54 protein-coding genes and 1 pseudogene (2 of these 55 running past the window's edge) are annotated in these 57423 nt (G+C 56.1%); 25 read left to right on the forward strand and 30 right to left on the reverse strand.

The window, feature by feature from the left end:
* Positions 1-222: the 3' end of a tetratricopeptide repeat protein gene (locus OE750_RS04260; protein ID WP_263761746.1), read on the forward strand. Its footprint begins 1071 nt before the window's first position; the window shows 222 of its 1293 coding nt (coding positions 1072-1293); its start codon lies beyond the left edge, outside the window; it ends in the stop codon at positions 220-222.
* On the opposite strand, the gene OE750_RS04265 is transcribed toward OE750_RS04260, so the two are convergent.
* From OE750_RS04265 to guaA, 9 genes are all read right to left on the reverse strand, one after another.
* Positions 223-843, reverse strand: coding sequence for a TetR/AcrR family transcriptional regulator (locus tag OE750_RS04265; RefSeq protein WP_263761748.1), 621 nt, complete (start codon positions 841-843; stop codon positions 223-225). It lies immediately after the preceding gene.
* A complete protein-coding gene (gene ppk2, locus OE750_RS04270; protein WP_263761750.1) occupies positions 836-1705 on the reverse strand; it encodes a polyphosphate kinase 2 in 870 nt (289 codons plus the stop codon). Before ppk2 ends, OE750_RS04265 begins: the two co-directional genes overlap by 8 nt.
* Before the next feature lie 37 nt (positions 1706-1742).
* Positions 1743-2708, reverse strand: a complete 966-nt coding sequence (locus tag OE750_RS04275) for an alpha/beta fold hydrolase (RefSeq protein ID WP_263761752.1) — start codon at positions 2706-2708, stop codon at positions 1743-1745.
* 2 nt (positions 2709-2710) lie between these two features.
* Positions 2711-3664, reverse strand: coding sequence for a homoserine O-succinyltransferase (locus tag OE750_RS04280; RefSeq protein WP_263761754.1), 954 nt, complete (start codon positions 3662-3664; stop codon positions 2711-2713).
* Between the two features lie 29 nt (positions 3665-3693).
* Entirely contained in the window at positions 3694-4557 is an 864-nt protein-coding gene (locus OE750_RS04285; RefSeq protein WP_263761756.1) for an ATPase, read from the reverse strand.
* A gap of 53 nt (positions 4558-4610) precedes the next feature.
* Positions 4611-5525: a DMT family transporter gene (locus OE750_RS04290; RefSeq protein ID WP_263761757.1), complete on the reverse strand. Its 915-nt coding sequence runs from the start codon at positions 5523-5525 to the stop codon at positions 4611-4613.
* A gap of 111 nt (positions 5526-5636) precedes the next feature.
* Positions 5637-6668, reverse strand: coding sequence for an OmpP1/FadL family transporter (locus OE750_RS04295; protein ID WP_263761759.1), 1032 nt, complete (start codon positions 6666-6668; stop codon positions 5637-5639).
* 173 nt (positions 6669-6841) lie between these two features.
* The gene (locus tag OE750_RS04300; RefSeq protein ID WP_263761761.1) at positions 6842-7723 is read right to left on the reverse strand and encodes a DMT family transporter; all 882 of its coding nucleotides are present in this window, start codon (positions 7721-7723) and stop codon (positions 6842-6844) included.
* 81 nt (positions 7724-7804) lie between these two features.
* Positions 7805-9376 (reverse strand): glutamine-hydrolyzing GMP synthase, encoded by a 1572-nt coding sequence (gene guaA / locus OE750_RS04305; protein WP_263761763.1) that lies wholly within the window; start codon positions 9374-9376, stop codon positions 7805-7807.
* A 125-nt stretch (positions 9377-9501) separates the two neighbouring features.
* Between guaA and OE750_RS04310 the strand changes: the two genes are divergently transcribed.
* From OE750_RS04310 to OE750_RS04320, 3 genes are all read left to right on the forward strand, one after another.
* Entirely contained in the window at positions 9502-9888 is a 387-nt protein-coding gene (locus tag OE750_RS04310) for a VOC family protein (protein ID WP_263761766.1), read from the forward strand.
* 8 nt (positions 9889-9896) lie between these two features.
* Positions 9897-10589 carry an MgtC/SapB family protein gene (locus OE750_RS04315; RefSeq protein ID WP_263761768.1) on the forward strand — a complete coding sequence of 231 codons (693 nt, stop codon included), beginning with the start codon at positions 9897-9899 and terminating at the stop codon, positions 10587-10589.
* Positions 10590-10698: 109 nt separating this feature from the next.
* Complete coding sequence (locus tag OE750_RS04320) at positions 10699-12249, forward strand: trimethylamine methyltransferase family protein (RefSeq protein ID WP_263761771.1); 1551 nt, start codon at positions 10699-10701, stop codon at positions 12247-12249.
* Positions 12250-12308: 59 nt separating this feature from the next.
* Here the strand turns inward: OE750_RS04320 and OE750_RS04325 are convergent, their stop codons facing one another.
* Positions 12309-12620, reverse strand: a complete 312-nt coding sequence (locus tag OE750_RS04325) for a DUF6477 family protein (RefSeq protein ID WP_263761773.1) — start codon at positions 12618-12620, stop codon at positions 12309-12311.
* A 208-nt stretch (positions 12621-12828) separates the two neighbouring features.
* Between OE750_RS04325 and OE750_RS04330 the strand changes: the two genes are divergently transcribed.
* From OE750_RS04330 to OE750_RS04350, 5 genes are all read left to right on the forward strand, one after another.
* Positions 12829-13935 carry a DUF6456 domain-containing protein gene (locus tag OE750_RS04330; protein WP_263761775.1) on the forward strand — a complete coding sequence of 369 codons (1107 nt, stop codon included), beginning with the start codon at positions 12829-12831 and terminating at the stop codon, positions 13933-13935.
* A gap of 87 nt (positions 13936-14022) precedes the next feature.
* The gene (gene lipA, locus OE750_RS04335) at positions 14023-14976 is read left to right on the forward strand and encodes a lipoyl synthase (RefSeq protein ID WP_263761777.1); all 954 of its coding nucleotides are present in this window, start codon (positions 14023-14025) and stop codon (positions 14974-14976) included.
* A gap of 41 nt (positions 14977-15017) precedes the next feature.
* Entirely contained in the window at positions 15018-15362 is a 345-nt protein-coding gene (locus OE750_RS04340) for a hypothetical protein (RefSeq protein WP_263761779.1), read from the forward strand.
* Positions 15363-15528: 166 nt separating this feature from the next.
* Positions 15529-17160, forward strand: a complete 1632-nt coding sequence (locus OE750_RS04345) for a tetrathionate reductase family octaheme c-type cytochrome (protein ID WP_263761803.1) — start codon at positions 15529-15531, stop codon at positions 17158-17160.
* A 1-nt stretch (position 17161) separates the two neighbouring features.
* The gene (locus OE750_RS04350; RefSeq protein ID WP_263761805.1) at positions 17162-17842 is read left to right on the forward strand and encodes a cytochrome b/b6 domain-containing protein; all 681 of its coding nucleotides are present in this window, start codon (positions 17162-17164) and stop codon (positions 17840-17842) included.
* On the opposite strand, the gene OE750_RS04355 is transcribed toward OE750_RS04350, so the two are convergent.
* Positions 17839-18741, reverse strand: coding sequence for a c-type cytochrome (locus tag OE750_RS04355; protein ID WP_263761807.1), 903 nt, complete (start codon positions 18739-18741; stop codon positions 17839-17841). The genes OE750_RS04350 and OE750_RS04355 overlap by 4 nt on opposite strands.
* A gap of 57 nt (positions 18742-18798) precedes the next feature.
* Positions 18799-19350, reverse strand: a complete 552-nt coding sequence (hpt, locus tag OE750_RS04360) for a hypoxanthine phosphoribosyltransferase (protein WP_263761809.1) — start codon at positions 19348-19350, stop codon at positions 18799-18801.
* 70 nt (positions 19351-19420) lie between these two features.
* Between hpt and OE750_RS04365 the strand changes: the two genes are divergently transcribed.
* Positions 19421-19870, forward strand: coding sequence for a type II toxin-antitoxin system RatA family toxin (locus OE750_RS04365; RefSeq protein WP_263761811.1), 450 nt, complete (start codon positions 19421-19423; stop codon positions 19868-19870).
* Here OE750_RS04365 and OE750_RS04370 read toward each other — a convergent pair.
* From OE750_RS04370 to OE750_RS04380, 3 genes are read right to left on the reverse strand one after another with little or no spacing between them, the layout of a single operon-like run.
* On the reverse strand, positions 19861-20331 hold the full coding sequence (locus tag OE750_RS04370; RefSeq protein WP_263761813.1) for a CinA family protein: 471 nt from the start codon (positions 20329-20331) through the stop codon (positions 19861-19863). The two genes, OE750_RS04365 and OE750_RS04370, sit on opposite strands and share 10 nt — an antisense overlap.
* Positions 20328-20825: a phosphatidylglycerophosphatase A gene (locus OE750_RS04375; protein WP_263761815.1), complete on the reverse strand. Its 498-nt coding sequence runs from the start codon at positions 20823-20825 to the stop codon at positions 20328-20330. Before OE750_RS04375 ends, OE750_RS04370 begins: the two co-directional genes overlap by 4 nt.
* Positions 20822-21946, reverse strand: a complete 1125-nt coding sequence (locus OE750_RS04380) for a bifunctional 2-C-methyl-D-erythritol 4-phosphate cytidylyltransferase/2-C-methyl-D-erythritol 2,4-cyclodiphosphate synthase (protein ID WP_263761817.1) — start codon at positions 21944-21946, stop codon at positions 20822-20824. The genes OE750_RS04375 and OE750_RS04380 overlap by 4 nt, the downstream gene beginning before the upstream one ends.
* 181 nt (positions 21947-22127) lie before the next feature.
* Between OE750_RS04380 and dusB the strand changes: the two genes are divergently transcribed.
* From dusB to OE750_RS04405, 5 genes are all read left to right on the forward strand, one after another.
* A complete protein-coding gene (dusB, locus tag OE750_RS04385) occupies positions 22128-23111 on the forward strand; it encodes a tRNA dihydrouridine synthase DusB (protein ID WP_263761819.1) in 984 nt (327 codons plus the stop codon).
* Positions 23108-24178, forward strand: coding sequence for a two-component system sensor histidine kinase NtrB (locus OE750_RS04390; RefSeq protein WP_263761821.1), 1071 nt, complete (start codon positions 23108-23110; stop codon positions 24176-24178). Before dusB ends, OE750_RS04390 begins: the two co-directional genes overlap by 4 nt.
* Positions 24179-24180: 2 nt before the next feature.
* Positions 24181-25548, forward strand: coding sequence for a sigma-54 dependent transcriptional regulator (locus tag OE750_RS04395; protein ID WP_263761823.1), 1368 nt, complete (start codon positions 24181-24183; stop codon positions 25546-25548).
* A 99-nt stretch (positions 25549-25647) separates the two neighbouring features.
* On the forward strand, positions 25648-27918 hold the full coding sequence (locus OE750_RS04400; RefSeq protein ID WP_263761825.1) for a sensor histidine kinase NtrY-like: 2271 nt from the start codon (positions 25648-25650) through the stop codon (positions 27916-27918).
* Positions 27919-27925: 7 nt separating this feature from the next.
* Entirely contained in the window at positions 27926-29335 is a 1410-nt protein-coding gene (locus OE750_RS04405; RefSeq protein ID WP_263761827.1) for a sigma-54-dependent transcriptional regulator, read from the forward strand.
* A 2-nt stretch (positions 29336-29337) separates the two neighbouring features.
* Here the strand turns inward: OE750_RS04405 and OE750_RS04410 are convergent, their stop codons facing one another.
* Entirely contained in the window at positions 29338-29805 is a 468-nt protein-coding gene (locus tag OE750_RS04410; RefSeq protein ID WP_263761830.1) for a hypothetical protein, read from the reverse strand.
* A gap of 206 nt (positions 29806-30011) precedes the next feature.
* On the opposite strand from OE750_RS04410, the gene trkA reads away from it, so the two are divergent.
* The 4 genes from trkA (at position 30012) to hflX (ending at position 34553) form a co-directional block, all read left to right on the forward strand.
* Complete coding sequence (gene trkA / locus OE750_RS04415) at positions 30012-31388, forward strand: Trk system potassium transporter TrkA (protein WP_263761831.1); 1377 nt, start codon at positions 30012-30014, stop codon at positions 31386-31388.
* Between the two features lie 5 nt (positions 31389-31393).
* A complete protein-coding gene (locus OE750_RS04420) occupies positions 31394-32908 on the forward strand; it encodes a TrkH family potassium uptake protein (RefSeq protein ID WP_263761834.1) in 1515 nt (504 codons plus the stop codon).
* 128 nt (positions 32909-33036) lie between these two features.
* Positions 33037-33276 (forward strand): RNA chaperone Hfq, encoded by a 240-nt coding sequence (hfq, locus tag OE750_RS04425; protein ID WP_089891201.1) that lies wholly within the window; start codon positions 33037-33039, stop codon positions 33274-33276.
* On the forward strand, positions 33273-34553 hold the full coding sequence (gene hflX / locus OE750_RS04430; RefSeq protein WP_263761839.1) for a GTPase HflX: 1281 nt from the start codon (positions 33273-33275) through the stop codon (positions 34551-34553). The genes hfq and hflX overlap by 4 nt, the downstream gene beginning before the upstream one ends.
* A gap of 21 nt (positions 34554-34574) precedes the next feature.
* Here hflX and OE750_RS04435 read toward each other — a convergent pair whose 3' ends face one another.
* Positions 34575-37070, reverse strand: coding sequence for a penicillin acylase family protein (locus OE750_RS04435; protein WP_263761841.1), 2496 nt, complete (start codon positions 37068-37070; stop codon positions 34575-34577).
* A 106-nt stretch (positions 37071-37176) separates the two neighbouring features.
* On the opposite strand from OE750_RS04435, the gene OE750_RS04440 reads away from it, so the two are divergent.
* Positions 37177-38049 carry an NAD(P)-dependent oxidoreductase gene (locus OE750_RS04440; protein ID WP_263761843.1) on the forward strand — a complete coding sequence of 291 codons (873 nt, stop codon included), beginning with the start codon at positions 37177-37179 and terminating at the stop codon, positions 38047-38049.
* A gap of 171 nt (positions 38050-38220) precedes the next feature.
* Here OE750_RS04440 and OE750_RS04445 read toward each other — a convergent pair whose 3' ends face one another.
* From OE750_RS04445 to OE750_RS04475, 7 genes are all read right to left on the reverse strand, one after another.
* The gene (locus tag OE750_RS04445) at positions 38221-38550 is read right to left on the reverse strand and encodes an SMR family transporter (protein ID WP_263761845.1); all 330 of its coding nucleotides are present in this window, start codon (positions 38548-38550) and stop codon (positions 38221-38223) included.
* Positions 38551-38676: 126 nt separating this feature from the next.
* The gene (locus OE750_RS04450; protein WP_263761847.1) at positions 38677-39891 is read right to left on the reverse strand and encodes an NADP-dependent isocitrate dehydrogenase; all 1215 of its coding nucleotides are present in this window, start codon (positions 39889-39891) and stop codon (positions 38677-38679) included.
* Between the two features lie 60 nt (positions 39892-39951).
* On the reverse strand, positions 39952-42156 hold the full coding sequence (locus OE750_RS04455; RefSeq protein ID WP_263761849.1) for an NADP-dependent isocitrate dehydrogenase: 2205 nt from the start codon (positions 42154-42156) through the stop codon (positions 39952-39954).
* Between the two features lie 154 nt (positions 42157-42310).
* Entirely contained in the window at positions 42311-43522 is a 1212-nt protein-coding gene (locus OE750_RS04460) for an MFS transporter (protein ID WP_263761851.1), read from the reverse strand.
* The gene (locus tag OE750_RS04465) at positions 43519-43821 is read right to left on the reverse strand and encodes a potassium channel family protein (RefSeq protein WP_263761853.1); all 303 of its coding nucleotides are present in this window, start codon (positions 43819-43821) and stop codon (positions 43519-43521) included. The genes OE750_RS04460 and OE750_RS04465 overlap by 4 nt, the downstream gene beginning before the upstream one ends.
* Positions 43818-44456: a DsbA family oxidoreductase gene (locus OE750_RS04470; RefSeq protein ID WP_263761855.1), complete on the reverse strand. Its 639-nt coding sequence runs from the start codon at positions 44454-44456 to the stop codon at positions 43818-43820. The genes OE750_RS04465 and OE750_RS04470 overlap by 4 nt, the downstream gene beginning before the upstream one ends.
* 147 nt (positions 44457-44603) lie before the next feature.
* The gene (locus OE750_RS04475; RefSeq protein ID WP_263761858.1) at positions 44604-46112 is read right to left on the reverse strand and encodes a class I adenylate-forming enzyme family protein; all 1509 of its coding nucleotides are present in this window, start codon (positions 46110-46112) and stop codon (positions 44604-44606) included.
* A gap of 54 nt (positions 46113-46166) precedes the next feature.
* Here OE750_RS04475 and OE750_RS04480 point away from each other — a divergent pair, with 54 nt between their 5' ends.
* Positions 46167-46793 (forward strand): helix-turn-helix domain-containing protein, encoded by a 627-nt coding sequence (locus OE750_RS04480; protein ID WP_263761860.1) that lies wholly within the window; start codon positions 46167-46169, stop codon positions 46791-46793.
* A gap of 9 nt (positions 46794-46802) precedes the next feature.
* On the opposite strand, the gene OE750_RS04485 is transcribed toward OE750_RS04480, so the two are convergent.
* On the reverse strand, positions 46803-48620 hold the full coding sequence (locus tag OE750_RS04485; RefSeq protein ID WP_412176195.1) for an extracellular solute-binding protein: 1818 nt from the start codon (positions 48618-48620) through the stop codon (positions 46803-46805).
* A 285-nt stretch (positions 48621-48905) separates the two neighbouring features.
* Between OE750_RS04485 and OE750_RS04490 the strand changes: the two genes are divergently transcribed.
* On the forward strand, positions 48906-49679 hold the full coding sequence (locus tag OE750_RS04490; RefSeq protein WP_263761863.1) for a 3-hydroxybutyrate dehydrogenase: 774 nt from the start codon (positions 48906-48908) through the stop codon (positions 49677-49679).
* A pseudogene (locus OE750_RS04495) lies at positions 49676-50716 on the forward strand (patatin-like phospholipase family protein). The gene OE750_RS04490 and the pseudogene OE750_RS04495 overlap by 4 nt, the downstream one beginning before the upstream one ends.
* Here the strand turns inward: OE750_RS04495 and OE750_RS04500 are convergent.
* The 3 genes from OE750_RS04500 to OE750_RS04510 form a co-directional block, all read right to left on the reverse strand.
* Complete coding sequence (locus tag OE750_RS04500) at positions 50717-51457, reverse strand: DUF502 domain-containing protein (protein WP_263761865.1); 741 nt, start codon at positions 51455-51457, stop codon at positions 50717-50719. It lies immediately after the preceding pseudogene.
* Positions 51458-51551: 94 nt separating this feature from the next.
* Positions 51552-52457, reverse strand: a complete 906-nt coding sequence (locus OE750_RS04505) for a pseudouridine-5'-phosphate glycosidase (RefSeq protein ID WP_263761868.1) — start codon at positions 52455-52457, stop codon at positions 51552-51554.
* Entirely contained in the window at positions 52450-53349 is a 900-nt protein-coding gene (locus OE750_RS04510; RefSeq protein WP_263761870.1) for a PfkB family carbohydrate kinase, read from the reverse strand. Before OE750_RS04510 ends, OE750_RS04505 begins: the two co-directional genes overlap by 8 nt.
* Positions 53350-53560: 211 nt before the next feature.
* On the opposite strand from OE750_RS04510, the gene rpsB reads away from it, so the two are divergent.
* Together rpsB and tsf are read left to right on the forward strand one after the other, a co-directional pair.
* Complete coding sequence (gene rpsB, locus OE750_RS04515; RefSeq protein WP_263761873.1) at positions 53561-54331, forward strand: 30S ribosomal protein S2; 771 nt, start codon at positions 53561-53563, stop codon at positions 54329-54331.
* A gap of 81 nt (positions 54332-54412) precedes the next feature.
* Positions 54413-55288 carry a translation elongation factor Ts gene (tsf, locus tag OE750_RS04520; protein WP_263761875.1) on the forward strand — a complete coding sequence of 292 codons (876 nt, stop codon included), beginning with the start codon at positions 54413-54415 and terminating at the stop codon, positions 55286-55288.
* A gap of 267 nt (positions 55289-55555) precedes the next feature.
* On the opposite strand, the gene OE750_RS04525 is transcribed toward tsf, so the two are convergent.
* Together OE750_RS04525 and OE750_RS04530 are read right to left on the reverse strand one after the other, a co-directional pair.
* A complete protein-coding gene (locus OE750_RS04525; protein ID WP_263761877.1) occupies positions 55556-56290 on the reverse strand; it encodes a LuxR family transcriptional regulator in 735 nt (244 codons plus the stop codon).
* A gap of 161 nt (positions 56291-56451) precedes the next feature.
* Positions 56452-57423, reverse strand: partial view of an acyl-CoA dehydrogenase gene (locus tag OE750_RS04530; RefSeq protein WP_263761879.1) — the 3' portion only. 252 nt of this gene lie beyond the right edge of the window; the window shows 972 of its 1224 coding nt (coding positions 253-1224); the start codon falls outside the window, past its right edge; its stop codon occupies positions 56452-56454.

A 57423-nucleotide genomic window follows, 5' to 3' on the forward strand; every position in this document is an offset into this window, starting at 1 on the left:
GATGCGGATGTCGGGCTGGGTATCGCCTATCTGGAAGGTGCTATCGAGGGTGAATACTGGTTTACGGCTACGTCTTTGGCGCAGATCTACATGAGCCAGAGGTATGGGGTGCAAGACCTCAAGACAGCTCGTGAGTGGCTGGAGCTGTCGCGCAAACACAACGACTCAAGCACCAAGCGCTTCAAGGACCTAGACGCGCAGCTTACAGAAATGGGTGGTTAGTTAGCTGTCGGGTTTGATCAGCCCCAAGCCACGCAGGTAAACGCCGATGCCGGATTCGAGCAGGTCTTCAGGGGAAAACGGGCTTTGCGTGCCGGGAGAGTTGCGCGCGAAAAGCTCGACGACGCCGTGGCTCATGGCCCAGATGTGAGCCGAAAACATGCTGGCAGGCGGGCGTTTGTCGGCGGGGATGTGCTGGCTGAGTTCTGACGCAGCCTGTTCCAGAACACCCCGCGCGCGGGCGGCGACAGAGGCAAGCTCGGGTGTGCGGTTGACCGAGACACCGCTTTCAAACATGGCGATGTAATGCCCCGGATATTTGCGCGCGAAGGCGAGATAGGCGCGCCCGGTGGCCTCAAACGCCGCCAGCGCCGAGGGCTGGCCCTTTTCATAGGCGTATTGCATGAGGTCGGCGAAGATGTCGTATCCCTGCCGCGCGGCCTCGGCGATCAGGTCTTCGCGGCCTTCGAAGTGACGATAGACGGCGGCGGGGGTGACGCCAGCTTCCTTGGCCGCTTCCGAGAGCGTGAAGCCTGTCGGGCCTTTGGCCTCGATCAGTTGCAGGGCGGCCTCGACCAATGCCTGACGCAGGTTGCCGTGGTGATAGCCGCGTTTTTTAGGCATCCCATATCTCGGGGCTGCCGCAGATGCTTGTGTCGATCTGGCCGACGGCTTTTTCATCTTTGCGGGTGTAGTCAATCTGGCTCAACACCGTGCGGATGGCCATCAGGCGTGCGCGGCGCTTGTCATCGGAACGGATGATTGTCCAAGGGGCCTCGGGCGTGTGTGTGCGGGTGAGGGTTTCGGAAATGGCTTGCGAGTAGTCCTCCCATTTTTTGAGGCCTTCAACGTCAATCCAGCTGAGCTTCCATTGCTTGAGCGGATCGCTTTCGCGTTTGAGGAAGCGGCGGAGCTGTTCGGCGCGGCCGACATTGAGCCAGAGCTTGAAGAGGTGGATGCCCTCGTCGGCGAGCATTTTCTCGAAAGCGGGTGTCTGGGTGAAAAAGTGTTCGCGCTGTGCATCGGTGCAGAAGCCGAAAACTTTTTCAACAACACCACGGTTATACCAACTGCGGTCGTAGAACACGATCTCGCCGCCTGACGGCAGGTGATCAATGTAGCGCTGGAAATACCATTCGGTTTGCTCTTTTTCGGTCGGCTTGGGCAACGCCACAATGCGTGCGCCACGAGGATTAAGATTCTCACGGAAGCGCTTGATTGTGCCGCCTTTTCCCGCCGCATCACGGCCTTCAAAGACGATGGCTATGCGCGCGCCCGTCTCTTTGGCCCAGCTTTGCAGCTTGACGAGTTCGATTTGTAGCGCATCGAGTTCTTTCTCGTAAGCTTTGCGCGGCATCCGTTCGCTGTGCGGATAGGCCGGATTGAGGATTTCGTCTTTGTCCGCACGCTTGAGAGCGTTGCGGATCGCCTCGGGGGCGTCTTGTTCGAAATAGGTGCTGATGGCTCCGTCAAAGGGCAGCTCCATGGGCCTCATCCTTCCAGTTTTCTTGCAGTATGGCGGCTTAGCGATGGGGGCGCAATCCTGCGCGCGCGGCGGCGCGGTGAATGGCGGCAATGACGGTGCTTTCGCTGCTGTGCTGGACCATGTGGCCGTGGCCTGCCGCGCGGGTGAGCACGGCGTCGGGGATGTCATTGAGTAGCGGTTCGGAGTGGATCGAAAGGCCCACGGTGATGTCATCGGTTCCGTGGACGATCTCGACGGGGAGGCGCATTTGCGGATAGAGCGGGGCCATCTCTTTGATTTCGCTTAACAGATTGGCGCGCTGGAAAGAGGTGGCGCGCATGGAGGTGTAGCGCAGCGAGAGCTTTGGAACGAAATAGTCAAAGTAGCCCTCCGGCACGGCATCGGGTGTGAACACATCTTGCAGGATGGATTCGATACGGGCCTCGCTGATGACGGCTGGCAGCAAGGGCAGGAACAGCGGGCCAAGAAGAGGGTTTGAGCCTGCCTGATAGAGCGGATCGAGGGCGGACTCCCAAGGATGAGAGGCCGCAGCAACTGGCACAAGGGCGGCGAGACGCTCGGGCATATAGACAGCCCAGGCGAGAGCAACGGACCCGCCATAGGAATGCCCCATAACAACAGGTTTCTGCGTGCCCATGGCTTCGGCTGTGTCGGCCATTTGAGCCGCTTGGGCGCGTAGAGAGTCGCCCTTCGGGCTAACGGCGGCACTGTAGCCAAGGCCCGGCCGATCAATAATATAGATACGGTAGTCGGCGGCGAGTTTGCCTGCCAGCGAGAAGGTCATATCGCGTGTGTGACCGTTGGAGCCGTGAATGAGCACAAGATCCGGCGCGCCCTCACGGCCTGTGACAACCACGTGCATGTCGGTGCCGTTCACCTTGATGATCTGCCCGCGCGGCGGACCTGCGGCCTCAGCGGCGCGCTCGGCTTTTTGGGCGAGGAGCCAGAGCAGAAGCCAGAGAAGCAAAAGTGCTAGAAGGTTATAAAGGGTAATTTTGAGCATGATCAGCCGCGCAGATCGGTGCTTTCCAGCCCGATTTTTTCGATTTCAAACGGTGTGGTTTCGTAAATTTCGGAAATCCAGTTGCCATAGAGCAGATGCGCATGGCTGCGCCAGCGGTTGAGAGGGGTCTGGGAAGCGTCGTCATTCGGGAAATAGTTGACGGGGAGTTGAATTTCAGCGCCTGCGATCTGGTTTTCTGCCAGGTCGCGGGCGTATTCCTCGCCGAGCGTGCCGCTGTCGTATTCAAGATGGTTGAAGACATAGAGCGCACGGTGGGCCGGGTCTTCGACCAGCGCGGGGCCGACCTCTTCGGAGTGCAGGAGGACTTTGAGGCCTGCGGCTTCGATCTCGTCGCGTCTCATTTCGGTCCAGCGGCTCACGGGCATTGAGAAGTCGTCAGAAAACCCTCTGAGAAGAGTGTTTTGCGGAGCGAAGTTAAGGTGACGATAACAGCCAAAAAGCTTGTGGTCGAGCAGGTGCTTTTTCACCCCGTGGAAGTAGCCGAGCATGGCCATGCCGCCCCAGCAGACACCAAATGTACTGTGGACATGGGTTTGGGTCCAGTCAAAGACGCGGGTGAGCTCGCCCCAGTAGGTGACATCTTCGAACTCAAGATGCTCGATCGGCGCGCCAGTGATGATGAGGCCGTCGAACTTTTCGCCTGAGGCCTCAACCTCTTCAAAGGGGCGGTAGAACTCTTCCATATGTTCGGCGGCTGTGTTGCGCGAGTGATGCTCGGACATGCGGATGAGCGAAAGCTCGATTTGCAGAGGCGTTGCCCCGATGAGGCGGGCAAACTGGTTCTCGGTCTGGATTTTCTTGGGCATGAGATTGAGAAGGCCAATGCGCAGCGGGCGGATGTCCTGCCGCATGGCCTGATCTTCGCTCATGACGCTGACGCCCTCGCGGTTGAGCACGGTATAGGCGGGCAGGTGAGAGGGCAGTTTGATGGGCATTTAGGAGGCCTCGTGTTTGGGGCGGATGATTAGGCGGTGCGTCTCTCGATGGCGGCAGTCACGACAGCGTCAAAATCAGCGGCGTCGCGCACTGTGGCGATATCGGAAGCATCGACGGTGATGCCCCAGTTTGCCATGGCTTCATAACGCGGTTGGCGATGTGCAAGGGCGCGGGCGTAGGTGTAGCGAATGAAGTTATCTGGATCAACTTCATCTTCGGAGCATTTGTTTTTGCTGAGATATTCGTGCCAGACACGGGAGAGAAATGCTGGTTGGTAAGCCATAGGTTTGGGCGCGCGGTCAAAGCGGCGGATGAGCTCTTCGGTGTGAGCCTCGGAGCCTTTGAGCCAGATCATCAGGGTGTTGGCACTCAGGCACTTCATGATCTCGTCATCGGGATTGCCGGCATCGACCCATTCACAGATTGAGCCACCGGTGTCACAGATAAAGTGCGGATAGCCGTAGAGCGCTTTGGCGCGGTCGATGAAATAGGGCGTGTCCATGAGCGCAGCGATTTCGGCGCGGCGGAACTGCTCCTGCCGCGCGGCGTAGCTGTGCATGGTCATACCGTTCTTGGCCATGGCCCCCGGTTTGCCGAGATAGGAGGAGACGGCGGCGAGGTTGCCGAAGGTGATATTGGAGCCGATGTAGATTGAATCCGACATCAGAAGATCGCGCAGGAAGGGAACTTTCATCGCCTCGCGTTTGGCGTTGTCGGCGATATATTCGCCCATGTAGCGCGTGCCGATGCGGTAATCTATCGAATAGTGAAACCAGTCACCCGCATCGCGCAGCAGGTTGGAGACATGGGTTTTGCCAAGGCCTGACATGCCGAAAAACAAAACTTTCTTTTCAGGGGCATTGCGCCAGCTTTGCGCTGTTGGATAGATCATCTCTGGCCTCGTTTACTCGTGTTCCTCTGGAGTAAAGCGGCAATGGCAGAGGGTCAAAGCGTTTTATTGCGAACGAACGTCCAAAGGCGGCCATCCAGGATGAGAAGGCCAAGGGCGAGGATGCCGAAACCGAGGAGCGCACGCGGGTGGAGCGCCTCGCCCAGAACGGCCCAGCCAAGAACAATCGCTATGGGGGGCATGATAAGCGTGACCAACATGAGATTGCCCGAGCCCGCCATGGCGAGGACGCGGTAGTAGAGCAAATAGGCGAGCACCGTGGCGACGAGCGCGTAATAGGCGATTGCGGCGAGGGTTTCGAGGCGCAGTTCAAGTGTGAGCGGGCCTTCAAAGTGCCATGCGAGCGGAACCATAATGAGTGCGGTGCAGGTGAGCATACCCGCCGCGGCAACAAGCGGGGGGAGACCAGTGAGGTGCTTGCGCGCCCAGACGCCAGCGAAGGCGTAGGAGAGCGTTGCAGTGAGAGCTGCGATCTGGGCCAGCGAGCGGATATCAAAATTGCGCAGGTTTTCCAGCCCAACGGCTGTTGCCACGCCGAAGAAGCCGATGCTGACGCCCGCAAGCTTGCGCGTGCTCAGGCGCTCGTCGGTCAGAAAGAGTGCGGCGACCAGCACGCCGCATATGGCTGTGGCGCTGTTGAGAATGGCGGTGAGGCCGCTTTCAATGTGGAGCTGTGACCAGTTGAGCAAGGTGAAGGGGATAATGTTGTTGAGAAGTCCCATGACGAGGAACACGCCCCAGATTTTAGCGCCTTTGGGGCGGTGCAGACGTAGGGCGAAGACCAGCGCCCATAGCACAAGTGCCGCCCAGAGTGCGCGGTGTGCCACTGTCGAGAGCACGCCGATTTCGTTAAGGGCGATGCGCACCGAGAGGAAAACCGCGCCCCAGACGAGCGCCAGCAGGAGCAGTTCGGCCCATGCACGGGGTGATATGGTTTTTTGCGCGTTCATGAGAGAGCCTTGTCACTCAATAGCCAGCAAGGCGACCCGTTTCTTGCTGGATAGATAAAAAAACGCCCCGCCGGGAGGGCAGGGCGTTTTGAACTTTAGCAAGGCTTCGAATTAGAAGCTGTAAGCGACTTTGACGCCGAAGGCGACCGCGTCACCGCTGAAATTAACGGGACCGACTGATTGATCGCCTGGTTTGATGTATTGCACACCACCCGTGACTTTGAGGCTCTCGTTTACGTTATAGGATGCTCCGAGACCGATGCTCTTATAGCCGGTTGTGGGCGAGAGAGCAGTGTTGCCGGGGCGTGTGCCCGCTGCTTCATAGCCCAATGTCATTGCAAGGCTGAGCTTGTCGTTAATCTTGCGGCCAACACCCAAGGTCAGGCTTGTTGAATCGTCGCGGAAGTTGACCCAATTTGTGGATGCGCCGCCGCCAACAGGTGTTGAGTCTAGTGATGAGCCCTTCCATTTCACATGACGAACCGAACCAAAGAGCAGTGTGTCTTTTGCGATCCCTGTCTGGAACTCGAGGTTCAGGCTTTCGGGAGTCTGGTGGCTGGCCGTGACAGGAGTAACAAAGTTTGTTGTTCCGTCCAGCTTGTTTGAGATGGAGGTGCTATATGTCAGCGCGATACGCATTGCGATTTCCGGACGCTCGTAGGCGGCACCGACAAGTGCACCCCAAGCGTAATCGCCCGACGCATTCAGGATACCGGGTGTTGAGGTGATTGTGCCCGTCAATGACTGAGCGCGCGCACCCGCGTGAACGCTCCAGTTGTTATTGAACTTGTAGCGTCCAACAAAGGTAATCGCCTTGCTTGATACATCGGCAAAGCCGCCTGCAAAGGGCCCTGAAGTGTAGCGAATGTCTGCACCGAAAGGTTGGTCAACAATTACCGCTACATCTACCTTGTCGGTGAGCGCCTTCTTGATTGAAAAGCTCACGGGGCTGTAACGCGTTGTGGCATCATTTGTGCCCAGTGTGCCGGATACGTTCGGGTCGACCGTGCCGACCGAGAAGGTAACAACATCGCCACTTTCGAAAATGGGTGTAATCCACTGACCAGAGCGGTCGATACCGCCGGCGATGGCTGTGGTTGCAAGTAGCGAGAACATGCTCGCGCTGAGTGCTAATTTCTTCATTTTGGTCTCCTCCCAAAAAACTTTACTCAAACTATCGGCAAAGTTCCGCTGCACAAATAGGTTCCGTTGCGGCAGGTCTTGAAACGCAACGTCATGTGACATGAAAGACAAAAAAAACAGCGGTTTTATGCGCTTCATGGTCTGAAAAAGGCGAAACAGGCATGAGTTAGGCGTTACACGTGGGCCAGTTTACGGGTTTCGCTCCAGATATTGAAGTAGTTTCCAGCAAAAATCAGCAGCGCGCCGACCAAGACCCAGACATCCAGTGCTTCGGCGTAAAAGGCTGCGCCGATAAGTGCAATCACGGGCAGGCGTGCAAAATCTATCGGAACAACCACTGTTGCGGGCGCAAGGCTGAGCGCGGTTGTCAGGCAGAAATGCGCGATGAGCCCCGCGCAGCCGATGAGCAACAGCCAAGGGGCTGTTGTGGCCGATGGCAGGGCGATATCGCCGTCATACCCTGCAAGAGCAATTCCGAAGACGGCTTGCAGGGTGGTGAGATAGAAGAGAATACAGGTGATTTTCTCGCTGCGGGTGAGCCGCTTGGTTGTCATGATCGTGATTGCAAAGCAGACTGCGGCAAGCGCTGCTGTGATTACCCCGATGCCGACCGTTTCGCTTCCGAAGGGTCGCGCGACGATCAGGATGCCCGCAAAGCCAAGGGCGGCTGCGGTTGCCCGAGTCGGTGTCATCCGCTCCCCCAGAACAAAGGGTGAGAGCACGAGCACCCAGATCGGCGAGGTGAATTCGAGGGCGAAGACCTGCGCGAGCGGAATGACGGTGAGCGCAAAGAACCACAGGTTCTGGCCGGTGAAATGTGCTATATTGCGGATGAATTGCACACCGAGATGTCGCCGCGTGATATCCTTCAAGTGCCCGGTGGCACTGGCCACGACCATCACGATCACAACCCCGATCAAGCTACGATACATCATGATTTCAAATGTATCCAGCTCGAAGCTCACAGCCCGCCCGGCCACGGCCATAGCCGTAAACGAGGCAATCGCCCCGATCATCCAAAGCATAGCGCGCAGGGTCTGGGCGGTGTCAGTCATGTCTTTTTTATTGCCACAAATATCCCGGGGGGCTGGGGGCTGGCCCCCAGCGGATCGGCGCGCGAAGCGCGTCGAAGCCTCTCACTCCCACTCGATCGTGCCGGGGGGTTTGGAGGTTACGTCATAGGTCACACGGTTGATGCCTTTGACTTCGTTGATAATCCGCGTGGCGGTTTCACCGAGGAAATCGTGGCTGAACGGGTAATAATCCGCCGTCATGCCGTCCACCGAAGTTACAGCGCGCAGAGCGCAGGCAAAATCATAGGTGCGCCCGTCCCCCATGACGCCCACGGTGCGCACAGGGAGAATCGCAACGAAAGCTTGCCATATATCGTCGTAAAGCCCGTGTTTGCGGATTTGGTCGATATAGACCGCATCGGCCTTGCGCAGGATTTCGAGCTTTTCGCGGGTGATTTCACCGGGGCATCGGATGGCAAGGCCGGGGCCAGGGAAAGGGTGACGTCCGATGAAGCTTGCGGGGAGGCCAAGCTCGCGGCCAAGCTCGCGCACTTCGTCTTTGAAGAGGCCGCGCAGCGGCTCGACGAGCTTGAGGCCCATCTTTTCGGGCAAACCTCCGACGTTGTGGTGTGATTTGATGGTGACAGACGGACCACCAGAGAAGCTTACGCTTTCGATGACGTCGGGATAGAGCGTGCCTTGGGCGAGGAATTCCGCGCCTTCGATCTGGTCGGCGTGTTTCTGGAACACATCGATAAAGAGGCGACCGATGATCTTGCGCTTGGTTTCGGGATCGGAGACGCCCTCAAGCTCGCCGAGGAAAAGCTCTGTTTCGTCGGCATGGATAAGATTGAGGTTGTAGTTGTCACGAAACATTGTCGTGACTTCTTCGGCCTCGTGGAGACGCAGCAAGCCGTGGTCGACAAACACACAGGTGAGCTGCTCGCCGATGGCTTCGTGCAGAAGAAGGCCTGTGACCGAGCTGTCGACGCCGCCCGAGAGCGCGCAGATAACTTTTTTGTCACCGACCTGCTCACGGATGAGGCGGATCATTTCTTCTCGGTAGGCGCCCATGGTCCAATCGCCCGAGAATCCTGCGAGCTTCACGAAGTTTTCATAGAGGGTCTTGCCGTTGGGGGTGTGGTGCACTTCGGGGTGAAACTGCACGGCGAAAAAGTTGCGCGACAGATCTGCGGTCATGGCAAAGGGCGCGCCGGGAGATGTGCCGAGCACTTCAAAGCCCGGAGCGATTTCGCTCACGTGGTCGCCGTGGCTCATCCAGACCTGCTCGCGGCCTGATCCGTCCATGAACCAGCCGTTGATAAACTCGGGGCGTGCCTCTGCCGGGCTGACCCATGCGCGGCCAAACTCGGCTGTGGCATGCTCACCCGCCTCAACCTTGCCACCAAGGTCGTGCATCATCACTTGCTGGCCATAGCAGATGCCGAGAATCGGCACACCGAGCGTATAGGCGCTGGCGGGAGGGCGCGGAGAGCCTTCACGCATGACCGAATCCGGCCCACCCGAAAAGATGATCGCCTTGGGGGCAAGCTCGGCCAGAAGCGCGTCATCTACCTTTTGGTAGGGGTGGATTTCGCAGTAGACATTGAGCTCGCGCAAGCGGCGCGCGATGAGCTGCGTGACCTGGCTGCCAAAGTCGATGATGAGGAGGGTTTCATGCGATATATCTGTCATGATCTGGCTCTAGGGCAGTGCGCGAAAAAGGTCAATTCCCAGAGATGGGGGAAAACACGGGACAAGCGCGTTTTGCTGTGTAACTTATGGGCGGTGGAACTGTTCGAGAGTGAAAGGACGTCAAAATGAAATTACGCTATACGATTTTATATGTGGATGATGTTCAAGCGAGCCTTGCCTTTTACACTGCAGCTTTCGGACTTGAGGTGGGCTTTTTGCACGAGAGCAAGGATTATGGAGAGCTGGTGACCGGTGAGACAAAGCTTGCGTTTTCGTCTCGGGCCTTGATGGAAAGTCTGGGTAAAAAGCCTGCATTGCCACAATCTGATGCGCCTGTGTTCGAAATTGCTTTCGAAACAGATAATGTTACGGCAGGTTTTGAGCGCGCGGTAAACGCAGGTGGCAAAGTCGTGCAGCCCGTGGAAGAGATGCCGTGGGGGCAGACAACCTCTTACATCAGTGATCCTGACGGGTATCTTGTTGAAATTTGCTCGCCCGTGAACAACACATGAAAGCGTAAATGACGATGTCTCTGGAACTTGCAGCAATCAATTTGGCCGTTGCCATGTTTTGTGGCGCGCTTGTCGGTACAGAACGGCAAATGCGCCAGCGCATGGCGGGGGTACGCACCAATGCACTTGTTGCGCTCGGGGCGGCGGGTTTTGTGGTGTTCTCGACGCTTTTTCCAGATGAGGTCAGCCCCACAAGGGTTGCGGCGCAGGTTGTGTCGGGCATCGGCTTTCTCGGAGCCGGGCTAATCTTTCGCAACGGCTTTACCGTGCACGGGCTCAATACGGCGGCGACGCTTTGGTGCTCTGCCGCTGTGGGGATTATGGCAGGGGCAGGCTTTATGCTTTATGCGCTCGTTTTGACGGGACAGATCATGTTTGTGAACCTCGGGCTGCGCCCTTTGGTGAACTGGATCAAGAAGCGCACAGGAGCAGGCAAACCGCATCTTCAGGAATTCCACCTTTGCCTGACGGGCAAGGATGACGTGACCTTGAGGGGCCGGGTTGTGCAGGCGTTTTCTATCTCGGGGTTCCAGATTGTTTCGATTGCCACACAGGATAAATCTGCAGACCAGCCGCGTGAACTTGAGGTGGTTGTGACGGTGGAAGACCCTGACGATACGTTGTTCAAAGCCGCAATCGTGCCTTTGTTGGCCTCGCCCGATGTGTCGAGCCTGAAGTGGAGCAGTTTGCACGACATGTGAAAGCAATGTCGCTTTTACCCGCCAAGGGGCGCAAAAGCGCCGCGGGTGTGGATGCTGGCGGGCTATGAAGGAACAGATTTTCAGATTGTCCCAGAATCAAGGGTGGCCCATGACCGAGGCAACGACAAAAAGACGTGGACGCACCGCAGGCGGTGGAGGTGCAGCGCGCCGTGCCGAACGCAGCGCGGTTTCGTTTGAAACGGCAAAGTATATCGAGCGCAACATTCCCAATTTCGAGGTGCTCAACGAAGAGGCGCTCCAGATCATCGAGGCCAATGCCGAGGCGATTCTGGAAGAAGTGGGTGTCAATTTTGTGGACAACCCCGCCGCTCTGGAGCGCTGGCGTGATGCGGGTGCAGATGTTCAGGGCGAACGCGTGCGCATCCCCAAAGGTTTGGCGCGCGAGCTGATCAAAACCGCCCCGAGCGAATACACGCAACATGCCCGCAACCCCGAGCGCAATGTTGTTGTAGGGGGGCGCAACCTTGTGCTTGCGCCTGTATATGGCCCGCCTTTCGTGCGCGATGCGGCCGGCGGGCGGCGCTATGCGACGATGGATGATTTCAAGAAGTTCGTGAAGCTTGGCTATATGAGCAAGTGGTTGCACCATTCGGGCGGAACGGTCTGCGAACCGACAGATATTCCTGTGAACAAGCGTCACCTCGATATGCTGCTGGCGCATATGCAGCTTTCGGACAAGCCGTTCATGGGCTCTGTCACCGAACCGAGCCGCGCGCAGGACAGTGTCGATATGTGCGGCATTCTCTTTGGCAAAGAGTTTGTCCAAGAGAACACTGTGATGACTTCGCTCATCAACATCAACTCGCCGATGACTTTTGACGATGTGATGATGGGGGCGCTTGAGGTTTATGCTAAAAACAACCAGGCCTGCATCATTTCGCCCTTTATTGTGGGCGGGGCAATGGCGCCAGTCTCGGTGGCGGGCACGCTGACACAGGTCTTGGCCGAAGTGCTGGCGGGCGTGGCCTATAGCCAGCTTTGCAAGAAGGGCGCACCGGTGATTTTCGGGGCGTTTGTAAGCTCGATCGACATGAACTCGGGCGCGCCGACCTTCGGCACGCCAGAGGCCAGCCTTGTGACTTATGGCGCAGGGCAGCTCGCACGGCGGCTTGGACTGCCGTTTCGTTCGGCTGGCTCGTTCTGCGGCAGCAAACTCCCTGATGCGCAGGCGGCTTACGAAACGGCCAACTCGCTGAACATGGGGTTGCTCTCGGGCGTGAACTTCATGTTGCACTCTTGCGGTTGGCTTGAAGGCGGGCTTGTGGCGGACTTTGAGAAGTTTGTCATGGATGCCGATCAGCTCGGCACGCTGCACCAGATGGCCAAGGGTGTTGATATAAGCGAAGATATGCAAGCGATGGATGCGATCCACGAGGTTGGGCCCGGCGGGCATTATCTGGGCTGTGCGCATACGCAGGCAAATTTCAAAACCGCTTTCTGGAAATCGGATCTGTTTGATTACAAGCCGTATGAAACATGGGAAGACGAGGGCGGGCGCGATACGCGCCAGCTTGCGACATCACGGGTGGAGAAGCTTCTCGCGCAATATCAGCAGCCAGCGCTCGACCCGGCGGTGAATGAAGCGCTCGAAGCCTATGTGGCCGAGAAGAAAGCCTCGATGCCGGATGCGTTTATCTAAGCGCTTGTTTATTCGCTGAAGAACGGGCCTCGCGAGATGCGGGGCCCGTTTCTGTTTGGTTATTCGGCTGGGGTGCGAAAGCAGGCTGCGCGGACGATTTCGGCCTCGGCGATCGCGGCGATCAGCACTTCGACGTGGCGGTAATAGCTATAGCCTGCTTCATTTCGGCGACGCTCCTGATCGAGTTTTTGCTCGATTTCCAAAAGCTCTTCCAGCGCGGGCAACGGACGCATGAGGCGGGCATGCCCACGCCGGCCCAGTGCACGGGCCAAGTGCGATTCGCGTATATAGTGGTGCACGCCCGAGCGGGCGGCATCGAGCAGTAAATGCGGACGGCGAAGAGCTTGAAAACGTGACAGTGGATCTTGCATGGAACACCTCGGAAGCAAATTCGAAATTGGTTGAGATGTCAGGCTAATCAACTTTAGCGGGCGTTGCGTGTCTCTGCGAAACAGCGAACGCAGGGTTCAGCTTTGTTTAGAGTTTGGCAACAATAGTTTCCAATACGTAAAAATTAACGAATGCGTAACCACACAAGTTTAAGTTGTGGATAACTTGTGGACAATGTGAGGGTCTCGGATGACCGTAATTCGCCTTGAGCTAGCAGATGAAGAGCGCTTCGGTGTAACGCGGGAGCTATGGCCACGGTGGTTTCCCGCTTCGGCGCTGGCCTATCTGGCGCATACGGAGCTGGGCATATCCGTTCGGGCGCTGAGCCGTCTGAGTAAGTGTCATCCGTCAACGATTTCGCGGCAAATTAGCCGTTGGGAAAGGCTGCGTGACGATAGCCTGATTGACGAGACATTCAGCCATTTGAGACCCAAAACAAAGCCCCAGGCGCTGCGCATCAGCCAAGAGGAACCTGCATTGATGAACGTGATGACCCCTGACTGCAAACTTTTGCCCGATGACCAGACATTTCTGGCCGAAGCGCGCCGTATCTTGCGCCGGTTGAGCGAGCCACGCGCTGTTTTGGCACTGGCGGCAGATATGGAAAAAGGCGTTGTTGTGCGCGAAACCGAGGCCGGCACAACCACGCGTACCGCTGTTGTCGAGCGCAGTGTGGCGCAGGCGCTGGCGGTGAAAGACTGGATTGTTTGTGCTGTGGACGGGCGGATTGCGCGTTATCGTATTACTCCAGCAGGGCGCACGGCTTTGGGCGAGCTTCTGGCTGGAGCCGAGAACCGGGCCAGCGGCTTTGCCGAGGCGAGTGCAGCCTTTGACATGAGAGGTGCACGGGTGGGCAAGAGGCGTGTGTGCGTGGGCGAGACGCCTCTGATGATCCTGTCTCGGCGGCGCGAGAAGGATGGAGAACTGTTTTTGCGCGCAGGACATGTGAGCGCGGGGGAGCGGCTGCGCGAGGATTACGAACTGGCGCAGATGGCTGAAGGTGCAAATTACGACTGGGAGGCGTTGATTGCAGGCGAGGTTCGCACAGCCACGCGCAAGACAACTCAGCTGAGCGCAGAGGCGGCGGCGGATCGCGTTGCGGCTGCGTTGTTGGCGCTTGGAGCAGGCCTCGGAGATGTGGCGCTGCGCTGCTGTTGCCAGCTTGAGGGGCTTGAAAGCGCGGAGCGCGGGCTTGGCTGGTCGGCAAGGTCGGGTAAGATTGTTCTCAGAATTGCCTTGCAACAATTAAGCTTGCATTATGAAAGCCTCGGCGAGCGCAACAAAATGATCGGCTGAGTCATACACGCTTGAGGCGTGACACTGTGTGGCAATTTGGCTATGGGTGAGCTAAGATTTGAGGACCAGCCCCCGTAAGGAAATGCCATGCGTGATCTTAAAATTCCCGACCAGCGCCACCCTGAAAAGGCCCGTAAGCCTGACAATGCCCAGCCGCGCAAGCCAAGCTGGATCAGGGTGAAAGCGCCACAGGGCGACGGGTATAAGAAAACCCACGAGATCATGCGCGAGCACAAGCTGACCACGGTTTGCGAAGAAGCGGCTTGCCCCAATGCGGGCGAGTGCTGGAGCCAGGGTCACGCGACGATGATGATTATGGGAGAGGTTTGCACGCGGGCCTGCTCATTCTGCAATATCGCGACAGGTAAACCCCCCGAAGATCTTGACCCGTTCGAGCCAGGACGTGTGGCCAATGCAGTTGAAAAGCTGGGGCTGAAGCATGTTGTGATTACTTCGGTAGACCGTGACGATGTGGAAGACGGCGGAGCGGAGCACTTTGCCCAGACCATTCGTGCCATTCGTCACCGCTCGCCAGAGACAACCATCGAAATTCTCACGCCAGACTTTTTGAAGTGTGATCCGAGCGTATTGAAGATTGTTGTTGATGCAAAACCCGATGTTTTCAACCACAATCTGGAAACCGTTCCGGGGCTTTACCCCGAGGTGCGGGCCGGAGCGCGGTATTTTCACAGCCTGCGCCTCTTGCAGCGGGTGAAAGAGATGGACCCGTCGATCTTTACCAAATCGGGTATCATGGTTGGCCTTGGCGAAAACAAGATGGCCGTGCTTCAGGTGATGGACGACATGCGCGCTGCGGATATCGACTTTCTCACCATCGGGCAGTATCTGCAGCCAACACCCAAACACCATGTGCTGGACCGCTTTGTGCATCCTGACGAGTTCAAGGCCTATGAAACGGCGGCTTACGGCAAGGGCTTTCTCATGGTTTCGGCCACGCCGCTGACGCGCTCAAGCTATCATGCGGGCGACGATTTCGCGCGTTTGCGTGATGCGCGCGAGAAAAAGCTGGCACAGGTTTAAGGCGAATGCAGTTTGGCAGGCTGGCTCTGCGAGCGGGGTTCGTGACCGTGTTTTCACAGCTGGCGATGCTGGCCTCGGCTGTGCCATCTGCTTTATTGTTGCCTCCCGACATGGTGCAACAGTTGGTGATGACCATTCCGCTCATGCTGATCCTCATGCTGTACGGATTGCCCAAGCTTGCCGACAGGATCTTTTTTGTCAATGCTCCACACGGGCTTGAGCGAACGGGCTTTGGCGCGATCTGCGTGCTTCTTGTTGTGCTGGTCGGGGCGGGATTTGTCTTGCTGGTGACAAGCAGTGTTGCAACCCCGTTTGAAGCGCAGATGATCTCGCTTGTCAGCCTGTTCACAGTGAACATGTATGTTGCAGTGCGTTGGCTGGTGTGAAATTTGCCAAGATTCAGGCCGAATGCCGGGTATTTCAAGAAACGTCACTCACATAGTTTGGAACAAACAAAGCAAATTGACATATATCAAAGGCTGAATGTGACGCGTGCAATAAGAGTAACATCAGGGGAGTCGGCTTTGACTCGTAAACTGGTGGAGAATGCATGTGTTTAGATCTGGCTTGATATCTCTTGGCGTGCGGGTGTTTCTTGCGGTCTCGCTTTCAGCAGGCGTGGCTTCTGCGCAGCAAAGCCTGCCCAACACGTCAACAGCAGACCACTCGCAATTCAAAATTCTCCAGCAAGACTTCAAATCCGGCCCTGAAGTTACGGAAGCTTGCGTGAGTTGCCACACGCAGGCGGATGACCAGTTTATGCATTCGATTCACTTTACATGGGAGTTTGACCATCCTGTCACGGGCCAGAAGCTAGGCAAACGTAATGTTGTAAACTCGTTTTGCGGCAATGTCGCCGGAAACGAGGCGCGCTGCACAAGCTGCCATGCGGGCTATGGCTGGGAGGACATGTCAGTTACCCCGCAAGAGCAGGGCGTGACCGCTGACTGCTTGGTGTGTCACGACACCTCCGGGCAATATACCAAGGCAGACTCAAAGGCAGGCCATCCGCCGCTTGACCCTGTGGCGGAGGGCACAAAAACCATTACAGGTGCCAAAGCCTGGGCCGTTGACTTAACCAAAGCGGCGCAAAGCGTTGGCACATCGACCCGCGAAAACTGTGGCAACTGCCACTTTTACGGCGGGGGCGGTGACAACGTAAAGCACGGTGATTTGTCTTCGGTGCTTTATAACCCTTCGATAGATGTTGATGTGCACATGTCGCCTGAGGGCGAAAACATGACCTGCTCGACATGCCATGTTTCGGACCAGCACCAGTGGTCCGGGTCGCGTTATAATGTGATGGCGTCGGACGCGCATAGCGAAATGCTCAAACCCGGCGAGAGGCGCGATGTGGCCACATGCCAAAGCTGCCATGGAACCGAGCCGCACCCCGCCACGCTGATGGGGGCAAAGCTTAACAATCATACCGATATGCTTGCCTGTCAGACATGTCATATTCCTGCATTTGCCAAGGGTGGTGTGCCGACCAAAACCAAATGGGACTGGTCAACCGCGGGTCGGTTGGACGCTGAAGGCAAGCCGATCCATGAGGATAACTACACCTCTTCGACGGGTGCGAAGCTGCATACATATCTCTCGACAAAAGGCGATTTCGAGTATGGCGAGAACGTTGAGCCATATTATGCATGGTTTGACGGGCAAGTGGAGTATGCCACCCGTGATCGTGAGATTGCCCCGAGTTCAACCGTGGAGGTGAATAGTATCAAAGGCGCGCGCGGGGATGGCGTATCACGCATCTGGCCGTTCAAGCGGATGGAGGGACGGCAAGCCTACGACACCGAGAGCAACAAACTGGTATTTAACCATGTTTGGGGGCCGACAACCGATACGGCGCTTTGGACAAACTTTGACTGGGGAAAATCCATTGAAGCGGGCATGAAGGCCGCCGGGCAGCCTTATTCCGGCAATTTCGATTTTGTGGACACCTATATGTATTGGCCGATCACCCATATGGTTGCCCCTGCCGACCAGGCGCTGAAATGCGGATCCTGCCACTCAGAGGACGGCCGCCTTGAGGGGGTGCCTGGCGTGCATATGCCCGGCACACGGCCCTTTGGTGTGGCTTCGCTGCTTGGCATCGCGATGGTGCTGGCAACGATTGCTGGTGTTTTGGCCCATATCGCGCTGCGCGTGATTGGCCGCAGAAGAAGGGAGCACTGAGATGAGTGTCAAAGCAAAGCCCAAACTTCACGAGCGTTGTGTAAAGGTTTATCCGCTGTTCGAGCGGCTCTGGCACTGGTCACAGATGGCGTTGATTTTTGTCCTTTTGTTTACGGGTCTTGCGATCAGCGGTATTCATAATGGGATACACTTTGGCCCTGCTGTGATGTTGCACACAGTCGCTGCGCTCACGCTGCTGGCGCTTTGGGTTTTTGCGACCTTCTGGCTGTTTACCACAGGCACATGGAGGCAATTTATCCCTAAGATCGAGGGGATGATCGATGTTGCCAAATTCTACGCCTGGGGCGTGTTCAAAGGTGAGGAGCATCCTTATAAAAAGATGTTCTGGCGCAAGCATAACCCTTTGCAGGCAGCGACATACTTTGGCCTCAAGTGGTTTGTCTTTCCCGCGATCTGGAGCACTGGGCTGCTGTATCTGACCTATAACTTCTGGGCTGACTCAGTTTCTGATGCCAGTTTCTGGATCTGGCTGATCAGTAATCTGCATATTCTCAGCGCCTACGTTATCGCGGCGTTTATTATTGTGCATGTTTATCTGCTAACCGTCGGCCACGGCTTTCGCGCCCATGTGCGCCCGATGATCACCGGTTATGACGAAATCGAGCTTACACCCGAGCAGGAAGCCTATCTTGAAACCAACGAGCCGGGGCGGTTGCGTTAATTGGTGCTGCCAAGCGCTGCGAGATAAGCCGCAATGGCCGCGCGGTCGGAGGCGGGGAGCTTGGCGGTGTTTTCAACCACAGCAGCCATATGGCCACCTGCATTGTCAAAATCAGGTGTGAAGCCGGTTTCGAGATAATAGGCGATATCTGTTTCGCTCCAGTCGAGCGCGTTTATGGCCGGTATGCGGCCTTCGCCCGAGGGGTTGGCCGCGCCTTTGAGCCAGTCTGCATTTTGAGGCGCTCCGACAATGTTGCGAGGGGTGTGACATTCGCCGCAGTGGCCCAAAGCTTCGACAAGGTAGCGTCCGCGCTGTAGCACTTCGTTTTCAAGCGGCATTTGCGCAACCCAGTAATCATCGAGGAACACCCGCTTCCATAGGCCGAGGCCACGGCGGATATTGAATGGAAAGCCGACCTCATGCGCAGCACTTGGCGTATCGGAGGCAGGGAGTGTTTGTAGGTAGCTGTGTAGATTGGCAATGTCTTGAAGCCCGTCACCGCGCAGCTTCATGCGGATGTATGAACCATAGGGAAAAGCTGGATAATAATGCTGCCCTTTAGGCGATGTGCCGTAAAACATGGCATTGGCGAGGTCGGTTTTGCTCCAGCTGCCGATACCGTGGGTGCTATCGGACGAGATATTCGGGGCAATGAATGTCCCGAAGGGCGAGGCAAAGCGCATACCACCAACAAGCAGAAGCTTGTCATCGTCTGTGGCTTCGGGAGCGGCATGACACGAAGCGCAACCCGCAGCAAAAAACACTTGTTGGCCGGCTTCGGCATCGCCCTCAAGATCGGCGAGTGCACTCTCGGGCAGCCGTTTGGGCGCGCTGAGAAACCAGAACGCAAGGGCACAAACAGCAGCAACGGCAATAAGGCGGATCAGAATGCGGCGCATAGGACAGACCTCTGTTTTATTCCGCTCAGGATAGAGCCGGTAGGGCTTGTGTAAAGCCTAGGCTTCGTCTTCGGCCAGAAAACGCACGCAGCCGATATAGGGCAGGTTACGGTTGCGTTGGGCAAAGTCGATCCCGTAGCCGACAACGAACTCGTCAGGAATCTCAAAACCGGTCCAGTCGGCTTTCACACCTGTTTCGCGGCGGGTGGGCTTATCGAGCAGCGCGATGGTGCGTAGTTTGCGCGGTTTGCGACTTTCGAGCACATGCAGCACATGTTCAAGCGTATAGCCCGTATCGACGATATCTTCGACAACCAGAACATCCCGGCCCTCGATCTGCCCGCGAATGTCTTTGAGGATGCGCACCTCACGAGACGATTCCATGCCGTCGCCATAGGAACTGGCTTCGAGGAAATCGACCTCGACAGGCATATCAAGCTCACGCACCAGATCAGCGATAAACACAAACGAGCCACGCAGCAGACCAACAACAACGAGCTTGTCGGTATCCGAGAACTCTTTCTGGATGGCACGGCTAAGCGCTTCGATACGAGCTGCGATGGATTTGGCCGAGATCAACTCGTCGATGACATATGGACGCTGTGGCATGCTTACCCCTTGAATTCTGCGGCTCATCATACGAAATGGTAGGCCACTGTAAATGCGAATTAGAGGCCCTATGCCCAAGCACGAAGAAACGAGGGTTCTGCCCTATAGCCCCGAGCAGATGTACGAGCTTGTGGCCGATGTGGCGCGCTACCCGGAGTTTCTGCCGTGGTGTTCTGCAGCGCGGGTGCGCTCGGTCACGCCTATCGAGGGCGGCGAGGAGATGTTGGCTGATCTGGTCATCGGATTTCAGGTGTTTCGCGAGCGCTTCGGCAGCCGAGTGCGGCTTTTTTCAGAAGCGGGGCGGATCGAGACCGAATATCTGGACGGGCCATTCAAATACCTGCGCTCGAACTGGCAGTTCACCGAAGCAGAGGCCGAAGGAGGGTGTGAAGTGCGCTTTGATGTGGATTTCGAGTTTAAGAACTTCCTGTTACAAAAGGCAGGCGGGCTGTTCTTTTTTGAGGCGATGCAACGGATTGTGAAGGCTTTTGAGGCCCGCGCGAAAGAGCTTTACGGCTGACTTGCACTCAAAAGCAGAGCGAGAGCGTGCTCTGTGGCGGCTTGACGGACTTGGGCGCGGCCCAAAGCGCCAAATTCGACTGTTTCGACCAAAGTTGGCTGGCCTGTCTGTGCGAGGCCAAAGCAGACGCGGCCTTCAGGCTTATGCTCTGAGCCGCCCGGGCCTGCGATACCTGTTATAGAGACAGTGAGCGTCGCATCCGAGTGGGCCAGCGCGCCTTCGGCCATTTCGAGCGCGACCTCTTCTGAGACGGCCCCGTGGGTTGCGAGTGTTGCCTCTTGCACGCCAAGCATTTCCCGTTTTGCGGTGTTGGAGTAGGTGACGAATCCACGTTCAAAAACAACGGAGCTGCCAGCAATATCTGTGAGGCTGGCGGCGACCATACCGCCGGTGCAACTTTCGGCTGTGGCGATGGTGAGGCCAGCGGCGCGCGCAGCTTGGAGAACGGCAGCGGCGCTCACATGAACAGCCCATGCCAGACATAGGCTGCAATGCCGACAGTGAGGGCGGCGGCAACACCTGCGATAATGTCATCAAGCATGACGCCAAGCGCATCGCCACGACGGTCTGCCCAGCCTATGGGGCCGGGTTTGAGAATGTCAAAGAAGCGGAAACCGAAGAAGGCCACGAGCCAGCCGGGCCAGAGCGCAAGGGAGTCAACACCCGCATGTGCTGCACCGATGAACACGGGCAGAAGTGCGATCCACTGGCCTGCAACTTCATCCATAACAACCTCGGAGGGGTCATGATCATCCGAGCCTTCGATCATGACAGAGGTCGCCCACCAGCCAATAAGAAAAGCTGCAAGCGCGCCGATGGCGACAAGCCAATACCCTCCGGCAAGATTGAGCGCATAGGCAACAGGCAAGGCGGCGGCGGAACCCCAGGTGCCTGAAAAAGGGCGCATATATCCGACGTAGAAGAATGTGCCTGCGAGAGTTGCGAGAGGTTTCATGTTTTTACCAATGTTGCTGTTGCGAGGGCGGCGATGCCTTCTTCGCGGCCTGTAAAGCCGAGGCGTTCCGAGGTAGTGGCCTTGACCGAGATGCGCGACGGCTCAATCCCCATGATGCGAGAAAGCTCGGTTTGCATGGCACTGGCGTGAGGCCCGATTTTCGGCTGTTCGCAGACAAGTGTGCAGTCGATGTTGGAGATTGTGTAGCCCATGGAGCGGGCGAGGGCGCAGGCGTGTTCGAGGAAAATATGGCTGGCTGCGCCTTTCCATTGCGGATCGGATGGCGGGAAGTGGCGGCCGATGTCGCCCTCGGCCATTGCGCCATAGAGTGCATCGGTGATGGCGTGCATTCCAACATCGGCATCGGAATGCCCGAGGAGCGCCTTACTGTGTGGGATGTTTACCCCACAGAGAACGACATGGTCGCCTGCAGTGAAAGCGTGCACATCAAATCCGTTGCCAAGCCGTATATCCATGGAGCCTCTCAAGATGCGCTCGGCGCGGGCAAAATCGCCTGCGTGGGTGAGTTTCAGATTGTCTTCATCGCCCAGTGTGATGCTAACATCAAGCCCTGCGGCGCGCGCGATTTCGACATCATCGAGTGCTTCGCCTTTGTGCGCGCGGTGGGCGGCAAGAATAGCCGGCAGCGAGAAGCCTTGTGGTGTTTGCGCGCGGTAGAGGCCTTCGCGGCTATGTGTGCCAGTGACGCATTCATTATCACCATGCCAGAGCGCGTCAGTGACCGGAAGCGCAGGAGCCGCGGCATCTTTATTTTTGAGCGCTTCAATCACGCCGCTGATCACTTCAGGCGAGACACAGGCACGGGCGGCATCGTGGATGAGAACATGGCTGAAGCCTTCGGTTTCGAGCGCCTCAAGCCCTGCGCGCACCGAGGCTGTGCGGGTTGTGCCACCATGGACAAACTCGACGCCAGCGGGGAGATGCGCGGTATCGTCAGGGTGAATGACAGTGAGGATATGGGCGATATGGGGATTTTGTGAGAAGGCGGCATAAGACCAGTCAAACACGCGCTTGCCCGCCAGTGCGCGCCACTGTTTGGGTTGGCCTGCGCCTGCGCGAGTTCCGCGGCCTGCGGCGACGAGGAGAACGGCAGTTTTCATGAAGGCTCCTTTGCTTCGTGTTGCTTTTAGCACCAAGGCCGCGAAGGGCAATGCGGTGAAATATCGTGCAATGTGATTAAATTTTGTGCAATAACTGCGAGGGGCGGCGTTAGGTGGTCTTCGAGTGCTTGAGAGTGCCGTTAAATCCACCGTAGGTCTTATTCAAACCAGAGATAACAATATGCTTAAGCACACTCCAGAGATGATCCCTAATCTGCCTGTGGCGCTGGCGCCCTTGGCGGGGATCACGGATGCTCCGTTTCGCGACCTTGTGAGCCGCTTTGGGGCGGGATTTGTTGTAAGCGAGATGATTGCCAGCCAGGAGATGGTGCAGGCACGGCGCGGCGTACACGAGCGTGCAGAGCTTGGGTATGATCGCTGTAACACAGCAGTGCAACTGGCGGGACGCGAGCCTTATTGGATGGCCGAAGCTGCGCGGATGCTGGAAGCCAATGGCGCAGCGATGATTGATATCAACATGGGATGTCCTGCCAAAAAGGTTGTGGGCGGGCTTTCGGGCTCGGCGCTGATGCGCGACCTGGACCATGCCTTGCGCATGATCGAGGCGGTGACGGAGGCCGTGAACCTGCCTGTAACGCTCAAGACACGGCTGGGATGGGATGATGACAGCCTGAATGCATCAGAACTGGCGCAGCGGGCTGAAGGGGCAGGGGTGAAGCGACTGGTCATTCACGGGCGCACACGCTGTCAGTTTTATAAGGGACGCGCCGATTGGGCAGCGATCCGTGTGATAAAGGATGCGGTGACAATCCCTGTGTTTGCCAACGGTGATATTTGTAGCGCAGGGGATGCGCACACGGCTCTTGGGGCCTCGGGCGCGGATGGTGTGATGATTGGACGCGGAGCACAGGGGAGACCCTGGCTATTGCAGCAGATTGCACATGAGCTTTGGGGTGCGAAAGCTCCCGATATTCCAAAAGGTAGAAATTTTACCGACATGATTTCAGAACATTACGAGGCGATGCTAAGCTTTTACGGAGAAGAGCTTGGCGGGCGTGTCGCGCGCAAGCACCTTGGTTGGTACATGGATGAAGCCTGCACGCCGGCTGCGCTCCGCAATCGTGTTTTGACCGAGCGAAACACATCCGAGGTGATCCGGCTGATTGGCATGGTAAACGAGCATTGCGAAAGGTCGGCGGCATGAGCACAGAGCGTAAACTCTGGGCGGCTCTTCCGCTGCCGGCGCTTCTGATCGACAGTGATGACATAATTTTGTCGATGGGTCCTGCGACCGAACAATTTTTGATGGCGTCAGAGCGCACGTTGATAGGGAAACCGCTGTTTGATGTGCTGATCTTTGACAGTGATCTTGGACCAGCCTTCGAGCGTGCGCGGCTTGATGATGCGCCGCTTTTTGTGAACGACGTTGGCGTGGCCCGTGCCGGGCGGGTGAGCGAGCGCTGCGATTTGCAGCTTGCACCTTATGATGCGGACAACGGGCAAATGCTGTTGCTGATCACTCCGCTCGGCATGGGCAGCAAATTGCCCAAGGCGCTTGGACCGAAGACAGCGGCGCGCTCGGCTATTGGCATGGCGGAAATGCTGGCCCACGAGATCAAGAACCCTTTGGCGGGTATCACTGGTGCGGCGCAGTTGCTTTCGATGGGCCTGACGGGCGATGACCGAGAACTGACTGACCTGATCGTGGCGGAGAGCCGCAGGATCGTGAAGTTGCTGGAACAGGTTGAAGAGTTCGGCAACCTTAGCCCGCCGCAGCTAGGGCCGGTAAATCTGCATGATGTGCTTGATCGCGCTCGGCGCTCGGCGCTTCTGGGCGTTGGCGCGGCAACTCAGATTATCGAGGAGTACGACCCTTCGTTGCCCGATGCGCTGGCCGATGCCGACCAGATTTTGCAGGTTTTGCTCAATTTGCTCAAGAATGCATCAGAAGCCACCGGGGCGGGCGGTGTCATTCGCTTGCGCACCTCGTTTGAACATGGCTTCCGGTTGCGCACGGAGGAGGGGCTTGGGGAGCCTTTGCCTTTGCAAATCGAAGTGATTGATAATGGCCCCGGGATTGCGCCCGACATGATCGAACAGATTTTCGATCCGTTTGTTTCGGGGCGTGAAAACGGCACGGGGCTCGGGCTTGCCCTGACAGCAAAGATTATGGCCGCACATGGCGGTTGGGTTTCGGTGCGTTCCGAACCCGGTGAAACAATATTTAAACTCTCGTTGCCGCGCGCGCCGCAGCGTCCAAAAGGAGCCTGATCATGGATGGGACCGTTCTTGTTGCCGATGACGACCGCACGATCCGCACAGTGCTGACCCAAGCACTCACAAGAGCGGGCTGTAAGGTACAGGCGACCAGTTCGCTGACCACCCTGATGCGATGGGTTGCCGAGGGCGCTGGAGATGTTGTGATCACGGATGTGATGATGCCAGATGGCAACGGGCTTGAAATGCTACCCAAGATATCGGCGGACAGACCTGATTTGCCTGTGATCGTAATTTCGGCGCAAAACACAATCATGACCACGATTAAGGCCGCTGAAGCGGAAGCGTTTGACTATCTTCCCAAGCCGTTTGACCTGCCGGATCTGATGAAACGTACGGCCAAAGCGCTTGAAGCTTCGCGCGGTCGCAGAGGCGGAGCAGCGCCTGAGCCAGCGCCTGAAGCAGGTGAGTTGCCACTTGTCGGGCGATCAGCGGCCATGCAGGAAGTTTACAAGCTGATTGCGCGGGTGCTGAATGCGCAGTTGCCAGTGATTGTGACGGGCGAGAGTGGCACAGGTAAATCGCTTGTGGCGAGGACGATCCATGACATGTCCGACAGGCGCGGGCGGCCTTTTGTGGCTCTAAGTGAAAGCACATTTGCGCGCCGTGAGCCTTTGGCCGATGTATTGGCCGAAGCCGGTACGGGCACTGTTCTTTTTGAAGAAATCGGCGAGTTGCCCGACGAATACCAGATGAAGGCCGTGCACCTTATGGATGCAGCAGGCAACAATGGTCCAAGGTTTCTCGCCAGTTCGCAAACCGAGCTTTCGCAAGCTATGGCTGCGGGCAAGCTGCGCAATGATCTGTTTTATCGTCTTGATGGCGCGGTGCTGAGTCTGCCGCCTTTGCGTGCGCGGGTTGAAGACATCGGGTTGCTGGCGGAACATTTCTTGGCCAAGGCCTCTGGAACCGGTGGCGGTGCGAACAGCTTTGCACCTGACGCACTTGAGGCTTTACGCCACTATAATTGGCCCGGAAATGTGCGCCAGCTTGCCAATACTGTCGAGCGGCTGGCTTTGACGGCGCGAAGTCGCGAGATCAGTGCAGTCGAAGTGAACGGCGTCTTGTCAGCGCAGCCTTCCTTGGCTCCGAGCCTTGGGGCACTTTCGGATGAAAAGCTGAGCCAGAGTGTTGCGCGCCATTTGCAACGCTACTTTGATCTGCATGGGGATGCTTTGCCGCCTCCAGGGCTTTACGCACGTATTTTGCGCGAAATGGAGCTGCCTTTGCTTGAGATTGCGCTTGATGCGACTGGCGGAAACCAGGCCAAATGCGCCGATTTGTTGGGGATCAACAGAAATACCCTCAGAAAGAAGATCAGTGAACTCGATATAAGCGTGACACGGCGACGTAAAATGATGTAAAACCGCAACATAAGCGTGGCGGCTCTGCATCATGCGGAGTTTAAGCCACCAGATATGGCGGTTGAGTATCGATGCGACACAGCATGACGGGAGGCCAAAGTGGCACCCCGAACACATAAGCTGACGTGGAACAGGCTGAGCAAACTGCGCCGCCGCAGGCGTGTGCAGAACGCGGCAGCGCTTGGTCTTGTCATTCTGGGGCCATTGCTGGTGTTGGCCACCTTCCTTGTTTTTGGCCCCTTTGAGCAGGGTGTCCGCTCGCCTGCGCTGCGTATCGTTCTTCTGGCTGACCTTGTGTATGTGCTTCTTGTGGCCGCACTGGTTTTGCAGCGGGTGGCCAAGATGATCGCGGCGCGGCGATCAAATTCGGCGGGCTCGAACCTGCACCTGCGGCTGACAGGTGTTTTTGCCATTATGGCCTTGATTCCCACTGTTACCGTGGCAATTTTCGCGGTGTTAACGGTGAATCTTGGTCTTGAAGGCTGGTTTTCGGACCGTGTACGTCAGGTTGTCGGCTCATCTTTATCAGCCGCGCAGGCCTATGAGGGCGAACATCGTGACAATCTGATGCGCAACGCTCAATCGCTCGCACGGGTGATTGATCTGGAGCATTCCGTCACACCGTTTATGCGAGACCCTGATCTGCGTGAGGTGCTCACTGCGGGACAGCAGCGCTTTCAGCCCGATATGCGTGAGGCCTATGTAATTGATGGTGTCGGCGAGCTTAAGGCGCGCGGGGAGCGCTCGTATCTTTTCAATTTCGAGCGTCCGAGTGTCGCCGAAATAGAAGCAGCCCGCGAGGCAGGTATTGCCGTCATTCAGGACTGGGACAACAACGAGTTTCGCGCGATCGTGCCGCTGGCGACCTTTCCTGACAGGCTGATTTATGTGAGCCGTGATGTGGACGGATCAATCCTGAACCTTCTCAGCGAAACACAGGAAAATGTGAGGCTTTACAACCAGTTGGAGAGTGATCGCGGCAAAGTCTTGTTCCAGTTCGGCTTGGTTTACCTCGGGTTTGCCGTGATCCTTATTCTGGCCGCTGTCTGGCTCGGGCTTTGGTTTGCCGAGCGGCTGGCGCGCCCTGTGGGGCGGCTGACAAGTGCCGCACAGCGTGTGGGCGAGGGCAATCTCGATACACAGGTCATCGAGGAGGAGGGCGACGACGAAATCAGCCAGCTGAGCCGCCTGTTCAACCAGATGACACGCCAGCTGAAGGGGCAACGCGACACGCTTTTGGAGAACACCGATCAGATCGAGCGACGCAGACGGCTGTTTGATTCCGTTCTCAGCTCGGTGACATCCGGGGTGGTTGGCGTTGATCCGGGCGGGCGCGTGACTTTTGTGAACCGTTCCGCCGAGCGGCTTCTGGACTGGCACGAGGCCAAAGAAGCTCCTGAATTGCGCGTGGCTGTACCAGAATTTGGTCCGCTGTTTGATGCGCTTGTGGAGAGCGCTTCAGGCGTTGTGCAAGAAGAGGTTAAAGTGACACGTAGCGGGCAACTTGAAAACTTGCTTGTGCGGATGTCGGTGAGGACAGGGGAAGAGGGCCAGACCGAGGGCTATGTTGTGGCCTTTGATGATGTGACAGATCTTGTAAGCGCGCAGCGCCTTGCGGCATGGGCCGATGTGGCGCGCCGGATTGCACATGAGATCAAAAACCCGCTGACGCCGATCCAGCTGTCTGCCGAGCGGATCAAGCGCAAGTTTTCCCGTGAACTGCCTGAAGGGGACGCTGGAAAGCTGGAGGAGCTCACTGATGTTATTGTGCGCCAAACCAATGACTTGCGGCGAATTGTTGATGAGTTTTCCAAGTTTGCCCGGATGCCCGAACCAGAGCGGAGACCAGAGGATTTGTGCAAGCTTTTGAGCGGAGCGGTTACCTTACAGAAAGCGGGACAACCTGATGTGATTTTTGACGTTGATATTGGAACCACACCACTGGAAGGCCAGTTTGACGCAACGATGATCGGGCAAGCCCTGACCAACCTGATCAAAAACGCAGGCGAGGCTATTGAAACACGGCGCGAGGATATGGGCGGCGAAATTGCACCGCAAATCCGCATTAGGGCGGCACGCGTCGGCGGGGATGCCGAGATCACTATTGCGGATAACGGCATCGGGCTTCCTGAAGACCGCGCCAAGCTGTTTGAACCTTATGTCACCACACGTGATAAGGGAACGGGGCTTGGACTGCCGATAGTGAAGAAGATTATCGAAGAGCATGGTGGCACGCTCAGGCTAGAAGATGCGCCGCTTTTTGACGGCGAAAGCCACGCGGGGGCCATGGCCCTGATCAGACTGCCCTTAACGATGGGCGATCGTGACGACAAAACCATTGAAATACACACCAGCACGGTTGAGGGGTGAAGGACACATGAGTGATATTCTGATTGTAGATGACGAACGCGACATTCGGGAGCTTATCTCGGATATTCTGGAAGACGAGGGCTATTCTACACGGCTCGCGGGCAACTCTGACGACGCGATGAAGCTGATACACGAGGCGCGGCCAGGGCTGCTTATTCTCGATATCTGGCTGAAAGACAGCAAGATGGATGGGATAGACATCCTGAAAGCCGTGAAGACAGATTATCCTGAAGTGCCTGTTGTGATTATTTCGGGGCATGGCAATATCGAAATTGCTGTCGCTGCTATCAAACAGGGGGCTTACGATTTTATCGAGAAGCCCTTCAATATTGACCAGTTGCTTGTTGTGATCCGCCGCGCAATGGAAACCTCGCGGTTGCGCCGCGAGAATATCGAGTTGAAGCGCAAGGACACTGTGCCATCAGAAATGATCGGCAATTCTGCTGCCTTCCGCGCGATGCAGGGGCAGCTCGACAAGGTGACAAAATCAAATGGGCGGGTCATGCTGACAGGACCTTCAGGCTCCGGCAAAGAAACGGCAGCACGCTATATTCATATGAACTCCAACCGCGCCAATGCGCCGTTTGTGACAGTGGGCTGTGCCGCTATCGAACCCGAGCAAATGGAAAACCTGCTCTTTGGTCGCGAGAGTGCTGAAAAGGGCGTCGAACTCGGATTGTTGGAAGAGGCCAACGGCGGAATTATCTATTTTGACGAAATCGCCGATATGCCGCTTGGCACGCAAACCAAAATTTTACGGGTGCTCGTGGATCAGCAGTTCCTGCGCGTGGGCGGTGCCAATAAGGTGAAGGTTGATTTGAGGGTTGTTTCATCGACCGCCAAAATACTTGAAACCGAAGTCGCAGAAGGCCGCTTCCGTGAAGAGCTTTACCACCGTCTCAATGTTGTTCCGATTGCGGTTCCTTCGCTGGAAGAGCGGCGCGATGATATTCCAACATTGGCGCAATACTTCATCGAACGTTTGCAAAAAGAACAAGGGCTGACTGCGCGGGTGATTTCGGACGATGCGCTGGCGCTTTTGCAAACCATGACTTGGCCTGGAAACCTGCGCCAACTTAAAAACATGATCGAACGCTTGCTCATTATGGGAGCCGGTGGCGGTGAAATTACAGGTAAGGAACTTTCAGTGGGTGACGTTGCGCAAACGGGTGAGCAGAACGGCAAGATTGTTTTGCCCAGCGTGATGGCGACACTGCCTTTGCGCGAAGCCCGAGAAGAGTTCGAGCGCGAGTATTTGCTGACTCAGATCAATCGCTTTGGTGGAAACATCTCGCGGACTGCACAGTTTGTCGGGATGGAGCGCTCGGCCTTGCACCGCAAGCTAAAATCGCTTGGCGTTGTGACGTCAAACCGCTCTGGCGCTCGGGTGGCGCTGCATGAAGATGAAGAAGAATAGCGTTACGGCGTAACGATTTGCCAAGTGCCGCCTTGATTGTGGATCACGCAAGCTTTGGGTGTGAGCTTGGGCAAGCGTGTTGTTACAGCGGGAGCCGTGCCGCTTTTTACGCTTTCTTTGCAGGCGGGCAAGCGGGTAAAGACAAAGCCTTTTTTACGCATACAAATGTCAGCAGCATCTTTGCGCAGGGAGGCATTGGCATCCTCGGTTATAAACTCGGGTGGCAAAAAGACACCACCTTTCACAACGCAGTTGTTTTTGGCATCGCAAATACGACGCGGCGGGATGTGACGACCGGGGATAACGCGGGTTACGTTGCGCACCGGGACATCTTGGGCAGCGGCAATTTTGCAGGTGGTTTCGGAATCTTTTGCCGACTGGACGCTGACGCCTTCCTTGTAATAAAGTCCAAGGGGGCCGCAACCCGCGAGGGCCAGAGCGGTGATGAGCCAAAGTGCAGAGTGTTTCATAGCGTTCCTTATAAGCCGTGCGTTGACTTTGGGTTAAAAATGCGGGGAAGTCATGTGCTTACAGCTGGAATTTGTCCATCCGCGCAAAGTTTTGCCGAAAACAGCGGCGCGTTGCTGAACGGACGAATAAACTGACGCCCATTGACGCCCATTGACGCCCAAAGGCGCATCTGGCACGAAACCTCATCAAGGTATAGGGATATCCCATGAAGGTTATTATTTGCGGCGCAGGGCAAGTTGGTTGGCAGATTGCGCGCCATCTCGCGGGAGAAGCCAATGACGTAACGGTCATCGACAGCAACCCCGACCTTGTGCGCCGCGCAATGGATACGCTCGATGTGCAGGGAATTGCGGGTTTTGCCTCATACCCTGATATTTTGGACAAGGCGGGCGCGCGTGATGCCGATATGGTGATTGCGGCGACGTATTCTGACGAGGTCAATATGGTGATCTGTCAGGTGGCCCATTCGATCTTTTCTGTGCCGCGGAAAATAGCGCGTTTGCGCGCGCAAAGCTATCTTACAGCGATTTACTCCGATCTTTACCGGCGAGATCACTTGCCGATTGATGTTGTGATCAGCCCGGAACGTGAAGTGGCCGAGGCCGCGCTGCGCCGTCTGTCAGTGCCCTCGGCGTTTGACATTGAAAACTTCATGGACGGAAAGGTGCAGATGCTAGGCATCCGGATTGCCGCCGATTGTCCTGTGATCAACACGCCTTTGCGCCAGTTGACTGATCTTTTCTCGACATTGAAAGTGATCGTAATCGGCATCCGCCGCGACGGGCGGCTGTTTGCCCCTGAAGCGGGGGACCAGATTTTTGTAAATGATGAATGCTATCTTTGCATTGCGCGCGAGGATGTGCCGCGCACGCTTGAAGTGTTTGGCAAAAGTTCGGCCAAACAGGAACGCGTTGTGCTGATCGGTGGCGGCAATGTGGGCCTGACAGTTGCGCAAGCGCTTGAAAAGCACGAGACGCGCATTCGTGCCAAGGTGATCGAGCGCAACAGAAAGACAGCCGAACATGCCGCCGATGCCCTGGAACGCACCATTGTCCTGAACGGGGACGGGCTTGATGCCGCACTGCTTGCGGAGGCTAATATCGAGCGTGCCGATGCTGTGCTGTGTGTGACGGATGATGACAAAACCAACCTTTTGGCAGCGGTGCGCGCCAAGAGCGAGGGCTGCCCCATGGCGATTGCTCTCATCAATGACCCTACGCTCATTCCGCTGATGGGGCCGATGGGGATTGACGCTTACATCAACCCGCGTGCGACAACTGTCAGCTCGATTTTGCGCCACATCCGCCACGGCCGTGTGAAAGGTGTTTACTCGATCGGAGATGCAGAGGCCGAAATCATCGAGGCGGAAGTGCTTTCGACTTCGCCGATCTCAGGACAGGCAATTCGTGATATTGATTTCCCTGAAGGGGTGCTTATCGGGGCGCTGATGAAAAATGGTAAGGTCATAAAACCACAAGGAGAAACCCGCGTGGAAGAGGGCGATGTGATTGTGCTCTTTGCCATGACAGATGATGTCGCCGAGGTGGAACGGCTTCTCCAAGTGTCCATCGACTTTTTCTGAAGCCGATGATGCGCATCGCCGAAATACCCCTGTTTTTGCAGCTTACGTTGCTGGCCTCTGTGTCCATGTATGTGCCGGCTGTGCACGCATTGAGCTGGAACAACCATCATGAGGCGCGAGTGTTTTTCTATGCGGGCACACTGGGGTTGTTTGTCTCGGTCTTGATCGTGATCACCCTGAGTGCTGGCCATGTGCGCAGGCGCGGCGGTTTGGGCAACCTTGCTGCTGTTGTCGCAGCATACTTCCTGCTGCCCTTGATGCTCGCCTGGCCATTTTATGAAGCGGTGCAGACCACAAGCTTCATGAATTCTTACTTCGAGATGGTCTCGGCTTTTACCACCACCGGTGCGCCTCTGTTTGAGCCCGGGCGGCTTTCGGGGACGATGCATTTGTGGCGTGCGCAGGTGGGCTGGCTTGGAGGCTTGTTTATCTGGATTACGGCGGCGGCTGTATTGGCTCCGCTGGCGCTTGGCGGGTTCGAAGTGACCGCTTCCGCCGAGCCTGGGCGCGGTGATATCCCGCTCGATCGCTATGTTCCGAGCAATGACACAAGGCGCCTCAAGCGTGGGCTGGAGGGGCTTGCGCCTCTTTATCTAGGTCTCACCGCGGTTTTGGCAGTCTGCCTCATAATCAGTGGGGATACGCCACTTGTGGCCGTGATTCATGCGATGTCGACACTCTCGACAAGCGGTATCTCGGCAACAGGAGGGCTTGAGGGGAGCAACTCGGGCATACGTGGCGAGTTTGTTGTATTTCTGTTTCTGTTCTTCGGTCTTTCTCGGCTGACATTTTCGACCGACACCATCACCACAAGGAGACACGGGCTGCACAATGATCCGGAGTTTCGCATGGGGATGCTGATTGTTTTCGGGGTGACGCTGCTTCTGTTTGTGCGACACTGGGTTGCTTCTTTTGAGGTGGCTCAGGACGAGAATATTATGGCAGCCTTGCGTGCTCTTTGGGGCAGCTTCTTTACTGTTATGTCGTTTCTGACCACAACAGGATTTGAAAGTGCCGATTGGGAAGAGGCGCGGGGCTGGTCGGGTCTTGGTGCACCGGGGCTTATTTTGCTAGGCCTTTCATTGATTGGCGGAGGCGTTGCGACAACGGCAGGGGGCGTTAAACTCTTGCGTGTTTATGCGCTATACCTGAACGGGCTGCGCGAGATGGAGAGGCTTGTGCATCCTTCTTCCGTTGGACGGGCCAGCAGCCAGAGCCGGCGCATCCGGTCCAAAGGGGCTTATATAGCCTGGATTTTCTTCATGCTTTTTGCCATCTCGCTCACGGTTGTCATGCTGTTGTTGGCGGCCACAGGAGTAGGCTTCGAGAATGCGACCATTCTCTCGGTTGCGGCGCTTTCAACAACCGGGCCGCTTGTACATGCGGCGGCAGAGACGCCTATCCTTTTAGGCCAGCTCAGTGTGGCAGCCAAACTTACGCTTTGCGCTGCGATGGTGGTGGGAAGGCTAGAAACGCTGGCAATCATTGCCATGTTCAACCCGTCTCTCTGGCGCGACTGACGCGTGGGCGCAACAGGTTTGCAACTCTCAGGCGTTTGGGGGGTTTAACATTCCGATTTCGTAGAACATACTGAAAGCCACCACTCGGCCGAAGCACGGCCGGAAACTGACAATAAGGCATTAGAACCATGGCTTCCGACCGTCAAAATCTTCAGGATGCATTCCTGAATCACGTCCGCAAAACAAAGACACCTGTCACTATTTTCTTGATCAACGGCGTCAAGCTGCAAGGTGTGATCACGTGGTTTGATAATTTCTGCGTGCTCTTGCGCCGCGACGGGCAGAGCCAGCTGGTTTACAAACATGCAATCAGCACGATTATGCCCGCACAGCCGATCTCGCTTTACGAGGGTGAAGAGGCTCAGTGAGCGAACATGATCCGGCGCTGACACGGGCGTGGGTTCTTCACCCCGATATCATCCGCAAAGACGAACAAACTCGGACACCTGCACACGCGCTTGAAGAAGCTGTGGCGCTTGGTGAAGCCATGCCCGGGCTTGAAATTGTCGGAGCGGATGTCGTTCGTTTGAAAAAGCCGCACCCGGGCCTTTTGTTTGGCAAGGGCAAACTTGACGAGATCAAGGAAAAGCTAGAAACGAACGAAGTTGAACTCGTGCTGATTGACGGGCCTGTAAGCCCAGTGCAGCAACGCAACCTCGAGAAAAAGTGGGGTGTGAAGATACTCGATCGCACCGGGCTTATTCTGGAAATCTTTTCGGATCGTGCGCGCACCCGAGAGGGCGTTTTACAAGTCGAGATGGCGGCCTTGAGCTATCAGCGCACGCGGTTGGTACGGGCCTGGACCCACCTTGAGCGCCAACGTGGCGGGCTTGGCTTTGTCGGCGGGCCAGGGGAAACACAGATCGAGGCGGACCGCCGTGCGATTGACGAGCAGTTGGTCCGGCTGCGCCGTCAGCTAGCCAAAGTTGTCAAAACCCGCGAGTTGCACCGTAAGAGCCGTGCCAAGGTGCCATTTCCGATTGTGGCTCTGGTGGGATATACCAACGCAGGAAAATCAACGCTTTTCAACCGCCTGACAGGCGCAGACGTGATGGCAAAAGATATGCTTTTTGCCACGCTTGATCCGACAATGCGCAAAGTCGAGCTTGGCGCTTCGGGGCTGGAAGTGATTATGTCGGATACGGTGGGATTCATCTCGAACTTGCCGACCGAGCTTGTTGCGGCTTTCCGCGCCACCCTCGAAGAAGTTTTGAGTGCCGATCTAATTCTGCATGTGCGCGACATCGCTCATGCCGAGACAGACGCACAGGCACAGGACGTGAAGGTCATCCTTGAAGGTCTTGGAATTAAAGACGAAACTCCAATGTTTGAAGTTTTGAATAAAGTTGATCTGCTAGACCCTGAGGCTGCGCAAGCGGTACAAACCCAGGCGGCACGCAGCGAAGGTGTGTTTGCAGTTTCGTCTCTGACGGGTGTGGGACTAGAGGAACTGATGCAAGCCGTTTCGGTTGCTTTGCAAGGCCTCAAAAAGAGTGAGGCTTTGCGCCTGAGTTTTGCCGAGGGGCGCAAGCGGGCTTGGCTCTTTGATCAGGGCGTTGTCGAGGCCGAGCGCCAGACAGAGGAAGGTTACACTCTCAAAGTGCGCTGGACAGCGCGGCAGGCCGATCAGTTTTCCAAACTTTGAAGGTTGTAGTACTGCTGTGGCTCAGTCGGTTTTGGGGATCAGCAAGGTTTCTCCCACCGAAGCTGCGCGGGCAAGACCTTCATCAAGCGACATTGTAATATATTCACCGCGCCGCCAGAGCTGTGCCATATCATCATAGTGACGCGAAAGCGGGTGGCCTGACTGACCTGTCGAGAGAATAAAGACAGAACTGTCCGGATCGGTAAAATCATAGACCCCCCGGTAGCCAGCGGCATGCACATTCTGGAACGGATAGGGAGAGGTGCCGCTGGTGCGGCCGCGCATGAGTGTATTGTCACCGCCCGAGGTGCTTTGGCGGATGTTTACAAAATAACGCAGAATAGGAACTTCGCCGAGAACGGCGTGGTCATGGGTGGCCTCGTGGGCATCGCCCCAGCGAAGTGCCTCGATCGAGGTTCCATAGGTTTCGTCGAGCCAGACCAGCGCGTCATCGAGAGCGAGGCGGGCGATGTCTGTGCAAGATTCTGTAGCTGAAGACTGGATGATGTTGCACCACACGCCTGCTCCATCGATATTGCGGAAGACCCGTTCAACAAAGAGAGGCTCCATGTGGATATACTCTTCGGCGAGCGGGCCAAGTTCGTCGCGAATGAGACGTTCTTGCAAAAAACGCATCCAAGCCGAATAGATCAGGGGCTCGGGCAAGTGCTCGTTCATGTTGCCGTTCCAGCCTGCCAGCAAGTTCAGTGCGATCTGTCGGCGGCGCTCTGGTGTGCCTTCAGCAGCAGCTTCACCTGTGAACCAAAGATCGGCAGCAACCAGCGGCAAGAGTGTCCGCGCGGTATAACTGACGGTATCCAGTTGAGCTTCCACAAAACTGTCGCGGGTGTGCGCTTTGCGCCCTTGCATAAGCCGCTGCCAACGCAGAATGCGCTGCGTGTCGCCCCAAGAATAAGACACATGCAGCGGAAAGGGGCGCTCGAGCAGTTTGTTGTTTGTATTGCCGACAATACCACCGGCAGGGCGGATAAATTCGGGGTTGGCCGAGGCGGGGAAGACACCTTGCCAGCGGTTTTGGGTAAGCCATCCACGGGCAGGAATGCGGCCCTGACCTTCTGCGTTGGCATCACGGCGGGGCATTGCACCTATGGTTTTCAATGCGATGTTGTCTTTATCGGCGAGTGTCAGGTTTTGAGAGGGGGCAATGTAAAGCGCGCTCGCGCCGAGGGCTTCGTCTATGTTTTGCGCGCGCATAAGGTGAAAGGCCGCACTCATCGAGGTGTCGGCGGGCTCTAGCGCTGTCCATCCGAGGGATGCGACATGACCCGACGGGGTGACTGCGCTGACATTATGAAAGCTGGGCGGCAGGACCAGACCGTTATCTGTACTGCGCATGATGAGTGTGACTGGAGCTGCATCCTTGATCTTGATGATCGAGCGTCGGGTCTCAAAGGCTTTGTAGCCATCAGGAGTGCGGTATTCTTCATTGTTTGCAGGATTGAGCTCTTCCATGAAAATGTCCTGATCATCAAGATAGGACGATGTGAGCCCCCAACCGAGGCTTTCACTGCGCCCCGCCAGAACGATTGGCATACCGGGAATTGTCGCGCCTATGACACCGCCTGTTTCGAGTTCTAGGCGTGCGAGATACCATATAGCCGGGGCTGTCAGACCAAGATGCGGATCATTGGCCAAAAGAGTGCCTGCCGTAGCCGAGCGAGAGGGCGCAGCAGCCCATGCGTTGGATGCGCCTGCAAACGCTCGGTTCTTGAGCGGAGAGAGCGGATGGCGGGTGATGTCCGCCTCATTGTTCGCAGCGAACTGTGAGGGAAATGTGGCTGTCGGGAAAAGGCTGGCATATTCCGGCAGCGCAGCGACGCCTGTTCCCGGCACATCTGGCAGGATATCTTTCAAGCGGTCTTCATTGTCGAGCAGAAGTGCTGTGCGGGCGCGCAGGACTTCATCGGCAGCCTGACCCGAGAGCTGGACGGCCATAAGCTTGAGGATTGCCAATGAGTCTTCAGGCCGCCACGGCGATATGGGAGCGTTGAACAGGAACATCTCGGGCGCGCCGCGGCCCAAAGCGCTGTCGTTAATTTCGGCAAGCCGTGCGTTGACGCCTGCGGCATAGGCTTCAAGTGCAGCAAGGGTTTCAGGATCCTGAGCGGCTACAGAAGAGCGCGCCAAAGTGTAAATATCAAACCGCCGCAAAAGCTTGTCAATGGGAAGTGTGGACGCTCCAAAGACCTCGGAGAGGCGGCCCTGTGCCGTGCGACGCAGGAGCGTCATTTGCCAGAGGCGGTCTTGTGCATGTGCATAGCCAAGCCCGAAATAGACGGGTTCATCGCCTTTTTCAGGCTCGCTCGCAAAGATATGCGGGATGTTGGAATGATCGCGCAGGATACGCAGAGGGGCTGACAACTCAGCGACTTCAAGGGATTTATCATAATCAGGCAAGGAGCGGGAGGCGAGGTAATAGACCCCTAAAACGGCCAGAACCGTAAAGGCAATGAGCACTGCGGCGATGCGGATCAGCCAGCGAAACACTATCAGCATATGTCTTCCCTTGTTTTCATGCGGGCCCGAATACAGCGTTTGGGCTTGCCAAGCAGCCCTATGCCCGACACAAACGATAAGACGTTTGAATGCAAGGGGAAAGACTATGGCAAAACTCGCTTTTCTGGGTCTCGGTGTAATGGGTTATCCTATGGCTGGCCACCTGAAAGCCGCAGGGCATGATGTCTGCGTGTATAACCGAACAGCAACCAAGGCCGAGGCTTGGGCCGCGGAGCACGGCGGACGCAGCGCTGCGTCACCTCGGGAAGCTGCTGAGGGGGCTGACTTTGTGATGGCCTGTGTTGGCAATGACAATGATTTGCGTGCCGTCTGTCTCGGAGGCGAGGGCGCTTTTGCAGGTATGGGGGAGGGTGCGTGCTTTGTTGATCATACGACTGTTTCAGCCAAGGTGACCGCTGAACTTTATAATGCTGCAAAAGACAAAGGCATTGGTTTTGTCGATGCTCCCGTTTCTGGCGGGCAAGCCGGGGCCGAGAACGGCGTGCTCTCTGTGATGTGCGGCGGCGATGCTGCGCATTTTGCGAAGGCGGAACCTGTGATGGCGGCCTACGCCCGCATTTGCCGCAGGATTGGCGAAAGCGGCGCAGGGCAGATGACCAAGATGTGCAATCAGATTGCCATTGCCGGGCTTGTGCAAGGCCTCTCGGAAGCGTTGCACTTTGCTCAATGTGCGGGCCTTGACGGGCGCGATGTGGTTGAAGTGATCTCGCAGGGGGCTGCGGGAAGTTGGCAGATGCAGAACCGTCATGAAACCATGCTGGACGGCAAATTCGAGCACGGGTTTGCTGTGGACTGGATGCGCAAAGACCTTGGTATCTGTCTTGAGACAGCAGACGAGACAGGCGCGAGCTTGCCTGTAACGGCTCTTGTGGACCAGTTTTACAAGGATGTGCAAAAGATGGGCGGTGGACGTTGGGATACGTCGAGTCTGCTCAAACGCTTGAGTGTGAAAGACTGAGTTTGCCAGCCAACTAGACTTGTGTGGCGGACTATGTGGCATACTGTCCATACAACAGTATGGACAGTATACGGACAAAAGAGTTGCGCTTTGGCTGCGCCAAATCGCTGCGGCGGGGGGCTAGCCCCCCGCACCCCCAAGGTATTTTTGAACAGAAGAAGAGCGGGCGTTTTAATGCGGAGTGGCGTTTGAAAAGAGCTGGATGACCACAATGCCCGTTATGATGAGACCGAGGCCCAGCACAGCGGGCAGGTCCAGCTTTTGGCCGAACACAACGAAGCCGATCATAGCGATGAAAACGATACCGAGCCCTGACCAAAGCGCATAAACCACGCCGACGGGCATGAAGCGCAGAACCATCGACAGGAAGTAAAAGCTGATGGCATAGGCTGCGACCACCAGAACCGATGGCCAAAGGCGCGTGAATTGCTGGCTGGCCTGCATGGCCGAGGTTCCTATGGTTTCAAAAGCAACGGCGATGGCCAGATAGATATAGGGCATTAGGGATTCTTTCAGACTGGAAGCTCAGTTGTATCCTTGATGTCTGCCATAGCAAAGCGCGCAGAGACATCCGTCGAGAATTTTGCGATCATCTTATTATCGAGATGATCTTACCCCACCTATAGCTTAACCGGCGAGCGCCTTTCTGAGGTTCTCGTCTATCTTTTCAAGAAAGCCCATTGTGGTCAGCCAGCCTTGCTCGGGGCCAACCAGTAGTGCGAGATCTTTGGTCATGAAGCCACTTTCAACAGTGTCGATGATGACCTTTTCAAGCGTTTCGGCAAAAGTCGTGAGGGCCACGTTTCCATCGAGCTTGGCCCGGTGCTTCAGGCCGCCTGTCCATGCATAGATCGAGGCGATGGAGTTGGTTGACGTGGCCTCGCCTGCCTGATGCTGGCGATAGTGGCGCGTGACAGTTCCATGGGCCGCCTCTGCCTCGACGATCTTGCCATCGGGGGTCATGAGCTGGCTGGCCATCATGCCGAGCGAGCCGAAGCCTTGGGCAACAGTGTCAGACTGCACATCGCCGTCGTAGTTTTTACAGGCCCAGACAAAGCCTCCGTTCCATTTCATTGCACAGGCGACCATATCGTCGATCAGGCGGTGCTGGTATTCGATGCCTTTGGCGTCAAACGCCTCTTTGAATTCGGCGTCGAAAATCTCTTGGAAAAGCTCGAGAAAACGTCCGTCATATTGCTTGAGAATAGTGTTTTTGGTGCTGAGATAGACAGGCCAGCCGATGTCGAGCCCGTAGTTAAACGAGGCGCGGGCAAAGTCGCGGATGCTGTCATCGAGGTTATACATACCCATGAAAACACCCGCAGATGGGGCGTCATAAACTTCACGTTCGATAACTTCGCCGTCTTCTCCCTCAAACTTCATGGTGAGCTTGCCGGCGGTTGGGAATTTGAAGTCTGTCGCTTTGTATTGATCACCAAAAGCGTGACGACCGATCACAATGGGCTTTGTCCAGCCGGGCACAAGGCGCGGGACGTTCTTGCAGATGATAGGTTTGCGAAAGACCACACCGCCGAGGATGTTGCGGATTGTGCCGTTGGGGGATTTCCACATTTCCTTGAGGCCAAACTCTTCAACGCGAGCTTCATCCGGGGTGATGGTCGCGCATTTCACTGCGACGCCGACTTCTTTGGTCTTTTCGGCCGCATCGATTGTGATTTGGTCATTGGTGCGGTCGCGCTCTTCGATCCCGAGGTCGTAATAGAGCAGGTCGATGTCGAGATACGGCAGGATGAGCTTGTCTTTGATGAACTGCCAGATGATGCGGGTCATCTCGTCACCGTCCATTTCGACAATGGGGTTTTCAACCTTGATCTTGTTCATAACGTGCCTCGTTTGCCTGAAAGAAGTGAGGCGCCCGGTTTCCCGAGCGCCCCCTGTGTTTTAGCCGATGATCGCATTGAGCGTTTTGCTTGGTCTCATGACCGCAGCAAGTTTGGCTGCGTCGGCGTGGTAATACCCGCCCGTGTCAGCAGGCTTGCCTTGAGCGGCAGCAAGTTCGGCAACGATTGCGCTTTCACCATCAGCCAGAGCTTTGGCGACAGGGGCAAACTCGGCAGCAAGGTCTGCATCATCCGACTGTGCTGCCAGAGCTTCGGCCCAGTAGCGGGCAAACCAGTAGTGGCTGTCGCGGTTGTCAGGCTCGCCGACTTTGCGGCTTGGCGAGCGGTTGTTATCAAGGATGCCTTGGGTGGCAGCATCGACTGCCTTGCCCAGAACGCGGGCTTTTTCGTTGCCTTTTGCATCGGCAAAGAACTGGAGGCTTTCACCCAAGGCGCAGAACTCGCCCAAGCTGTCCCAGCGGAGGTGATTTTCGGCTTCAAGCTGCTGCACGTGTTTGGGGGCCGAGCCGCCAGCGCCCGTTTCAAAGAGGCCGCCGCCCTGCATGAGTTTTACAATCGAGAGCATTTTGGCCGAGGTGGCCAGCTCGAGGATCGGGAAAAGATCCGTCAGATAGTCGCGCAGCACATTGCCTGTGATGGCGATGGTGTTTTCGCCCTTGGTGATGGTTTCCAGCGAAGCACGCGTGGCTTCACGTGGGGCCATGATCTCGAATTTGTCAGCAACGCCTTTGGCCTCGAGGATAGGCTTCACATAGGCGATTAGCTCGGCATCATGCGCGCGGTTTGCATCGAGCCAGAAGATGGCACGGTAGCCTGTGGCGCGCTGGCGGTCGATTGCGAGGTTTACCCAGTCTTCGATCGGGGCTTGGCGCGCGGAGGCCGAGCGCCATATATCGCCTGCGGCGACAGTATGACTGTGCAGCACAGTGCCATCGTCGAGGATCATCTTGACTGTTCCCGCTTCGGGCACTTCGAATGTTGTGGGGTGCGAGCCGTATTCTTCGGCTTTTTGTGCCATAAGGCCGATGTTTTGCACTGTGCCGGCTGTGGCTGGGTTAAGCTTGCCGTTTTCTTTGAAGAACTTGATGCTTTCGTCATAGACTGGCGCATAGGAATTGTCCGGGATCACACAGTTCGCATCGTTTTCCTTGCCATCAGGGCCCCAGCCTTTGCCGCCTGCGCGGATGAGCGCGGGCATCGAGGCGTCGATGATCACATCGGAGGGAACATGAAGGTTGGTGATGCCACGGTCTGAATCGACCATATACATGGGCGGACGGTCGGCCATGCAGGCGTCAATTGCGGCCATGATATCGGCTTCGTCTTTGACGCGTGCGAGCAGATCACCCATGCCAGAGTTTGGGTTTACACCCAGCTCTTTCATTTTGTCGCCGTGGGCTTCAAAGACAGGCGCGAGGAAGGCTTTTACGGCATGGCCAAAGATGATCGGGTCGGAGACCTTCATCATGGTGGCTTTCATGTGCAGTGAAAACAGAGTGCCTTCGGCTTTTGTCTTTTCAATTTCATCCGCGAGGAAGGCATCAAGCGCTGCGGCGCTCATATAAGTTGCATCAACAACCGTGCCTGCGGGGTAGGATACACCCTCTTTGAGCACGGTTTCGCCTGACGCTGTTTCCAGCACGATCTTGGCTGTGGCTGCTTTGGGCAAAGTTGCCGACACCTCGTTTGAGAAGAAATCTCCGCTCGGCATGGCAGCAACGCGGGTTTTGCTTTCGGCTGTCCATTCGCCCATGCGGTGTGGGTTGTTTTGGGCGTAGTTTTTCACGGCAGCAGCGGCGCGGCGGTCTGAGTTGCCTTCACGCAAGACAGGGTTCACGGCTGAGCCTTTGAGCGTATCATAGGTTGCACGCACGGCTTTCTCGGCGTCTGTCTTAGGCGTTTCGGGATAGTCGGGCAGGGCGTATCCCTGCGACTGAAGCTCCTTCACTGCGGCCACAAGCTGCGGCACAGAGGCTGAAATATTGGGCAGCTTGATCACGTTGGCAGAAGGCGTTTTCACCAGCTCGCCAAGTTCGGCAAGGTCATCGGACTGGCGCTGCTCTTCGGTGAGATGATCGGGGAAGGCGGCAAGGATACGGCCGGCCAGCGAGATGTCTTTTGTGCCAACCGAAATATCGGCGGCTGAGGCAAAGCGTTTGATAATCGGCAAAAGCGATGCGCTGGCCAGCTCGGGAGCCTCGTCAACTTTGGTGTAAATGATGTCGGGTGTGTGTGTATCAGCCATGTTCAATCCTTCTCGATCGAGGGTTCAGAGCGTTCGCAGACTCAAACTGCGAGTCAGTAGAATTGGCCGCGTGATAGCCTAATTGGCAGCCAAAAGAAAGACGGTATGCAAAAGTATACAGAAAATATTTCTGCCAGGGCCAAGCGGTTTAGGGCTAGTGTCTTCTCCTGCGCGGCGTGCGGTCAAGGCGCAGCATAAAGACGAGCCCCATAACCGTAAGCACAAACACACCAATCGCGGCCGGGCGCGGTGTTCCGTCAAAGGCGAGGCCGATGGGAATAGCAAAAGCCATAGCAAAGACTGTCGATGTGCCGCCCAGAATTGAAGCTGCCAGCCCCGCAATATGCCCCAAAGGTTCCATGGCCATTGCGTTGAGGTTGCCGAGTGTGAGCCCCGCCATGGAAAACAGTGAAAACTGCCAGAAGACAAACAAGCCGAAATAAACCCCGTCAGGGAGCGGGAGCATGGTGAGTAAAATCATGCTGCCGGATAAAGCGACCTGAACAGCAAGTGTTATCGTTGTGAGAAATTGCATGCCAAGCCTTACAACCAGAACCGCATTCAAAATGCTCGCACTCCCCGCCAGGATCGCCACGAAACCGAACCACAAGGGAAAGCTGTCGGCACGGTCAAAGGTGACATCATAGATTTGCTGGATTGAGGAGAGGGCTGCAAACAGGACGGCAAAACAAAACGTCTGAACTAGGAGAACAGTTCGAACAACGGATAAAGAAAGCATCTCGGACAAGGCGCTCCAGAGCTTTGCCGCCTCAAACGGCCGGCGCTTGGCTTTGGGCAGGGTTTCCTCAAGCCGGAAGCCGAACCAGCATGTCACCAAGAATGCGAAGATAATGAAGGCGGCGAAAATACCACGCCACCCCGTGAGGGCAATGATACCTGCGCCAATGAGTGGTGCAATGGCGGGCACAAGTGTGAAAATCATCATGACTGTTGAAACGAGCTTGGCCATTTGGCGGCCTTCAAACAGATCGCGGATGATGGCGATGCTGACAATTCGCGGACCGGCGATACCAAGCCCCTGAACGAGCCGTGCTGCGAGAACAAGCTCAAGCGTCTGTGCTGCCCAAGCCAGCATGGCGCCAACCATGTAAAGTGCTATGCCGGCATAGATCACTGGCTTGCGCCCGAAACTGTCTGAAAGTGGGCCCGTAAAGAACGTTCCGATCCCCATACCAAGCACAAAAGATGTGAGGATAAGCTGTGCGGCGTTGATATTGTCCGGGCTGAGCTCTTGTCCGATGGTCGGCAGGGCCGGCAGCATCGCATCAATCGAAAAAGCTGTCATGGCGAAGATCATTGCCATCAGCCCGATAAACTCGGGCTTGGACATTTTAAGTGTGTTCATTCTTTTGACTCACGATGCTTTTCAAGTGCTTTGCGGCGGCGTTGCAGGAAAGCAAAATGGCCAAACTGCTGGATGGCCAACGCAAAAATACCCAGACCGGAAAATATGAAGACGGTCGTGCCGATCTTGCCGATCACTGTGACAGGGACAAGATTGCCATAGCCCACAGTCGAAAGCGTGACGACCGTGAAGAAATAGGAGTCAATCCAACTCCAGCCTTCGGCCCAGCGGAAGAAAACCGTACCTGTAACCACCACCACGCCCAAAAGCACGATGATTACTCGTGTCGAAATGTTCACTCTCTCGCCCCTTGGAGAACTTCGTCAATCACCTTGAGCCAAAGCTCGGGTGGCTGTGCACCCGGAACGGCGTGCTGGCTCGCGACAATGAACGTCGGCACAGAATTGACACCCATTTCACGTGAATGCGCATCGCGCTTTTTGATATCGTCCACATCAGAGTCTGTGCCTAGAAGTTTAAGCACAAGGGCCGCATCCATGCCCATGCTATCGGCAACATCGGCCAGAACTTCATGCGAACCAATGTCACGGCCCTCTTTGAAATAGGCTTTGAATAGCGCCGACACCACAGGTGTTTGGCGTCCCTCTATTCCGGCCCAGTGTATGAGGCGGTGGGCATCCAGTGTGTTCGGGGTTGTCTGGATCTTGTCAAACTCGATCTGCACACCTGCATTTTTCGCATGCTCTACAACAGGTTGATAGGCCTTGAAGGCCGCGTCCTTACCGCCGAACTTTGTTTCAAGATAACTGCGCCGGTCCATGCCGCCTGCGGGCATGTCGGGATTCAACTGAAACGGATGCCATTCAATTTCGAAAGGGTGGTCTGGCCGCTGCTCCAGCGCGCGGTCAAGTTGAGCCTTGCCAATATAGCACCAAGGGCAAATCGGGTCGGATATAATATCGAGTTTGATCATGTGGGCCGCCTTTCGCCTCTCTCTTAGCGGCCCGAGCGAAAAAGCAAAACCCATATGCTTCTTCTGTTTGAAAATACCTCAGGGGGTTTGGGAGACAGCGTCCCCCAACGGATCGGCCCGCGCCGCAGGCGTGGGTCGAAAACAAACTTAAATCATCATTTTGAGCGCTGAACGTCGCAACTTGTTGTTCGGCCCGTGTGGCAGGGCTTCAATGCGCTTGTAGAGCTTGGGCCGTTTATAGGAGGCAAGGTTCGCCTCGGCCTGTGCTTGCAGGGCAGCTTCGTCAATATCGTGTTCCGCCGTGTAGAAGGCAGCGATGATGCGGACATCCTCTTTAATTTCGACATCTGTTACCGCAAGCGCTGTAAGGCCCTCAACACTATGTAACGCGCCTTCTACTTCGAGCGGGGAAACACGATAGCCACCCGCGTTCATCATGTCGTCATTGCGGCCCTGATAGTGAATTTGGCCTTCCTCTGACAGAAAGCCCAAGTCACCTGTGAGAAACCACTCGCCCTCAAAGCGAGCGGTTGTCTCTTCAGGCGCACCGAAATATCCCAGCATCAGACCCGGATCGCTTTTGTGAACCGCAATTTGTCCTGTTTCCCCGTGCGGCACAGGTTGGCCGTTGCTGAGAAGCGCAATCTTTCGGCCGGACTGCGCTGACCCGAGCGCGCCTGCTTTTGCGGGGCGTGCCGGGCTTGAGGAAATAAATGTCGAGCATTCGGACATACCGTAGGCCTCGAAAAGCTCCTTGCCTGTCGCGCGCTGCCACTGCTCGAGCAGAGCTGTGCCGAGTTTCTCACCCGCCGAAAGCCCATGGCGCAGCCTTGGTAAGTCCGGCATGTCGCCTGACTTTAACATCTTTCGGTAAATACCTGGTGCTGCTGCGAAAACTGTTGCTTCATGTTGCTGTAACAAGAGTGGTATCTGTTCGGGCACCACGCCATTTTCAGGGATAAGCGCGGTGGCTCCCATGGTCCATGGATCCATCAGCCCCGTACCGAGCGTATAGGTCCAGTTGAACGCGCCTGCATGGCACAAGCGGTCACTTTCCTTTAGCTCATACCAGCCGTTTATCATCATCTGGCGCGCCCAGATTGCGCGGTGTGCATGTATAACCGCGCGCGGCTTACCAGACGTGCCGGAGGTATAGACAATATAGGCCATGCGATCAGGATCACCCATAGCATATTCACAGGGTGAAAGTTTATGCATCGCGGCCAGATCGGCCTCACCGATGCTCATAAAATTGCCAGCCTCTGGAGTTGCCACACCCGTACCACAGGCAATGGCACGGGGGCTGAGTGTGTCTACCATTTTCTCAACCTCGGAGAGGGTGAGCTGCGAAGAGGTCGGGACAGGGACAATGCCAACGGCGATGGCACCGAGATAGGCAATCGGAAACTCGGGCGTGTTTCCGAGCCGCAAGAGCAGGATATCGCCTGCTTTGAGACCCATGTTTAACAAACCTGTGCCGGTTCCGCGCACAGCGGCCTCAATATCTGCATAGCTCCAGCGCGTTGATGCGTTCATTCCCATCACCACAAGCGCGGCTTTGTCGGGCAGAGCAGATGCGCGGCCAAGCACATGGGCTGCCATGTTGAATGGCTGAGGGCAGGGCGCGAAAGGGCCGTTATCAACAATGCTCAGCATGGACACAGGTGCTAAGGGCTTGGCGCGGGCTGCGCAAGGCCCTATGAAAGCGCAATGACAAATGCGGCTGACCCCAAATCCCTGATCAAAATTGCACGTGCAGGTGGTGATTCACCTGCGCCCGAGCAGATCGACCTCGGCGCGCGTGTCCGCGATTTGCGAAAGAGTCTTGGCTTGACGCTTGAGCAGGCCAGCAAGCAGGCAGGGCTGGCGCGCTCGACCCTGTCCAAGATCGAAAACGGCCAGATGTCACCCACGTATGAAGCGCTCAAGAAGCTTGCGCAGGGGCTCGAAATCTCTGTTCCGCAGCTTTTCACACCGCCCGAAACGGCACAGGCCACTGCCCGCATGAGCCTGACACGAGCGGGTGACGGTGCAGAACATATAACCACCACTTACGAGCATATGCTGATGGGCGAGAGCCTTTCAGCCAAAAAGATGCTGCCATATCAAGCCCGTATCCGTGCGCGCACAATGGACGAGTTTGACGGCTGGGTGCGCCATGATGGCGAAGAGTTTCTTTATGTGCTTACCGGTGTCATCAAGCTATACACCGAGTTTTACGAACCCGTTGAAATGCGCCGCGGCGACAGCGCCTATTATGATGCGTCGATGGGGCACAATGTCGTTTCTGTCAGCTCCGATGATGCAACGGTGCTTTGGGTGACATCGCTGGTCTGAAAGAAGAGCTTACTTCTCAAACCACCAGACATCAGGCATGAACCAATACCCATCGCCGTTGATCGGGATATGAGAGGGGTATTTCAACTCTTTCACATGCGCGATGCGGCTGATGCCGAAAGCATAAGTCGGAATAACGTAGCGCCCGGCTGTCAGCACACGGTCAAGGGCGCGCACGCTTGCGACAAACTCTTCCTTGTCGTCAGTGCTCACCATGGTTTTGATCATGGCCTCGGCGGCTGGAGAGTTCATTCCCATCAGGTTTCGGGAGCCGGGCATGTCGATGCCCTCGCTGCCCCAGTAAAGCATTTGCTCGTTGCCGGGGCTGAGAGAAAAGCCGCGGCGGATATCTGTCATGTCAAAGTCAAAGCTGTTTTGGCGCGCAAAATACTGTGCGTTATCAACGCTTTCAATTTCAGCCTTAATCCCCAAGCGCTCAAGTGCCTGAATGTAAATATTGGCAAAGGCTTCAAGCTCGCCCGAACCGCTGGCGAGAAGGATTTTGAAAGCGAAGTTTTCACCGTTAGCATTTTTCAGCGTGCCGCTTTCAGCGCTCCAGCCCGCTTCTATCAGAAGCTTTTGCGCCTTAATCAGATTGGTTCTGTTCCGCTTCGTGCCGTCAGAGACGGGCAGGGCATAGCCCTCAAGCACACCTTCAGGGAGATCAGCAGCAAACGGCTCAAGCAAGGTTTTGACTTTGCCTGTGGCGGGGCCGTGGCTCATCCCGAGTTCGGAGCCTGAAAAGTAGGATGTGATCCGCTTTTGGGCGCCGCCTGTGACAACGTCATTCATAAACTCGAAGTTGAACGCGAGAATGAGCGCTTCGCGCACGCGCCAATCGGCAAAAAGCGGGTTACGGGTGTTCATCACGAGTCCCGTGATGCCCGACGGGTTACCATCAGGAATTTCGGATTTCACGACATCACCACGCGCCATGGCGGGGTAGTCATAAGCCGTGTCCCATTTGTTGGCATTGTACTCGCGCACCACATTGAGCACACCCGCTTTGAAGGCTTCTTTCAGAACCGTGTCATCGGCGAAGAACTCGATTCGTATTTCATCGACGTTTGCAGTGCCTTGAGTGATGGGCAGCTCGCGGCCCCAGTAGTCGGGATTGCGTTTTAGCGTGAGGGAGCGGTTTGGCTCGTAGGAACCGATGACATAGGGGGAGGAACCGACAGGGGCCAACTCAAAACCCGAGCGCTCAAAATCGTGCCCCTCCCATTGGGCCTTTTTAAGGATCGGGCGCAGCCCAGCAACAAGGGCAAGCTCGCGGTTGGCTGTATTGAAGGTCATCTTCACAGAGCGGGGGCCTGTGGCTTCAATGCTTTCGATCTGGTCTTTCAGCGTGCGGTAGCGCGGATGTCCTTTGGTTCCTAAAATCTCGTAGCTCCAGATCACGTCTTCGACTGTCACGGGACTTCCATCAGAGAATCGGGCCTCTTTACGAAGGGTAAATTCGACCCATTCACGATTCGGCCCAGTCTCGACCGATTCGGCCAGAAGCCCGTAGAGCGAAAAAGGTTCATCCCAGTTACGCGCCATGAGACTTTCGTAGCCCATAAACCGGAGCTGCCAGGGTGGGGAGCCTTTGAAGATGAACGGGTGCAAACTGTCAAAGCCGCCTGTGTTGCCCACGACCAGACGCCCGCCTTTGGGGGCGTCCGGGTTCACATAGGGTAGGGACACAAAATCAGGTGGTAGCGCAGGCTCTCCATACATAGCTATGCCATGAGACGGCTCGGCTGTTACGGGAATCGAAAGCCCTGCGCACACGAGAAAGGTGCTGCAAAGCCCTGCCATTGCATGGAAAAAAACTGATCTCATTTTGGTGACAATCCCGCTCGAACCTTGTTTTGTTACCGCAAACCTTAACGGCGGGGAAAAGCCAATACAAACTTTTAGCTTGGATTGAGCGTTAAGATTGCTTATAAAGGTCTCACTGCTCGATAGGTTTCTTGCCTGTATGAAACCTGCCTCAATAACTTGACGCCAGCCTTGTGCTGGCGTTTTTTTTTGGCCGAGCAGTTCTTCACACTTATGTGCTTTGGGTTGGCATTGGCCAATCTCTCGCGGTATTGCTGCAGGTGCAAATAGAACGTGGAGCACAGCATGACACTCAAAGGTAAAACCGCCGTTATCACAGGTTCAAATTCGGGAATCGGTCTTGGCATCGCCTGGGAGATGGCGCGGGCAGGGGCGAATGTGGTGCTTAACTCTTTCACCGACCGTGATGAAGACCATGCCATTGCGGCCGAAATTGCCGGCGAGACAGGCGTGACTGCGCGCTACATCAAAGCGGATATGTCAAAAGGAGCCGAATGCCGCGCGTTGATTGAGGCGGCGGGCCAATGTGACATACTGATCAACAATGCCGGTATCCAGCATGTCGCGGCGATCGACGAGTTTCCGACTGATAAATGGGATGCCATTATCGCGATCAACCTGACGTCTGCTTTTCACACGACTGCGGCCGCCTTGCCTATGATGCGCAAAGCGGGCTGGGGCCGTGTGATCAACATCGCCTCAGCGCATGGGCTCACGGCCTCGCCTTATAAATCGGCGTATATTGCTGCCAAGCACGGGGTTGTCGGGCTGACCAAAACCACAGCACTGGAAACCGCGCAGGAGCCTATCACGGCCAATGCTATATGCCCCGGATATGTGCTCACGCCTCTGGTTGAAGCGCAGATCCCTGACACGATGAAAGAATATGACATGAGCCGCGAGGACGTGATCAAGAATGTCATGCTGACGCGCCAACCCTCCAAAGAGTTTGCCACAGTCGAGCAGCTCGGCGGCACAGCTGTCTTTCTGGCATCGGATGCGGCGGCCCAGATTACAGGCACGACTATTTCGGTTGATGGCGGTTGGACAGCGTTGTGAGCTCTCCTTTGCGCCTCAACCTCGCATTACAGGGCGGGGGCGCTCACGGAGCCTTCACATGGGGCGCGCTTGATCGCTTGCTGGAAGAGCCAGATATCGAGATTGCCGCCATTTCAGGCACATCAGCAGGAGCACTCAACGGCGCGGCGCTGAAAGCGGGGTTTCTCAAGGGGGGCAACGAAGGCGCACGGGAGAACCTTGATTGGCTTTGGAACGAGGTGGCAGGTATTGAGGATTTGGCACTGCCTGCATGGCTGAACAGTTGGCTTCCATAGCCCGCACAGGTGAGCCAGGCTATCGAGTTTTCCCCGCTCTATATGTGGGGCGATGCGGTGAGCCGGATGCTTTCCCCTTATGGCTGGGGGCCGCTTTACCAAAACCCGCTGCGTCGTATTGTCGAGCAGTTTGATTTTGACAAAGTCTGCGACGATCACGGCCCCGAGCTTTTTATCTGCGCCACCCAGGTGCGCGAGGGCAAGGTGAGGATTTTCAGCGGCGAAAATATTAGCACCGATGCCATTCTGGCTTCGGCTTGTCTGCCTACACTTTTTCAGGCGGTCGAGCTGACAGACCCTAAAACAGGAACGCGTGAAACCTTTTGGGATGGAGGTTATACAGGCAACCCCGCATTGTTCCCGCTGTTTGATGCCGCACTGCCTGACGATGTGATCATCATCAACATCAACCCGCTTGAGCGCGAGAAAAGCCCGGTGACGCCGCAGGAAATCCAGAACAGGATCAACGAGATCAGCTTCAACGCTTCGCTTTTGCGTGAGTTGCGCAACATCGAGTTTGTTCAGCGGCTTATAGCAGATGGCAATTTGAAAAACGGCGCGATGAAGAACATGCGGGTTCATATGATCGCGGATGATGCATTGATGAATGATCTTTCGGTGGCAACTAAAACCGTCGCCGTGCCCTCTGTCATCCAGCAACTCAAACAGGCCGGAAGGCGCGCGGCGGGTGATTTCCTCGCAGATCACAAGAGTGATTTAGGAAAAATGCAGACAGCCAATCTTGCCGAGATGTTCGGCTGATCAGCCCCCGTTTTTCGCCCCGTTTTGCACTTGCTTGGATGGGTCTTTCGGATTGGGGTAAACAAGCCCTGCGGAAATAACCAGTTTGGCTGCATCTTCAACGGTCATATCCAGTTCGATCACATCGGCGCGTGGCACAAACAACAAGAAACCCGAGGTCGGGTTGGGCGTTGTGGGAAGAAAGATACTCATCATATCGCCGTCGGCATCGGCCTTGGCTGCAATTTCGCCCTTGGCGGCTATGGAGACAAATCCGATCGCCCAGATGCCTTTGCGTGGATATTCTATCAGGCAGGCTTTCTCGAAGCTGCGCTCGGACTGGGCAAAGATCGTTTCGGCAATCTGCTTCACGCCATTGTAGATCGAGCGCACCACAGGCACGCGCTCTAACAGCCCTTCGGCATAGCGAATGAGCGAGCGACCCAAGAGGCCCTTGGCCAGCCAGCCAACAAAGATTGTGAAGAAGAAGAACACAAACACCCCGACTCCACGGATGTTCACGCCGATCCAGTCTTCCGTTCCACGTGTGCGTCCAAGCCAGCGGTTGATCAGCTGTTCAGGGTGATAGTTGTTCGGCACAAACGGCATGACAAAACCGTCCACCCAGCCGATGAAGCTCCAGAGCAGCCAGATCGTGAAGGCGACAGGCGCGATCACAATCAGACCCGTGAAAAACGAGGCCCGCAGACCCGCAAACATGCTGCGGCGCTTGTGGTGGTCTTCGTCAAAGGGTGTTGTCATTCGAGGTCCGGTTCCAATCTACAGCGCTTCATTTAGGTATAGGTGGTGATTTTAACAATCGTTAAAGCAAAGGAAACACTGTTTCTCCTCGGGATTAACTCCCCATTTCGCCTGCAATCTGTGCAGCAAGGCGGGCATTGTTCAAAACAAGGGCGATATTGGTGCTCAGCGAACGCCCTTCTGTCAGCTCGAAAATACGTGCCAGCAAGAAGGGCGTTACTGCCTTGCCTGCGATGCCTTGGGAGGCGGCCTCTGCTTGGGCTTGGGCTATCACCGGGGCCATCACGGAAGCACTTATCTCGGCTTCAACGGGCACAGGGTTGCCGACAAGTTGGCCGCCCGGAAGGCCAAGAGCGCGGCGCATCATATGGGCCTTGGCAATCGCGGCGGGGGTGTCCATCCGCAAAGGGGCAACAAGGCCCGAGGCGCGCGACCAGAAGGCAGGAAAATCATCCTGACCAAAGCCGATAACCGGCACGCCGAGGGTTTCGAGCACTTCCAGTGTTTTGGGAATATCAAGGATTGCCTTAGCCCCGGCAGCGACAACTGTGACCCGCGTTTGCGCCAGTTCTTGCAGATCGGCCGAGATATCAAAGCTGGTCTCCGCACCTTGATGCACGCCACCGATACCGCCTGTTGCGAACACGTGAATATCGGCCAGCACCGCGGCAATCATCGTAGCCGCAACGGTGGTGGCGCCTGTGCCACCCGTTGCGAGACATGCAGCGAGGTCGGCACGGCTGAGCTTGGCCACGTTTTGCGCCTGCGCCAAAGCTTCAAGCTCTTTGGTTTCCAGCCCGACATGCAGAACACCATCGAGAACCGCAATCGTCGCAGGTGTTGCTCCGTGTGCACGCACCTCGGCCTCAACTTTCAGAGCGGTTTCCACATTTTGCGGATAGGGCATGCCGTGTGTAATGATGGTGCTTTCCAGCGCTACAATTGGCGCGCCTGTGGTGCGCGCTTCGGCAACTTCGGCGGAAAAGGTGATATCATACATAGTTGTCGTCTCCTGCAACATAAGTTGCGGCTGTTTTCTGGGCAAACTCTATGGCCTCGGCCCGACACTTGCCTTGCAATTCAGCAGCGATGTGCGCCGCCATGAAAGTATCGCCCGCGCCTGTGATGCGCGCGGCAATGACCCGCGGGGGAGCGGCCTTGTGACTGTCATTGTTACAAGTATCACAGGCCATATTTGCGCCATGGGTCACGACGACACGCCGCGCGCCAGCGTCGAGGAGTGCTTTCGCGCCGTCATGGGCTGTGGTCAGACGGCGTGCGCCACTGATCAGCTCGGCTTCCTCAAGGTTCACATAAAGCGTGGCTCCCTGGTGGGCAATCACGGCGCGCAGACGCTCGGCTTTTCCGGGAGAAGCGGGTGCGACACGCAAATCAGCCGCAGCAAAGGCAGGGCTGAGAGCGATTTGCTCCAGCAATGCTTCTGTCAGATTGCCATCCAGCGCAATCGGGCCAGAGTAGGGAGCCTGTGTGCTCCCGAGCGTGCCGTTAAATAAAGGTGCCAGAATCTCATCACCTGCCGCCTCAAGCGAATGCGCATCGGCGATGGCTGCAATGAGACCGTTCGCGCCCTCGATCGCCATATAGGCATCGGTCGGGCGTTGGCTGAAATGGATGTAATCGCAGACAAGCCCCAAGTCTTTGCCAGCCTTCACAAGCTCGGCACCGGCCGCATCACGGCCAAGGGCGGAGAGCAGAACAGGGCGCAAGCCGAAGCGCGCCAGCGTCATGGCAATATTCATCGCAACGCCGCCCGGAATTCGGGTTATCCGCCCCGGCATATCATTGCCGGCGCGCATTTCGCGCGGACTACGGCCGATGATATCCCACAATACGGAACCGATGCAGATGATTTCTTTTGCGTCTCTTTGCATGGTCTTTAAATGCCGATAAGAGAGCCGCTTGGCAATGCTCTTTGAGCCACGGCAAAGAAGGCTTGCAAAGGGCAGGGGGCGGCTATATACGCGTGCCACTAACTTCGCAGATGGAGGCGGGCTTAGGGGGGAGAAATCCTTCTATGTCCACCGGTTGAAGCAATCGCTTCTCTTCCCTCCATCAAGGCATAAACCGGAAAGGATAAAGACAATGGCTCTTCCTGAGTTCACATTGCGCCAACTGCTTGAAGCAGGCGTACACTTTGGTCACCAAACACAACGCTGGAACCCGCGCATGGGCCCGTTCATTTACGGCGCACGCAACGGCATCCACATCATGGATCTTACACAAACTGTTCCAATGCTCGATGCCGCGCTCAATGTTGTGCGTGAAACCGTAGCAAAAGGCGGCCGCGTTCTCTTCGTTGGAACAAAGCGTCAGGCCGCAGCGCCTGTTGCAGATGCCGCAGAAAAATGCGCACAGTATTACATGAACCACCGCTGGCTCGGTGGCACGCTGACAAACTGGCAGACTGTTTCAAAGTCGATCAGCCGTCTCAAATCAATCGACGAGAGAATGGAAACCGGCTTTGAAGGCCTGACCAAGAAAGAACGCCTCGGCATGGAGCGCGACCAAGAGAAGCTTCAAGCCTCGCTTGGCGGTATCCGCGAAATGGGCGGTGTGCCTGATCTGCTTTTCGTCATTGACGTGAAAAAAGAAGCGCTCGCCGTGGCCGAAGCCAACAAGCTCGGTATCCCTGTTGTGGCTGTGGTTGATACCAACTGCTCGCCAGACGGCGTTGACTATATCATCCCCGGCAACGACGATGCGGCACGTGCTATTGCGCTTTATACAGATCTGGTTGCCCGCGCGGCGCTTGACGGTATGTCTGCTCAGCTCGGCAATGCAGGCGTTGATATCGGTGCGATGGAAGAGGCGCCTGTTGAAGAACTCGCCGCCGAAGCCCCAGCTGAAAGCTGAGCCAAACCGGACGAACACAACACTCGCAGGCGCACAGATGTCGCGCCTGCAAATTTCAATTTTGTTATGAGGAGAGCCAAGATGGCGATCACAGCAGCAATGGTGAAAGAACTGCGCGACAGCACGGGCGCAGGCATGATGGACGCTAAAAAAGCACTGACAGAAACAGATGGTGACATGGACGCCGCTGTTGACTGGCTGCGCACCAAAGGCCTTGCGAAAGCGGCCAAGAAATCTGGCCGCACAGCGGCGGAAGGCCTTGTGGCCGTGAATGTTGAAAGCGGCAAAGGTGTTGCCGTTGAAGTGAACTCGGAAACCGACTTTGTCGGTAAGAACGCCGAATTCCAGGACATGGTTCGCAAGATTGCAGGCGCGGCAACAGGCGTTTCGACAGTTGAAGAGTTGGCTGCCACGAACGTTGACGGCAAGCCTGTCGCCGACATGATCACCGACAAAATCGCAACCGTAGGTGAAAACATGTCGCTGCGTCGCATGGCATCACTCGAAGGCGAAACTGTTGTGTCATATGTGCATAACGCAGCCACCGACGGCATGGGAAAAATCGGCGTTCTCGTTGCCATGACGGGCGGCAACGAAGGCTTCGGCAAACAGGTTGCAATGCATATTGCAGCAGCACGCCCTGAAGCGCTGAATGAAGCATCACTCGATCCGGCATGGGTCGAAAAAGAGCGCCAAGTACAGATCGACATTGCTAAGGAATCGGGCAAGCCCGACGCCGTGATCGAAAAAATGATCGTAGGCCGTATGGCGAAGTTCTTGGCCGAAAACACACTTCTGGGTCAGGCTTTTGTTGTGAACCCCGACCTGAGCGTTGAGCAAGCAGCAAAAGAAGCTGGTGCAACCATCACTGGCTTTGTGCGTATGGAAGTTGGCGAAGGTATTGAGAAAAAAGAAGAAAACTTTGCTGAGGAGGTCGCGAAGGCGATGAAAGGCTAACGCCTTATTCCAAAACAGAATGAATGCAGCGCCGTTTGTAAAAGCGGCGCTGTTTTCTTTGATAAGCCTTTGAGAGTGTTAAAGCTGCCGGCCTCGGGGCGAAGAATAACCCTTTGGCCGACCGTCGGAAAACCGACAAAGAAGATAGAGCGCTGATATCACAGCGGTATTCCCCCAATGTTCCCAGGCTAAAGCCACCACTCACGGAACAGGTTTAGGCTGCCAGAGATGTGACGCCAAGTGAAGTCAGGAATTCCTTACCTTGCGTCAGACCTGTCCGTAATCGACAACAAAGAGCTGGTTCTGTAGCGCGGCCTTCAAAACGGCTTGCGCTGTGGTTTCAACGCTTAGAACCTCTCGCGCCAGTCTGAGGTGTTTCTCGACAGTTGCCTGCGTCAACCCCATCAAAAGCGCTGTATCGGCTGTTGTTTTTCCATCTCCAACCCAGTGAAGCGCCTCAAGTTGCCGCTGCGTCAGGCTGCGCGTAGGTGACACGCGGGGCAGGGAGAGGATCTTCAGATGCACCACATTATTGAGCGCAATGATCTCGCTTTGGTGCTTTTCCCAAATCGCATCAATCTCGGCTTGTGTCGTATCGGGGCCTCCCGTCAGCGCGATTGCACCTTTCGAACGGGGCGTTACCGAGCTGAAACTGATCGAGTAGCCTGCGCGAACTCCCAAAGCGTGGTTCTGGGCCATGATATCAATTTCTTCGCTGGTGAGCGAGCCAGCCTCATAGCGTGTGGTGATATCGGACCAACTCATGACGCCTTCATTGGCGAGCGCCCAAAGAACCATCGGTGCCTTTTTGTATTTTTCCTCGCCGATAAACCAGTCCAGATACTCTTTTGAATGGTTTGACAGGATCACGAGGTCATCCGGATCACCGAGTGACTGACCTGAGCGGTAATGGGTGAAGCCGTATAGCAGCCGTATGAAGCCATAATGCTTCATGTGGCGGCAGTGCATATCCCAAAGCTCTTCAATCGAGCGGGTGCTCATCAGTGTGTTTATTTGGTTATCAAGACTCATAGGTAACGATAGGCACCAACAGCCAGTAATGTCTATGGCTTAGCAGGTATTAAATTAACATAATACATATTATGCGATAATTAGATTTGAAAATAAGGGGCGCTCTGTGGCGCCCCTTTTAATGTTTGGCCTTAGAAAAACGCCTGTAGCCCTGTTTGTGCCCGACCCAAGATAAGCGCGTGAACGTCGTGCGTGCCTTCGTAGGTGTTAACTGTCTCCAGGTTCATCGCATGACGAATGACATGATACTCAAGCGTGATCCCGTTTCCGCCGTGCATGTCACGGGATTGTCTTGCAATATCAAGAGCTTTGCCGCAGTTGTTGCGCTTAAGCAGCGAAATCATTTCGGGTGCTGCGCGTGCCTCGTCCATCAAGCGCCCAAGACGCAATGCGCTGTGCAAGCCAAGTGTGATCTCGGTTTGCATGTCCGCGAGTTTCTTCTGGAAAAGCTGGGTTTGGGCCAAAGGACGTTTAAATTGATGGCGGTCAAGGCCATACTGGCGCGAGGCGTGCCAGCAGAACTCGGCTGCGCCCATCGCGCCCCATGCGATGCCATAACGCGCACGGTTCAGACATCCAAAAGGCCCTTTAAGCCCTTGAACATTCGGCAAAAGAGCGTCTTCACCTACCTCTACGCCATCCATGACAATCTCGCCTGTGACAGAGGCTCTGAGGCTCATCTTGTTCTCGATTTTGGGCGCGGACAGTCCTTTCATGCCCTTCTCGAGGATAAAACCACGGATTTTGCCGCCGTGTTCTTCCGACTTGGCCCAAACCACAAAAACATCTGCGATCGGTGCGTTGGAAATCCACATTTTGGCGCCAGTCAGCTTGTAGCCGTTGGCTGTCTTTTCCGCGCGGGTTTTCATGCCCGCAGGGTCTGAGCCAGCATCTGGCTCGGTGAGGCCGAAACATCCGATAAGGTCCCCTGCCGCGAGGCCCGGAAGGTATTTTTTGCGTTGATCTTCAGAACCATAGGCGTAAATCGGATACATGACGAGCGAGCTTTGAACGCTCATCATCGAGCGGTAACCGCTGTCCACGCGCTCTACTTCGCGCGCGACAAGGCCATATGCCACATACGAGCTGCCGAGTCCGCCGTA

Source organism: Lentibacter sp. XHP0401 (assembly GCF_025751535.1).
Classification (GTDB): domain Bacteria; phylum Pseudomonadota; class Alphaproteobacteria; order Rhodobacterales; family Rhodobacteraceae; genus Lentibacter.

Coding starts and splice junctions, on each gene's coding strand:
- OE750_RS04265 (WP_263761748.1), bottom strand. CDS start 843: ATGCCTAAAAAACGCGGCTATCACCACGGCAACCTGCGTCAGGCATTG.
- ppk2 (WP_263761750.1), bottom strand. CDS start 1,705: ATGGAGCTGCCCTTTGACGGAGCCATCAGCACCTATTTCGAACAAGAC.
- OE750_RS04275 (WP_263761752.1), bottom strand. CDS start 2,708: ATGCTCAAAATTACCCTTTATAACCTTCTAGCACTTTTGCTTCTCTGG.
- OE750_RS04280 (WP_263761754.1), bottom strand. CDS start 3,664: ATGCCCATCAAACTGCCCTCTCACCTGCCCGCCTATACCGTGCTCAAC.
- OE750_RS04285 (WP_263761756.1), bottom strand. CDS start 4,557: ATGATCTATCCAACAGCGCAAAGCTGGCGCAATGCCCCTGAAAAGAAA.
- OE750_RS04290 (WP_263761757.1), bottom strand. CDS start 5,525: ATGAACGCGCAAAAAACCATATCACCCCGTGCATGGGCCGAACTGCTC.
- OE750_RS04295 (WP_263761759.1), bottom strand. CDS start 6,668: ATGAAGAAATTAGCACTCAGCGCGAGCATGTTCTCGCTACTTGCAACC.
- OE750_RS04300 (WP_263761761.1), bottom strand. CDS start 7,723: ATGACTGACACCGCCCAGACCCTGCGCGCTATGCTTTGGATGATCGGG.
- guaA (WP_263761763.1), bottom strand. CDS start 9,376: ATGACAGATATATCGCATGAAACCCTCCTCATCATCGACTTTGGCAGC.
- OE750_RS04310 (WP_263761766.1), top strand. CDS start 9,502: ATGAAATTACGCTATACGATTTTATATGTGGATGATGTTCAAGCGAGC.
- OE750_RS04315 (WP_263761768.1), top strand. CDS start 9,897: ATGACGATGTCTCTGGAACTTGCAGCAATCAATTTGGCCGTTGCCATG.
- OE750_RS04320 (WP_263761771.1), top strand. CDS start 10,699: ATGACCGAGGCAACGACAAAAAGACGTGGACGCACCGCAGGCGGTGGA.
- OE750_RS04325 (WP_263761773.1), bottom strand. CDS start 12,620: ATGCAAGATCCACTGTCACGTTTTCAAGCTCTTCGCCGTCCGCATTTA.
- OE750_RS04330 (WP_263761775.1), top strand. CDS start 12,829: ATGACCGTAATTCGCCTTGAGCTAGCAGATGAAGAGCGCTTCGGTGTA.
- lipA (WP_263761777.1), top strand. CDS start 14,023: ATGCGTGATCTTAAAATTCCCGACCAGCGCCACCCTGAAAAGGCCCGT.
- OE750_RS04350 (WP_263761805.1), top strand. CDS start 17,162: ATGAGTGTCAAAGCAAAGCCCAAACTTCACGAGCGTTGTGTAAAGGTT.
- OE750_RS04355 (WP_263761807.1), bottom strand. CDS start 18,741: ATGCGCCGCATTCTGATCCGCCTTATTGCCGTTGCTGCTGTTTGTGCC.
- hpt (WP_263761809.1), bottom strand. CDS start 19,350: ATGCCACAGCGTCCATATGTCATCGACGAGTTGATCTCGGCCAAATCC.
- OE750_RS04365 (WP_263761811.1), top strand. CDS start 19,421: ATGCCCAAGCACGAAGAAACGAGGGTTCTGCCCTATAGCCCCGAGCAG.
- OE750_RS04375 (WP_263761815.1), bottom strand. CDS start 20,825: ATGAAACCTCTCGCAACTCTCGCAGGCACATTCTTCTACGTCGGATAT.
- OE750_RS04380 (WP_263761817.1), bottom strand. CDS start 21,946: ATGAAAACTGCCGTTCTCCTCGTCGCCGCAGGCCGCGGAACTCGCGCA.
- dusB (WP_263761819.1), top strand. CDS start 22,128: ATGCTTAAGCACACTCCAGAGATGATCCCTAATCTGCCTGTGGCGCTG.
- OE750_RS04390 (WP_263761821.1), top strand. CDS start 23,108: ATGAGCACAGAGCGTAAACTCTGGGCGGCTCTTCCGCTGCCGGCGCTT.
- OE750_RS04395 (WP_263761823.1), top strand. CDS start 24,181: ATGGATGGGACCGTTCTTGTTGCCGATGACGACCGCACGATCCGCACA.
- OE750_RS04405 (WP_263761827.1), top strand. CDS start 27,926: ATGAGTGATATTCTGATTGTAGATGACGAACGCGACATTCGGGAGCTT.
- OE750_RS04410 (WP_263761830.1), bottom strand. CDS start 29,805: ATGAAACACTCTGCACTTTGGCTCATCACCGCTCTGGCCCTCGCGGGT.
- trkA (WP_263761831.1), top strand. CDS start 30,012: ATGAAGGTTATTATTTGCGGCGCAGGGCAAGTTGGTTGGCAGATTGCG.
- OE750_RS04420 (WP_263761834.1), top strand. CDS start 31,394: ATGATGCGCATCGCCGAAATACCCCTGTTTTTGCAGCTTACGTTGCTG.
- hfq (WP_089891201.1), top strand. CDS start 33,037: ATGGCTTCCGACCGTCAAAATCTTCAGGATGCATTCCTGAATCACGTC.
- OE750_RS04435 (WP_263761841.1), bottom strand. CDS start 37,070: ATGCTGATAGTGTTTCGCTGGCTGATCCGCATCGCCGCAGTGCTCATT.
- OE750_RS04440 (WP_263761843.1), top strand. CDS start 37,177: ATGGCAAAACTCGCTTTTCTGGGTCTCGGTGTAATGGGTTATCCTATG.
- OE750_RS04445 (WP_263761845.1), bottom strand. CDS start 38,550: ATGCCCTATATCTATCTGGCCATCGCCGTTGCTTTTGAAACCATAGGA.
- OE750_RS04450 (WP_263761847.1), bottom strand. CDS start 39,891: ATGAACAAGATCAAGGTTGAAAACCCCATTGTCGAAATGGACGGTGAC.
- OE750_RS04455 (WP_263761849.1), bottom strand. CDS start 42,156: ATGGCTGATACACACACACCCGACATCATTTACACCAAAGTTGACGAG.
- OE750_RS04460 (WP_263761851.1), bottom strand. CDS start 43,522: ATGAACACACTTAAAATGTCCAAGCCCGAGTTTATCGGGCTGATGGCA.
- OE750_RS04470 (WP_263761855.1), bottom strand. CDS start 44,456: ATGATCAAACTCGATATTATATCCGACCCGATTTGCCCTTGGTGCTAT.
- OE750_RS04475 (WP_263761858.1), bottom strand. CDS start 46,112: ATGCTGAGCATTGTTGATAACGGCCCTTTCGCGCCCTGCCCTCAGCCA.
- OE750_RS04480 (WP_263761860.1), top strand. CDS start 46,167: ATGACAAATGCGGCTGACCCCAAATCCCTGATCAAAATTGCACGTGCA.
- OE750_RS04485 (WP_412176195.1), bottom strand. CDS start 48,620: ATGAGATCAGTTTTTTTCCATGCAATGGCAGGGCTTTGCAGCACCTTT.
- OE750_RS04490 (WP_263761863.1), top strand. CDS start 48,906: ATGACACTCAAAGGTAAAACCGCCGTTATCACAGGTTCAAATTCGGGA.
- OE750_RS04500 (WP_263761865.1), bottom strand. CDS start 51,457: ATGACAACACCCTTTGACGAAGACCACCACAAGCGCCGCAGCATGTTT.
- OE750_RS04505 (WP_263761868.1), bottom strand. CDS start 52,457: ATGTATGATATCACCTTTTCCGCCGAAGTTGCCGAAGCGCGCACCACA.
- OE750_RS04510 (WP_263761870.1), bottom strand. CDS start 53,349: ATGCAAAGAGACGCAAAAGAAATCATCTGCATCGGTTCCGTATTGTGG.
- rpsB (WP_263761873.1), top strand. CDS start 53,561: ATGGCTCTTCCTGAGTTCACATTGCGCCAACTGCTTGAAGCAGGCGTA.
- tsf (WP_263761875.1), top strand. CDS start 54,413: ATGGCGATCACAGCAGCAATGGTGAAAGAACTGCGCGACAGCACGGGC.
- OE750_RS04525 (WP_263761877.1), bottom strand. CDS start 56,290: ATGAGCACCCGCTCGATTGAAGAGCTTTGGGATATGCACTGCCGCCAC.